Annotated in this window: 52 protein-coding genes and 1 pseudogene (1 of these 53 running past the window's edge); 25 read left to right on the forward strand and 28 right to left on the reverse strand. The window is 37.2% G+C overall.

Annotated elements, in window-relative coordinates:
* Positions 1-293: 293 nt before the first annotated feature.
* From HHL23_RS11970 to HHL23_RS11980, 3 genes are all read left to right on the forward strand, one after another.
* Entirely contained in the window at positions 294-1,307 is a 1,014-nt protein-coding gene (locus tag HHL23_RS11970; RefSeq protein ID WP_169235042.1) for an NAD-dependent epimerase/dehydratase family protein, read from the forward strand.
* Positions 1,304-3,073, forward strand: coding sequence for an AMP-dependent synthetase/ligase (locus HHL23_RS11975; protein WP_169235043.1), 1,770 nt, complete (start codon positions 1,304-1,306; stop codon positions 3,071-3,073). The genes HHL23_RS11970 and HHL23_RS11975 overlap by 4 nt, the downstream gene beginning before the upstream one ends.
* 180 nt (positions 3,074-3,253) lie before the next feature.
* Positions 3,254-4,312 carry a diphosphomevalonate/mevalonate 3,5-bisphosphate decarboxylase family protein gene (locus HHL23_RS11980; RefSeq protein WP_169235044.1) on the forward strand — a complete coding sequence of 353 codons (1,059 nt, stop codon included), beginning with the start codon at positions 3,254-3,256 and terminating at the stop codon, positions 4,310-4,312.
* A gap of 129 nt (positions 4,313-4,441) precedes the next feature.
* On the opposite strand, the pseudogene HHL23_RS11985 reads toward HHL23_RS11980, so the two are convergent.
* A pseudogene (locus HHL23_RS11985) lies at positions 4,442-5,005 on the reverse strand (DUF2461 domain-containing protein); the annotation flags it as partial.
* A 735-nt stretch (positions 5,006-5,740) separates the two neighbouring features.
* On the opposite strand from HHL23_RS11985, the gene HHL23_RS11990 reads away from it, so the two are divergent.
* From HHL23_RS11990 to HHL23_RS12025, 8 genes are all read left to right on the forward strand, one after another.
* Positions 5,741-7,462: a DEAD/DEAH box helicase gene (locus tag HHL23_RS11990; protein WP_169235045.1), complete on the forward strand. Its 1,722-nt coding sequence runs from the start codon at positions 5,741-5,743 to the stop codon at positions 7,460-7,462.
* A 151-nt stretch (positions 7,463-7,613) separates the two neighbouring features.
* The gene (locus tag HHL23_RS11995) at positions 7,614-8,252 is read left to right on the forward strand and encodes a DUF47 domain-containing protein (RefSeq protein WP_034705775.1); all 639 of its coding nucleotides are present in this window, start codon (positions 7,614-7,616) and stop codon (positions 8,250-8,252) included.
* A gap of 14 nt (positions 8,253-8,266) precedes the next feature.
* A complete protein-coding gene (locus HHL23_RS12000; protein WP_169235046.1) occupies positions 8,267-9,409 on the forward strand; it encodes an inorganic phosphate transporter in 1,143 nt (380 codons plus the stop codon).
* 102 nt (positions 9,410-9,511) lie between these two features.
* On the forward strand, positions 9,512-10,483 hold the full coding sequence (locus HHL23_RS12005) for a polyprenyl synthetase family protein (RefSeq protein ID WP_169235047.1): 972 nt from the start codon (positions 9,512-9,514) through the stop codon (positions 10,481-10,483).
* Between the two features lie 109 nt (positions 10,484-10,592).
* Positions 10,593-11,552 carry a GSCFA domain-containing protein gene (locus HHL23_RS12010; RefSeq protein ID WP_169235048.1) on the forward strand — a complete coding sequence of 320 codons (960 nt, stop codon included), beginning with the start codon at positions 10,593-10,595 and terminating at the stop codon, positions 11,550-11,552.
* Entirely contained in the window at positions 11,545-12,072 is a 528-nt protein-coding gene (locus tag HHL23_RS12015; RefSeq protein ID WP_169235049.1) for a DUF4269 domain-containing protein, read from the forward strand. Before HHL23_RS12010 ends, HHL23_RS12015 begins: the two co-directional genes overlap by 8 nt.
* A 4-nt stretch (positions 12,073-12,076) precedes the next feature.
* The gene (locus tag HHL23_RS12020) at positions 12,077-12,841 is read left to right on the forward strand and encodes a TatD family hydrolase (protein ID WP_169235050.1); all 765 of its coding nucleotides are present in this window, start codon (positions 12,077-12,079) and stop codon (positions 12,839-12,841) included.
* Positions 12,842-12,850: 9 nt separating this feature from the next.
* Positions 12,851-14,035 (forward strand): hypothetical protein, encoded by a 1,185-nt coding sequence (locus HHL23_RS12025; protein WP_169235051.1) that lies wholly within the window; start codon positions 12,851-12,853, stop codon positions 14,033-14,035.
* 396 nt (positions 14,036-14,431) lie between these two features.
* Here HHL23_RS12025 and HHL23_RS12030 read toward each other — a convergent pair whose 3' ends face one another.
* The 6 genes from HHL23_RS12030 to HHL23_RS12055 all read right to left on the reverse strand — a co-directional run bounded on the left by HHL23_RS12030 (position 14,432) and on the right by HHL23_RS12055 (position 19,472).
* Entirely contained in the window at positions 14,432-15,727 is a 1,296-nt protein-coding gene (locus HHL23_RS12030) for a DEAD/DEAH box helicase (RefSeq protein ID WP_169235052.1), read from the reverse strand.
* Between the two features lie 87 nt (positions 15,728-15,814).
* Positions 15,815-16,303 (reverse strand): DUF6438 domain-containing protein, encoded by a 489-nt coding sequence (locus tag HHL23_RS12035; RefSeq protein ID WP_169235053.1) that lies wholly within the window; start codon positions 16,301-16,303, stop codon positions 15,815-15,817.
* 64 nt (positions 16,304-16,367) lie between these two features.
* Entirely contained in the window at positions 16,368-17,159 is a 792-nt protein-coding gene (locus HHL23_RS12040; RefSeq protein WP_169235054.1) for a hypothetical protein, read from the reverse strand.
* Between the two features lie 3 nt (positions 17,160-17,162).
* Positions 17,163-18,146, reverse strand: coding sequence for a GTPase ObgE (gene obgE, locus HHL23_RS12045; RefSeq protein ID WP_169235055.1), 984 nt, complete (start codon positions 18,144-18,146; stop codon positions 17,163-17,165).
* Between the two features lie 67 nt (positions 18,147-18,213).
* The gene (locus HHL23_RS12050; RefSeq protein WP_169235056.1) at positions 18,214-18,792 is read right to left on the reverse strand and encodes an adenylate kinase; all 579 of its coding nucleotides are present in this window, start codon (positions 18,790-18,792) and stop codon (positions 18,214-18,216) included.
* Positions 18,793-18,917: 125 nt separating this feature from the next.
* The gene (locus HHL23_RS12055; protein ID WP_073332962.1) at positions 18,918-19,472 is read right to left on the reverse strand and encodes a phosphoribosyltransferase; all 555 of its coding nucleotides are present in this window, start codon (positions 19,470-19,472) and stop codon (positions 18,918-18,920) included.
* 383 nt (positions 19,473-19,855) lie between these two features.
* Between HHL23_RS12055 and HHL23_RS22810 the strand changes: the two genes are divergently transcribed.
* Positions 19,856-20,278 carry an ATP-binding cassette domain-containing protein gene (locus tag HHL23_RS22810; protein ID WP_317174690.1) on the forward strand — a complete coding sequence of 141 codons (423 nt, stop codon included), beginning with the start codon at positions 19,856-19,858 and terminating at the stop codon, positions 20,276-20,278.
* Between the two features lie 77 nt (positions 20,279-20,355).
* Positions 20,356-21,447, forward strand: a complete 1,092-nt coding sequence (locus HHL23_RS12060; RefSeq protein WP_317174691.1) for an ATP-binding cassette domain-containing protein — start codon at positions 20,356-20,358, stop codon at positions 21,445-21,447.
* A 199-nt stretch (positions 21,448-21,646) separates the two neighbouring features.
* Here the strand turns inward: HHL23_RS12060 and HHL23_RS12065 are convergent, their stop codons facing one another.
* The 3 genes from HHL23_RS12065 to HHL23_RS12075 all read right to left on the reverse strand — a co-directional run bounded on the left by HHL23_RS12065 (position 21,647) and on the right by HHL23_RS12075 (position 23,636).
* Positions 21,647-22,582 carry an alpha/beta fold hydrolase gene (locus HHL23_RS12065; protein WP_169235057.1) on the reverse strand — a complete coding sequence of 312 codons (936 nt, stop codon included), beginning with the start codon at positions 22,580-22,582 and terminating at the stop codon, positions 21,647-21,649.
* A gap of 81 nt (positions 22,583-22,663) precedes the next feature.
* Positions 22,664-22,912: a type II toxin-antitoxin system ParD family antitoxin gene (locus HHL23_RS12070; protein WP_169235058.1), complete on the reverse strand. Its 249-nt coding sequence runs from the start codon at positions 22,910-22,912 to the stop codon at positions 22,664-22,666.
* A gap of 70 nt (positions 22,913-22,982) precedes the next feature.
* On the reverse strand, positions 22,983-23,636 hold the full coding sequence (locus HHL23_RS12075) for an exodeoxyribonuclease X C-terminal domain-containing protein (protein ID WP_169235059.1): 654 nt from the start codon (positions 23,634-23,636) through the stop codon (positions 22,983-22,985).
* A 59-nt stretch (positions 23,637-23,695) separates the two neighbouring features.
* Here HHL23_RS12075 and HHL23_RS12080 point away from each other — a divergent pair, with 59 nt between their 5' ends.
* Positions 23,696-24,982: an adenylosuccinate synthase gene (locus HHL23_RS12080; protein ID WP_169235060.1), complete on the forward strand. Its 1,287-nt coding sequence runs from the start codon at positions 23,696-23,698 to the stop codon at positions 24,980-24,982.
* A gap of 169 nt (positions 24,983-25,151) precedes the next feature.
* Here HHL23_RS12080 and HHL23_RS12085 read toward each other — a convergent pair whose 3' ends face one another.
* The gene (locus tag HHL23_RS12085) at positions 25,152-26,234 is read right to left on the reverse strand and encodes an endonuclease/exonuclease/phosphatase family protein (protein WP_169235061.1); all 1,083 of its coding nucleotides are present in this window, start codon (positions 26,232-26,234) and stop codon (positions 25,152-25,154) included.
* Between the two features lie 131 nt (positions 26,235-26,365).
* Between HHL23_RS12085 and HHL23_RS12090 the strand changes: the two genes are divergently transcribed.
* Together HHL23_RS12090 and gloA2 are read left to right on the forward strand one after the other, a co-directional pair.
* On the forward strand, positions 26,366-26,806 hold the full coding sequence (locus HHL23_RS12090) for a nuclear transport factor 2 family protein (RefSeq protein WP_169235062.1): 441 nt from the start codon (positions 26,366-26,368) through the stop codon (positions 26,804-26,806).
* A 75-nt stretch (positions 26,807-26,881) separates the two neighbouring features.
* On the forward strand, positions 26,882-27,259 hold the full coding sequence (gene gloA2 / locus HHL23_RS12095; RefSeq protein WP_169235063.1) for an SMU1112c/YaeR family gloxylase I-like metalloprotein: 378 nt from the start codon (positions 26,882-26,884) through the stop codon (positions 27,257-27,259).
* A 2-nt stretch (positions 27,260-27,261) separates the two neighbouring features.
* On the opposite strand, the gene HHL23_RS12100 is transcribed toward gloA2, so the two are convergent.
* On the reverse strand, positions 27,262-27,645 hold the full coding sequence (locus HHL23_RS12100) for a DUF1634 domain-containing protein (protein WP_073332946.1): 384 nt from the start codon (positions 27,643-27,645) through the stop codon (positions 27,262-27,264).
* On the reverse strand, positions 27,645-28,475 hold the full coding sequence (locus HHL23_RS12105) for a sulfite exporter TauE/SafE family protein (protein WP_169235064.1): 831 nt from the start codon (positions 28,473-28,475) through the stop codon (positions 27,645-27,647). Before HHL23_RS12105 ends, HHL23_RS12100 begins: the two co-directional genes overlap by 1 nt.
* Positions 28,476-28,560: 85 nt before the next feature.
* Here HHL23_RS12105 and HHL23_RS12110 point away from each other — a divergent pair, with 85 nt between their 5' ends.
* Positions 28,561-29,112 carry a DUF1543 domain-containing protein gene (locus HHL23_RS12110; protein ID WP_169235065.1) on the forward strand — a complete coding sequence of 184 codons (552 nt, stop codon included), beginning with the start codon at positions 28,561-28,563 and terminating at the stop codon, positions 29,110-29,112.
* A gap of 41 nt (positions 29,113-29,153) precedes the next feature.
* Positions 29,154-30,266 carry a 5-(carboxyamino)imidazole ribonucleotide synthase gene (locus tag HHL23_RS12115; RefSeq protein ID WP_169235066.1) on the forward strand — a complete coding sequence of 371 codons (1,113 nt, stop codon included), beginning with the start codon at positions 29,154-29,156 and terminating at the stop codon, positions 30,264-30,266.
* Between the two features lie 249 nt (positions 30,267-30,515).
* Here the strand turns inward: HHL23_RS12115 and HHL23_RS12120 are convergent, their stop codons facing one another.
* From HHL23_RS12120 to HHL23_RS12140, 5 genes are all read right to left on the reverse strand, one after another.
* Complete coding sequence (locus HHL23_RS12120; RefSeq protein ID WP_169235067.1) at positions 30,516-30,875, reverse strand: hypothetical protein; 360 nt, start codon at positions 30,873-30,875, stop codon at positions 30,516-30,518.
* A 14-nt stretch (positions 30,876-30,889) separates the two neighbouring features.
* The gene (locus tag HHL23_RS12125) at positions 30,890-31,525 is read right to left on the reverse strand and encodes a hypothetical protein (protein ID WP_169235068.1); all 636 of its coding nucleotides are present in this window, start codon (positions 31,523-31,525) and stop codon (positions 30,890-30,892) included.
* 47 nt (positions 31,526-31,572) lie between these two features.
* Positions 31,573-33,696 carry a cation:proton antiporter gene (locus HHL23_RS12130; protein WP_169235069.1) on the reverse strand — a complete coding sequence of 708 codons (2,124 nt, stop codon included), beginning with the start codon at positions 33,694-33,696 and terminating at the stop codon, positions 31,573-31,575.
* 7 nt (positions 33,697-33,703) lie between these two features.
* Positions 33,704-34,270, reverse strand: a complete 567-nt coding sequence (locus HHL23_RS12135; RefSeq protein ID WP_169235070.1) for a hypothetical protein — start codon at positions 34,268-34,270, stop codon at positions 33,704-33,706.
* A 245-nt stretch (positions 34,271-34,515) separates the two neighbouring features.
* On the reverse strand, positions 34,516-35,427 hold the full coding sequence (locus HHL23_RS12140) for a DMT family transporter (RefSeq protein WP_169235071.1): 912 nt from the start codon (positions 35,425-35,427) through the stop codon (positions 34,516-34,518).
* A gap of 506 nt (positions 35,428-35,933) precedes the next feature.
* Here HHL23_RS12140 and HHL23_RS12145 point away from each other — a divergent pair.
* Positions 35,934-36,842 carry a helix-turn-helix domain-containing protein gene (locus tag HHL23_RS12145; RefSeq protein WP_169235072.1) on the forward strand — a complete coding sequence of 303 codons (909 nt, stop codon included), beginning with the start codon at positions 35,934-35,936 and terminating at the stop codon, positions 36,840-36,842.
* Positions 36,843-36,957: 115 nt separating this feature from the next.
* Here the strand turns inward: HHL23_RS12145 and HHL23_RS12150 are convergent, their stop codons facing one another.
* Positions 36,958-38,115, reverse strand: a complete 1,158-nt coding sequence (locus tag HHL23_RS12150; protein WP_169235073.1) for a hypothetical protein — start codon at positions 38,113-38,115, stop codon at positions 36,958-36,960.
* A gap of 617 nt (positions 38,116-38,732) precedes the next feature.
* Here HHL23_RS12150 and purE point away from each other — a divergent pair.
* Positions 38,733-39,236 carry a 5-(carboxyamino)imidazole ribonucleotide mutase gene (gene purE / locus HHL23_RS12155; protein WP_169235074.1) on the forward strand — a complete coding sequence of 168 codons (504 nt, stop codon included), beginning with the start codon at positions 38,733-38,735 and terminating at the stop codon, positions 39,234-39,236.
* Positions 39,237-39,347: 111 nt separating this feature from the next.
* On the opposite strand, the gene yiaA is transcribed toward purE, so the two are convergent.
* Both yiaA and ahcY read right to left on the reverse strand, forming a co-directional pair.
* Positions 39,348-39,740, reverse strand: a complete 393-nt coding sequence (yiaA, locus tag HHL23_RS12160; RefSeq protein ID WP_169235075.1) for an inner membrane protein YiaA — start codon at positions 39,738-39,740, stop codon at positions 39,348-39,350.
* Positions 39,741-40,033: 293 nt separating this feature from the next.
* Positions 40,034-41,347: an adenosylhomocysteinase gene (ahcY, locus tag HHL23_RS12165; RefSeq protein ID WP_169235076.1), complete on the reverse strand. Its 1,314-nt coding sequence runs from the start codon at positions 41,345-41,347 to the stop codon at positions 40,034-40,036.
* A gap of 167 nt (positions 41,348-41,514) precedes the next feature.
* Between ahcY and HHL23_RS12170 the strand changes: the two genes are divergently transcribed.
* On the forward strand, positions 41,515-42,045 hold the full coding sequence (locus tag HHL23_RS12170; protein ID WP_169235077.1) for a HugZ family pyridoxamine 5'-phosphate oxidase: 531 nt from the start codon (positions 41,515-41,517) through the stop codon (positions 42,043-42,045).
* 202 nt (positions 42,046-42,247) lie between these two features.
* Positions 42,248-42,862: a 4'-phosphopantetheinyl transferase family protein gene (locus HHL23_RS12175; protein ID WP_169235078.1), complete on the forward strand. Its 615-nt coding sequence runs from the start codon at positions 42,248-42,250 to the stop codon at positions 42,860-42,862.
* Here HHL23_RS12175 and HHL23_RS12180 read toward each other — a convergent pair.
* The 3 genes from HHL23_RS12180 to porU form a co-directional block, all read right to left on the reverse strand.
* Positions 42,843-45,107, reverse strand: a complete 2,265-nt coding sequence (locus HHL23_RS12180; protein WP_169235079.1) for an FUSC family protein — start codon at positions 45,105-45,107, stop codon at positions 42,843-42,845. The genes HHL23_RS12175 and HHL23_RS12180 overlap by 20 nt on opposite strands.
* Before the next feature lie 326 nt (positions 45,108-45,433).
* Positions 45,434-46,597: a type IX secretion system outer membrane channel protein PorV gene (gene porV / locus HHL23_RS12185; RefSeq protein ID WP_169235080.1), complete on the reverse strand. Its 1,164-nt coding sequence runs from the start codon at positions 46,595-46,597 to the stop codon at positions 45,434-45,436.
* Between the two features lie 59 nt (positions 46,598-46,656).
* Positions 46,657-50,556, reverse strand: a complete 3,900-nt coding sequence (porU, locus tag HHL23_RS12190) for a type IX secretion system sortase PorU (RefSeq protein WP_169235081.1) — start codon at positions 50,554-50,556, stop codon at positions 46,657-46,659.
* A gap of 164 nt (positions 50,557-50,720) precedes the next feature.
* Between porU and gldJ the strand changes: the two genes are divergently transcribed.
* Positions 50,721-52,322: a gliding motility lipoprotein GldJ gene (gene gldJ, locus HHL23_RS12195; RefSeq protein ID WP_169235082.1), complete on the forward strand. Its 1,602-nt coding sequence runs from the start codon at positions 50,721-50,723 to the stop codon at positions 52,320-52,322.
* Positions 52,323-52,384: 62 nt separating this feature from the next.
* Complete coding sequence (locus HHL23_RS12200) at positions 52,385-53,656, forward strand: UDP-N-acetylmuramoyl-tripeptide--D-alanyl-D-alanine ligase (RefSeq protein WP_169235083.1); 1,272 nt, start codon at positions 52,385-52,387, stop codon at positions 53,654-53,656.
* On the opposite strand, the gene HHL23_RS12205 is transcribed toward HHL23_RS12200, so the two are convergent.
* The gene (locus HHL23_RS12205; RefSeq protein ID WP_169235084.1) at positions 53,649-54,260 is read right to left on the reverse strand and encodes an NUDIX hydrolase; all 612 of its coding nucleotides are present in this window, start codon (positions 54,258-54,260) and stop codon (positions 53,649-53,651) included. The two genes, HHL23_RS12200 and HHL23_RS12205, sit on opposite strands and share 8 nt — an antisense overlap.
* 36 nt (positions 54,261-54,296) lie before the next feature.
* On the opposite strand from HHL23_RS12205, the gene HHL23_RS12210 reads away from it, so the two are divergent.
* Positions 54,297-54,686, forward strand: a complete 390-nt coding sequence (locus HHL23_RS12210) for an SRPBCC family protein (protein ID WP_169235085.1) — start codon at positions 54,297-54,299, stop codon at positions 54,684-54,686.
* 29 nt (positions 54,687-54,715) lie between these two features.
* Here HHL23_RS12210 and HHL23_RS12215 read toward each other — a convergent pair whose 3' ends face one another.
* The 3 genes in view from HHL23_RS12215 to HHL23_RS12225 are tightly spaced (at most 1 nt apart) and all read right to left on the reverse strand, a layout consistent with a single transcriptional unit that may run on beyond the window.
* Positions 54,716-55,759, reverse strand: coding sequence for an anhydro-N-acetylmuramic acid kinase (locus HHL23_RS12215; RefSeq protein WP_169235086.1), 1,044 nt, complete (start codon positions 55,757-55,759; stop codon positions 54,716-54,718).
* Between the two features lies 1 nt (position 55,760).
* Entirely contained in the window at positions 55,761-56,357 is a 597-nt protein-coding gene (gene lptC, locus HHL23_RS12220) for an LPS export ABC transporter periplasmic protein LptC (protein WP_169235087.1), read from the reverse strand.
* A 1-nt stretch (position 56,358) separates the two neighbouring features.
* On the reverse strand, positions 56,359-57,671 hold the 3' portion of the coding sequence (locus tag HHL23_RS12225; protein ID WP_169235088.1) for a hypothetical protein. It continues 13 nt past the right edge of the window; the window shows 1,313 of its 1,326 coding nt (coding positions 14-1,326); its start codon lies off the right edge, out of view — the gene reads right to left on this strand; its stop codon occupies positions 56,359-56,361.

A 57,671-nucleotide genomic window follows, 5' to 3' on the forward strand; every position in this document is an offset into this window, starting at 1 on the left:
GGTACGATCTCAGTTTCTATTATATCTTTGTCTAGTACTTGGTACATCATTGGCTTGCTTTCTTTTTTTATGTTTCGCAACACAAAAATAAGCAAGCCTTTTTTATAGGAAAAGTTTAAATGACTTCATTATAAAGTCTGTCAAAATGATAATATTGGTTAAATTAAGTGGAATTCTGCTTTAAAAATCGCAAATTTGCATAAGCAGTTTTTTATGAAATCTATCCAGAAAAATGAAGAATTGCCGGATAGAAAATATTGTCATATTTTAGTCAGCAATCAAGTAAATAATTAATGATTTTTGTAACGGGTGCGACCGGAATTCTGGGAAGGGTGATCGTTTTGGAACTTCTTAAAAAAGGGAAAAATGTACGTGCTTCCAAAAGACCGGGCAGCAATTTAAACGATGTAAGGCATTCTTACAGTGTCTATACAGAAAATTCTGATGATCTTTTTAATAAGATCGAATGGATAGACCTGGATTTTGATGATCTGGACACTCTGCAGAATTCATTAAAAGGGGTAGATGAGGTCTATCACTGTGCCGCAAAAGTAAGTTTCCATCCTCATGATGAAAAAGAAATGTACCATACCAACGTAAAGGGTACCGAAAACCTGCTGTTTGCATGCGAAGGTTCGCAGGTTGAAAAATTTCTGCACGTCAGTACGATTGCCATTCTGGATCTTTTTAATGAAAAGGGAGAATTAGACGAAAGTTCTGAATTTAATCCCAAAGAAGAACATTCTGCCTATGCCATTTCTAAGCATCTTGCTGAGATGGAAGTCTGGAGGGCTTCTGCCGAAGGCTTGAATACCGTAATCGTCAACCCGGGAATGATTATAGGAAGCGGAAACTGGGGTCAGAGCAGTGGAGATATTTTCCCGACTTTTGAAAAAAATGGCTTTACATTTTCCGGTGGAACAAGTTATGTGGATGTAAGAGATGCGGCTAAAATTTCCATTGAACTCATGGAAAAGAATGTTTTCGGAGAACGTTTTATTCTGATATCGGAAAACAAAAAGTATGCAGCCCTTGGGCAGCAGATCAGATCGAAGCTTGGTTTGAAAGAAGCAAAAATCCTTACAAAATCTCAGTTAAATTTAGGAAGACTGGCCAATATCCTTTTCGGCTGGCTGATTCCGAAACTGAGAATCATTACCAAGTCCAATATTGAATCCATATCATCACTCAACACCATCTCCAACCAAAAAATAAAAAAAGAGCTTGATTATCAATTTATTCCCGTAAAGGAAAGTATTGATTTTCATCTTAACAATTATATTAACGACAAAAAGCTGAATTCATGAATCTTGCCGCAGCAATTATCCTAAAAAATGTAGAAAAGCATCCGTTAAAATCAGCGATAGGCTTTAAAAAGAAAGATGAGGCCTGGAAAGAACTGAGCTGGAAAAAACTGGGCGATATCGTTTTTAGAACGGCTAATGCACTGAAAGATGCAGGAATTCAGGAAAATGATAAAGTAGCCATTTATTCAGATAACTCTTCTGAATGGATGATTTTTGATCTGGCTTCCATGGCCATTGGCGCAATCAGCGTTCCTATTTATTCTACAAATAATGCAGAACAGGCAGAATATATCTTCAATGATTCATCTGCAAAAGCTGTGCTTGTGGGAAGCCAGGAGCAATATGACGCATGTCTGGAATTTGTAAAGAAAGAAGGTAATCCCTTAGAAACGATCATTGTTTCCAAAAAATCAATCTGGATCAAGAAAGAATTCAACAGTTTTTATCTCGAAGATTTTATTGCAAAGTCTTCACCAAAGCTGGAGATCATCAACAAAGAAAATGATGATACCGCTACGCTGATTTATACATCAGGAACTACCGGAACTCCGAAAGGCGTTATGCTTACCCATGGGAATTTTATCAAAGCATTTGATTCCCACTTTGAATTTTTTAAATTTAAAAACTTTGAGGAAGAACTTTCACTGGCATTCCTGCCTTTGACTCACGTTTTCGAAAGAAGCTGGAGCCTGCTTTGCCTTTATGGTGGTGCCAGAGTTTATTTCCTGGAAGATCCGAAGAATATTGCTAAAGCGCTGGAAGAAGTAAAACCCACCATGATGTGTGCGGTACCTAGATTTTTCCAGAAAGTATATGCCGGTGTTTTAGAAAAAGCAGAAGAAGGTTCATCAACAAAGAAAAAGATCTTTGATTGGGCACTGGCAACAGGGTGGCAGACTGCAGAACTGAGAAGAAACGAAAAACCAATTCCTTTTGGGTTAAAACTGAAGGAATCTGTTGCAGATATGCTGGTTTTTAGCAAAATTAAAGAAAAAATGGGTGGAAGACTGTGGTTCTTACCTTGCGGAGGAGCATCATTGTCACCGGAAGTCACCAGGTTCTTCGATTCAGTAGGCATTCATGTTACCGTAGGATATGGTCTTACAGAAACTACGGCTACACTGACCCTCTTCCCGTTGACTCATTTTGAACATGGTACCAGTGGAAAGCCTTTACCGGGTGTAGAAATCCGTATCGGTGAAAGCGATGAGATTCAGGCCAAAGGAAATGGTATTATGAAAGGATATTACAACAAGCCTGAAGACACCCAGAAAGTTTTCACGGAAGACGGATGGTTCAAAACCGGAGATGCCGGAAAATTTGACGACAAAGGAAATCTGATCATTACAGACAGGATTAAAGATCTGATGAAGACTTCCAATGGGAAATATGTAGCACCACAGCAGATCGAGAACCTTCTTACCAATAATAATTTTATCCAGCAGATTATGCTGGTGGCCGAAGGCAGGCAGTTTGTATCGGCTCTTATTGTCCCTAATTTTGAATTTTTACAGGATTTTATCAAGAAAAACAATATTCCTTTCACCAATTGGGAAGAAGCGGTAAAAGATGATAAAATCATTACTTTATATAAAGATAAAATTAAAGAATTACAGGAACATCTGGCAGATTATGAGAAAGTGAAGAAGTTCACGCTGATGCCTGCTGAATTTGATATCAATACCGGCGAGATTACACCAACATTGAAGGTTAAAAGAAATGTGGTTCTTAAAAAATATACAGATATTATAGAAAAAATGTATTAAAATAAAACAATCTAAACCACAAAAGAGACAAACGGTTTTTTCAAATAAAAATCAAGATTTTTGAAAACTTAAGTGGTCTTGAATAGACAGTTTTATTTAACTTTATCAATAACTTAAGTGTTAAGATTCTTTTGTGCCTTTGTGGTTAAATAAAAGCGTTTTACCATTTTAAATCAGACTATGACAACACAAGAATTCCTAGGAAAACAAAATTTCACCATCCATACCCAGACCGTTTCAGAAAGCTGTCCGTCTAATATTGCCCTGATCAAATACTGGGGTAAATATGAAAACCAGATCCCTGCCAATCCGAGTATAAGCTATACTTTGAATCATTGCAAAACCAATACTTCTATGGAGTTTTTAGCTGATGAATCTTTCTCTGTGCAGACCTTTCTGGCAGGAAATGAAGAAGTGAAATTTGCAGAAAAAATAGAAAAATATTTTAAAAATATCGAGCAGTATCTTCCATGGGTACTGAAAGGAAAATATATCATCAGAACAGAAAATACCTTTCCGCACAGTTCCGGGATTGCAAGTTCAGCTTCCGGATTCGGAGCCATAGCCAAATGTCTGATGAAACTGGACGAAGCTTTTTCAGGAAAGGGTTCTGAAGAAGAATCTTTAAGAAAAGCCTCATTTTTAGCCCGACTAGGAAGTGGCAGCGCTTGCAGAAGTTTGTACAACGGATTGGTTGTTTGGGGAAATTCGGAAGAAGTAGAAGGAAGTTCAGACTTATTTGCTGTAAAATATCCTGATGCCGAGATTCATGATATATTCAAAAATTTCAATGACTGGGTTTTATTGATCCATGAAGGTCAAAAAAGTGTCTCTTCAACCGTAGGACACGGCTTAATGAACACCAATCCTTACGCTGAAAGAAGATTCCAGGAAGCAAGAGAAAACTTTGTTCCGATGAAGGAAATTCTCAAAAGTGGCGATATGGAGCGTTTTATTAAATTAGTTGAACATGAAGCTCTCACCCTTCATGCCATGATGATGATGAGCGATCCTGCCTTTATTCTGATGAAAACAGGAACCATGGAGGTCATCAACAAGATTTGGGATTTCAGGAAAGAAACAGGACTTCCGTTGTTTTTCACGCTGGATGCCGGAGCAAATGTTCATCTTTTATTCCCTAATGACCCTTCAGAAGAAAAAATCAAAATCTTTATCGAAACAGAATTACTGCAACATACCCAGAAGAATGGAGTAGTGAAGGATGTGATGCAGTTTTAAAATAAAAATACGATAGTTTTTCACTATCAATAAATAGCTGCGTCATCTGCGAAATCAGTGGGAAAAAATCTCTCACAGATATCACGGATGACGCAGATTCTTTTTATTCCGATAGAGCTGTTGCTATTGTTACAAATTTAAATTGATGGGAGTGTTCAGGAAATCATTGAAAGGTTTCATCAGCTTGAAAATTTTTGTCATACTTTTTACGGCATTTTTATCCAGAACTTCCTCGTCTTTCAGATGATAAACCACAATGAAGCTTTTAAGTTTCAAATAGTCTCCCATTGGGTCTTCCTTTTCAAATCCCTAGGGAATTTTTTTAAGTTTATCGTCCTGATCCAATTCCGGAAAATGTTTTTTAAATTCCTTTTGGTTGATGATCTTGAGAAAATCGTTTCCATATAAAGAAATTTCCTTTCGTACTTCTTTCAAAACGGAAGATTCCGGCATGTAAACTCCTCCGGCGAGAAAAGATTTCCCGGGCTCGATGTGAAGATAATAACCGCCTTTCTGACTTCCTTTGCCCATTCCTAAAGAAGCTCCGAAATTGGTTTTGTAAGGTATTTTATCTTTTGAAAATCTCGTATCACGGTAAATTCTGAACAAAGATTTTTTACCGTCAATTTTCCCTAATTCTTCATCAAATTCTGCCATCTCTTTGATCAGTTCGTCAAGAAATGCGATGACATTTTCCTGTGATTCTGTGTAAAGTTTTTTGTTTTCAGTAAACCACTCGCGGTTGTTATTCTGGGGTCAGATCTTTTAAAAATGTCAGGGTTTCTGGCTTAATGGTACTCATGCTTTTGGAAATTTAATGTAAAATGGTGTTTTAATTGAAACAAGTTAAAAAATAAACTTATGTTGGCCAAAAATAAGTCATGAGGTATCTTTTTTATGCTTAATGAAGTGGAAAATTTCAACAGATAAAAATTGTAAAATGAAGCGTACAAATTGGATCTGATAAGGTGTGAATTTTAAAATTAAATTTTGGAAAAGAGGCTGAAAAAAAAAGGAAATCCAGTAAAAAAAAGTTGGTATTGTACGGTTTGGAAAAAATAATTGTAAATTTGTAAGAGCTTCAAATAAGTCGTAAATTGAACATTGTTAAGAAATCGGTAAATCTTGAAATGTAACCATGGATACTGGAAATGTTCTCATGATAATAAATGGGATTATTAAAATTAAATTTACATTTCATGATGTTATTTTTGAAAATTCATAAATAATACAGAAAAAATCAATCTAATTTAATAAAAAAAAACAATGGTTAGCATGTTTTTAATGTAAGACCTGTTTTTTTGGATTTAATTTTTTAAAAATTAAAAATATATTAGAGGATTGTGAATTAAAGTTTACATATTTAGAACTTTATTCAAAAACAAATCAAATATTTGTTGTATCTTTGCAAAAATTTTAAAATATTTAATGAATTTATTTACGGAGTCCAATTTAAGTCCTGATATACTTAAGGCAGTTGGCGAACTGGGTTACGAAAGCCCGACAGAAATCCAAAAACAGACTATCCCTTTCATTCTTTCAGATATTCGCGATTTGATCGCACTTGCGCAGACAGGGACAGGCAAAACAGCAGCGTTTTCGCTTCCGATTTTGGATATGATTGACGAAACGAGTCGCAAAATCCAATTTTTGGTGCTTTGTCCGACACGGGAACTATGTCTTCAGATTTCTAAAGACATAAAAAATTACTCCAAGTACATGAAAGACATCAAAACCACAGCGGTTTACGGTGGAAGCAGTATTATGGATCAGATTCGTTCTTTAAAGGACAAGCCGCAAATTATTGTAGGTACTCCAGGAAGAGTAATCGACCTTATCAACAGAAAAGCACTTGATTTTTCTGCTATTCATTGGTTAGTTTTAGACGAAGCTGATGAAATGCTTTCAATGGGTTTCAAAGATGAGTTGGAAACGATTCTAAGAGAAACACCGGATACAAAGCAGACGTTCTTATTCTCGGCAACGATGAATAAAGAAGTGGAGAGAATTTCTAAAAACTATCTTACCAATCCGCACCGTATTTCTGTGGGTTCTATTAACGAGGTTAAAAAGAACATCAAGCATGAATACTACGTAGTAGGATACCGTCAGAAAAAAGAAGCTCTTAAGAGATTGATTGATGCCAACCCGAACCAGTATTCTATTTTGTTCTGTAGAACAAGAATGGAAACTCAGGAGGTTGCAGATTTCCTGATGCAGAACGGCTATGCTGCTGATGCACTTCACGGAGATCTTTCTCAGGCACAGAGAGATACAGTAATGAAGAAATTCAGACTGAAAAACATCGATATTTTGGTGGCAACAGATGTTGCGGCCAGAGGATTGGATGTAGATTCATTGACTCATGTTATTCACTACTCTTTACCGGATGATCCTGAAGTTTTTGTACACAGAAGCGGAAGAACAGGTAGAGCAGGAAAAGATGGTATTTCAATCTCTTTGATCAAGCCTGAAGAAAGCAGAAAATTAAAGCAAATAAAATCTACAACGAAAATCGATATCGTTGAAAAATTTATCCCAACAGGAGAGGATGTTATCAAGGCTCAGGTTGGAGGCGTTTTCGAAAAATTATTTACGGAGCACCTGGATGTATTTGAATTTAATGATAACCTAATCCCGGATCTAAGCGCGTTTACAAAAGAAGAATTGGTACACAAATTATTGCAGTTCCAATTGAAAGATCTTGCGACGTACTACAAGGATAAACATGATCTTGCTGACCAAAAATTCAGCACTAGAGATGATGATTCTAGAAGAGATAGAGATAGTAGAGGAAGAGACCGTGATAGAGGAAGAGATCGTGATCGTGGAGACCGTGACGTAAGAGGAAGCAGAGATGGTGGAAGAGAACGTGGCGGAAAACCTAGAAGAAAGAATGAAAACATGGTAAGATTCTTCTTCAACTTAGGAAAAAAAGATCAGTTGAAAAAACTTGATGTTTTAGATATTATTAATAAAGCGACTTCACCAGCTGGAGGAAGCAAAAAAAGAGCAGAAATAGGTGATATTGAAATTTTAGAGAAATTCTCTTTCTTCGAAATTGAAAAATCATTTAAAGGAGAGCTTTTGAATAATATTGCATCAATGAAATTCAAAGGAAAAGATATGAGAGCCGAAGAGGCAAATTAACACTCATTCTAAACTATATAAACCGGCTTTACAGCCGGTTTTTTTGTTTGATAATCAGGCGTTAATGGTATGTTAACAAAACTTAATGTTATATAGTTTCAGGGCAAATCCTTTTTTAGGAAATTTGCACTCAAATTATAAATACATAAAAATGGGAATTGGTAATATTTTCCACGCTTTTCAACCGAAGGATAAAATTTTCTTTGTACTTTTTGAAAAAGTAACTGAAAACTTAGTTGCAATGTCTGAAGACTTTAACAACGGGATTAAAGATTTCGATCTTAATGACGATACGATGTTAAAAAGAATGAGTGACTACGAACACAAAAATGATGAACTTACCCATGAGATCTTCATTGAGCTGGGAAAAAACTTCATTACACCTTTCGATCGTGAAGATATTCACACACTGGCAACAGGCCTTGATGATATCGCCGATTACATCTACGCTTCCACAAAATACATCTTCCTGTATAAATCTCCTGAAATGAAGGCTTATTCGGATTTCTCACTTCTGATCCACAAAGCATGTCTTGAGATCCAGAACGCGATGAAAAACCTTAAAGGTTTCAAGAATATGGACCAGGTAAAAGAAGCTTGTATCAAAGTGAACTCTATTGAAAACATTGCAGATGATCTGCTTTCCAATTCAATGGTAGATTTATTTGAAACCAATGATGCAATTAACATTATCAAAGTTTCATCTGTACTTAATTATCTTGAAATAGTAACCGATAAGGCAGAAGATGTTGCCAATACTATTGAGAACATCATGATTAAATACGCCTAAACAAAATAACAAAAATGGAATTTCCGATTTTACTAATAGTTATTATTGCACTGGCTTTAATTTTCGATTATATCAATGGTTTTCATGATGCCGCGAATTCAATTGCGACCATCGTTTCTACAAAAGTTTTAACTCCATTCCAGGCTGTACTTTGGGCAGCTCTATGGAATTTTGCCGCTTTCTTTATTGCCGCTTACATTATTGGAGAATTTAAAATTGGGAATACGATAGCCAAAACGGTTAATGAAAACTTTATTACATTAGAAGTAATCTTTTCAGGTCTTATCGCTGCGATAGCCTGGAACCTTTTAACATGGTGGTTTGGGATTCCTTCATCATCATCACACACTTTGATCGGTGGATTTCTGGGAGCAGCCTTAATGCATGCTTTTATGATGGATTATCATGAAGTTGTGGCTACTCAACCTAATTTAGGAGCATGGGAAACTTTTAAAACAGCTTGCTATCAGGTTACCCAGCAAGGTGTTGTTAAATTTGATAAAGTAATTCCTATTTTCCTGTTCATTTTTATGGCTCCGATTATTGGGATGATTATTTCAATCATTATCACTTTAATTATTGTTCATCTTTATAAAAAATCGAATCCGTACAAAGCAGACAAGTCATTTAAGAGATTACAGTTGGTATCTTCGGCTTTGTTCAGTTTAGGACATGGTTTGAATGATGCACAGAAAGTAATGGGTATTATTGGAGCAGCGATGATCTATTATCACGTCAATATGCTTCAGGATCCTGATTATCTTAATATTCCATCTGCGGGGCGTTTCGATTATTTTGCACAACATTATATTTGGGTTCCTTTGGTTTCTTTCATTGCGATTGCATTGGGTACGATGAGTGGTGGTTGGAAGATCATCAAAACAATGGGAACTAAAATTACAAAAGTAACTTCACTGGAAGGGGTAAGTGCTGAAACAGCAGGAGCAATTACTTTATTCCTTACAGACCATTTTGGTATTCCAGTATCTACAACACACACGATCACAGGTTCTATCATCGGGGTAGGATTAACGAAAAGAATTTCTGCCGTGAGATGGGGAATTACCGTAAGCCTTCTTTGGGCTTGGGTATTAACGATTCCTATTTCAGCAATTGTTGCAGGGATCACTTATCTGATAGTAACATTTCTGACTTAAGATAGAAGTTGAAATTATAATATAAACTTTGTCCTCCGGGGCAAAGTTTTTTGTTTTATAAAGCCCCGAAAAATTGTATTTTTGTTCAAATTATAAGATTTTATGGAATTTTTAGACAGATACCAGCAGATCGTAGCTGAAGCGATCACGAAGTACACTTTTAAAGATAAGCCTGCGGAACTCTATGATCCGATGAACTACATCATTTCCCACGGCGGTAAGCGTCTTCGTCCTATTATGGTACTGATGGCGTGTGACCTGTTCGGCGGAGATCTCAGACAGGCTATTAAACCCGCACTGGCGATCGAGTTTTTCCATAATTTTACACTGATCCATGATGATATTATGGATGAGGCTCCTCTGAGAAGAAATAAACCCACCATTCATACCCTTCACGGGATCAACGTGGGAATCCTTTCCGGAGACGGACTGATGCTGAAAGCCTATAAATTTTTTGAAGACCTTGAGCCTGAAATTTTCAAGGCTTGTATCAGAATATTTACCCATACAGGACTTCTTCTATGTGAAGGGCAGCAGTACGATATCAATTTCGAAACTCAGGAGGATGTAACTTATGATGATTACATTAGAATGATTACTTATAAAACCGGAGTTTTGAGTGCCTCTTCTTTTGAAATAGGAGCGCTTATTGCAAGAGCCAATTTTAAAGATGCCAAAGCTATTTTCAACTTTGGTAAGCACATTGGGATCGCTTTCCAGATTATGGATGATTATCTGGATGTATTCGGAGATCAGGCTCAGTTTGGGAAAAAACATGCCGGAGATATTTATGAAAATAAGAAAACGATCCTTTATCTTTTAGCCAGAGAACATGCTACAGAGGAAGAAAGAAAAGAGTTAGATCACTGGTATGGTAAAAAGACCGATAATATCGATAAAGTATACGGTGTTGAAAAGATCTTCAGAAGAACAAAAGTAGACGAGAAAGCATTGCGTCTGATTGAAACGCACAATGAGATCGGGCAGAGCTATCTGGCGAAAATCAATATTCCTGAAGATAAGAAAAAGCCTTTTGCAGAACTGGCGAATTATCTGTTGAGAAGAGAGAGCTAATAAGATGGCAGGTAAGAGGTTGCAGGTTGTAGGTTTCAAAGACTAACGACTATCTGCCACCTGTTATCTGCCACCTGCCACCTGCTACCTATTATCTGCTATCTAAATAATGAAATTCAGAACTGAAGTTGACATTCCAAAGTCGGAGAAAAAGATAGATGTTGAAGATAAAATATTTTCAATAGGGTCTTGTTTTGCTTCAGAAATGACAGACTTGCTGGGACAGGGGCAGCTTCAGACGGTTAATAATCCTTTTGGGACCATTTTTAATCCTTTTTCGATCAGTAATGCGGTCAAAAGGCTTCATGATTCAGAGTTTTATGATGAGGAAGAACTGATCACTTTTAACGAAGAATTCATTTCCCTGGATCACCACAGCAGCTTTGATACACGGTACATTCATCAGACTCTGGATAAGATCAATGCAGGAATAGAAGAAGGAAACCGCTTTCTGCAGGATGCCGGTTGGGTGATTATTACCTACGGGACTTCATTTATTTATGAATTTATCCCAAAGAAAAAACTGGCTGCCAACTGTCACAAGATTCCACAGAAATTTTTTGAAAAAAGACTGCTTTCCCATCAGGAACTTACAGATTCCATCTACAATACGGTGTTAAACCTGAAAGATATCTGCCGGGATGATGTACAGATTCTGTTTACAGTGTCTCCCGTACGTCATACAAAAGATGGAATGATTGAAAACCAACTGAGTAAATCTAAACTGATCACTGCCGTTCATGAAGCTGTTTCGCAGCTGGAAAATTGCCATTATCTTCCTGTTTATGAAATATTGATGGATGATCTGCGTGACTATCGTTTTTATAAGGAAGATATGATTCATCCTACTTCACAGGCCGTCAATTATATTTTTGATAAGTTCGGAGAAGCTTATTTTTCGGATGAGACTAAAAGTTTTATCAAAGAAAATTTTAAGATCAATAAAGCACTGGAACACAGAACCGAAGATGAAAAGGATCCGAAATATATAGAGTTTAGAGAAAAGCTGAACGAAAAAATTGAACTTCAGAGGGAAAAAGTAAGGCATAAAATTTTTTCAAATGATTGATTTTACGAACCTCAATTATCTGAAAACCGGAAATAAAAAGCAGAAAAGAGCTTACGAAGTTCTTGAAAAATATAAGGTTTTTGAGAAATTAAAAGTCTATTCGCCTGTTTTGGCGGGAACAATTCCTATAGAGATCGATATTGAAAACAGTGATCTGGACATTATCTGTGAGATAGATCTTCAGTTTGAAGAGGGGTTTTTGGATGATATTAGGTCTAGCCGGTTAATTCCGACAGACGCAGAGGTGAAGGTTGAAAATATAATGATCAATGGAGAGAAAAGTATGGTTCTGAATTTCATGCTGGAAGAAATTCAGGTCGAAATTTTCGGACAAAATAAGCCATCTCTTGAGCAGAATGCTTACCGTCACATGCTTGCTGAATACAGAATATTACAGGAACAAGGAGAAGAATTTAAACATAAAATAATAGAACTGAAGAAACAGGGAATCAAAACTGAGCCTGCTTTTGGCCTGTTGATGGAGTTAGAAAACCCTTATGAAGATCTATTGAAATTTTAAGAAAATGATTGATACACATACCCATTTATACGCAGAAGAATTTGATGAAGACAGAAAAGAGGCCATTCAGAGGGCTGTAGATAAAGGAATCACGAAGTTTTACCTTCCCGCTATTGATTCGGAATCGCATGGAAAAATGCTTCAACTGGAAACAGAATATCCTGGACAGATCATCTCTATGATGGGACTTCATCCATGCTACGTAAAACCTGAATCCTGGGAAAAAGAACTGGAAATCGTTAAAAATTACCTTGATCAGAGACGTTTTCCTGCGATAGGGGAGATTGGAATCGATCTTTACTGGGATAAAACAACATTGGATATTCAGGTTAAAGCTTTTGAACAGCAAATCGACTGGGCAATAGAAAAGGATCTTCCTATCGTTATTCATACCAGAGAAAGCTTTGATGAAACATTTGAAGTGCTCGAAAGAAAAAGACACCCGAAACTTCGCGGTATTTTCCATTGCTTTTCAGGAGATCTGGAGCAAGCCAAACATGCAATAGATCTTAATTTTATATTAGGAATAGGAGGGGTTGTAACATTTAAAAATGGGAAGATCGATCAGTTTCTGAATGAAATTCCTTTGGATAAAATTGTTCTGGAAACAGATTCCCCATATCTTGCTCCGGTTCCGCACAGGGGAAAAAGAAATGAAAGCTCATATCTTGATCTTGTAGCGGGAAAACTAGTGAATATCTATGGGAAAGACTTTTCGGAAATTGACCGACTAACTACGGAAAATGCTGAAAAAATCTTTGGGAACTAATTATTTAAGATGAATAAGATTTTAACCTATACAAAAGACGGCAAGGCAAACAGTTTAATGATGTTTGCCGTTTATTTTGTGATTAATCTTCTATTTCTGACCAAGTATGGCATCCGGCAATCTGTCGTTCCGCTCAATATTTTAATTATTGCATTTGCAGCGGTACATTTTTCGATGTTTTTTCTGAGAAAGAATCAACTGTTGGAAAAAAAGCTAAATGTGAAATTAGTTTATCTGCTGACGGGGCTTTTTACTGTTGTTTATATTGCATTATGCCATATCTTAAAAGATCCGTATAAGATGAACATAGACCGGTGGCAGACGCTCAATTTTTCTCTAGAGCACTGGACCCACGGGAAATATATTTATGATACACCGAACTTTATGGGGAACTTATCCTCATACCTTCCGGGGCAGCTGTTGCTGGCTCTTCCATCTTATCTTTTAGGAAACGTAGGTTATCTTCAAGTGATGGCTTTTTTGCTGTTTTCCTATACCATTCTGCTTGAATTTAAAAGCAATCTGATCAGGTTCACAGCGATACTGATGCTGGGGATATCCCTGTCTTATATTTATGAAGCGGTTTGTAAGAGTGATTTTATCGCCTCTTTTATTTTTGTAGCTGCATTTATCCTTTTCTGGCACAATAAGTTTAAAGATAATTATTTTCAAAAACCGGTGTTGCTGGGTATTAGTCTGGGCGTTTTATGTCTCACCCGAAGTGTAGCTATTATTCCTTTAATTATTTTTTTAATGAAACCCTTTCTGGCTACGGATATTAGCCGCAAAATAAAAACAGCATTGGCCTTTTTGCTTACCATAACTGTATTACTGCTTACGGTGTTTTTGCCTGCTAAAAGTTTTGATTTTATTATACAATACAATCCGCTGACTTTGCAGGGACAGAGCAATAAATTTGTCATGTTTCTTTTTCTGGTATCAGCTGTAATTTTATCATTTAATGTTAAAAAAATAAGTGACGTATTTTATTTTTCAACCTCCATTGTTTTTCTGATTATGCTAAGTTTTGTTCTTGAGAAGTATCTTGTTCTTGGATTTGGCTTTCAGCATAATCTTTTTTCTACAACTTATTTGGCGAGTTGTCTGCCGTTCAGTATAATTGCTTACTGCTTTTCCGTTCGAAGAGAACTAGAAAAGATTAGTATAAAAATAAGATTAGATAATTATACATAGTAGATGAGATGAGAATATCTAAAGAAATGAAATTTTATAACTTTATAGAATTTCTTGGGATTATTTAAGTGTTACTTATCCTTTTGGTAATTTCTGCTTTGCCTGATAAGGATAAAAAAACACCATGCATAGAAGGGAAATTCAATCTTTCATTGGTTGCTGTTATGATCCTTTTCTTCATTGTTTTTTTCCTTCACATCCAATATGACAGTTCGGGAAACTCAAAAGATTTCTGGCTGCAATATACAAAGGGTAGAGTATAGGACCTGCTTTAAACTTCAATAGAATCAGGTAAGGACATATTATAAGGTGAGAATCTTTTACATGAAAATCTTTACAGGAAAGTAATTGAATACCACATAAAAAAAAGCCCTTTCAATCGAAAGGGCTTTACTATTATTTTTTTCTCGTGAAATTCTTATTCTTAGGTTTCGTAAACCCGGTAGGAGCACTGCCAGCTGGCTTATTGTTGTTGCTCTGAGGTTTTGGAGATCTTGGAGGTCTCCTGTCTCCACCTCCGGAAGAAGGCTTGTTATTCGAGTCTCTTTTCTGCGCTATAAGATTATCAGTATGGAACGGATGCTCTTTTATCACAGGAATTTTTTTCCCGATCAGTTTCTCCGTATTTCTTAAGTTTAAAAGATCCAGGCTGTCTACAAAAGAGATGGAAGATCCTTCGGCTCCGGCTCTTCCCGTTCTTCCGATTCTGTGAACATACGTTTCAGAAACGTCGGAAAGCTCAAAATTGATCACATATTTCAGCTCATCGATATCAATACCTCTTGCAGCGATGTCTGTAGCGACCAGAACCCTTGTTTTTCCGTTCTTAAAATTATTCAGGGCATTCTGTCTAGCATTTTGAGATTTATTCCCGTGAATAGCCTCTGCTGAGATATTATCTTTCTGCAGTTTTCTTGCAATTTTGTCTGCGCCGTGTTTTGTTCTGGAAAATACCAGTACAGAATCTGAAATATCATTCTCTAAAATATGAGAAAGAAGATCCAGCTTGTTTTCTTTGTCTACAAAGTAAACCGATTGTTTAATCGTTTCTGCAGTGGAAGAAACCGGAGTAACTTCTACTTTTACTGGATTGTTCAGGATAGAATCTGCCAGTTTCTGAATCTCAGAAGGCATGGTCGCAGAAAAGAATAACGTCTGTCTTCTTTGTGGAAGAAGTTTAATCACTCTTTTTACGTCATGTACAAAACCCATATCAAGCATTCTGTCTGCTTCATCAAGAACAAAGATTTCAATGTTCTTTAAGCTTATAATACCTTGAGCGATAAAATCGAGAAGTCTACCAGGAGTTGCTACCAGGATATCGATGCCTCTTCTAAGAGCAGCTTCCTGATTCCCCTGCTTTACTCCTCCGAAAATAACGAGTTGTTTTAGCGGAAGGTATTTTCCGTATGCGTTAATATTTTCCTCGATCTGGATGGCAAGTTCTCTTGTCGGCGTTAAGATCAAGGCCTTTATATGATTATTTTTGGTCTTGTTTTTTGATAAATTCTGCAGAATAGGAATAGCAAACGCCGCTGTTTTTCCTGTTCCTGTCTGTGCACATCCTAAAAAGTCGCTACCTTTTAAGATTTCAGGGATAGATCTCTCCTGAATGGGCGTTGGGTTCGTATAACCCTGTTCCTGAATTGCTTTTGCAATAGGTTCTATTAAGTTTAGGTCTGTAAAATTCAAATGAACTATTTTTTTAATTTAAAATAAAATTCCCTCAATGTGAAGGAATTATATGGTACAAAGGTAGTCTAAATATTTTTAAGCGGATCATTTTACTTTTGCCCACTGCTGGTTATGTCTCAGGTCTTCAATGAACATGTAGACTTCCCTCAGTTTTTCACTTCCTCTTTTACCGTAATCTTCTACATTTTTGGAAGTTCCATCCGTAAAATTAATTCTCAGATAGGACGTTGAAAGATCCGTGATATTTCTTGTCCCGTATTTGTCTTTCAGATTTTTAATATCCAGGCCATTCAGTAGCGAGACCAGTTTGTTGTAATCTCCTTCTTTGATGACCGCTCTAAAAGTTCCTTCACGGGGCTTTGAGAACTCGCCTTTCGAAAAATCTTTGTCGAAATTGAAATGCTCTGCTTCCAATATGGCCGTCCGGTCCGGCTTGATGGTCATGGTGAAAATAGGGCAGGATCCAAAACATGCACCGGCCTGGTATTCAATTGTAGTATATTTTGAATCCGTTTTTTGTGTCGTACACGAAAATAAAAATATAAATGCACAAAGGCTTAGTATATATTTCATAATAGATGGTTTCTCTGTGTTGTTTCAATAATTATTCCAAATAGAAGCGGCTTCAGGATTGAAGTTACTCCAGAGATGAAACACAGCAGCCTTTGGTGAATGATAATCTTAAAAGTACAGAATCATGATCCTTTGATTCATAATACTTTGTTCTCTTTTTGGAGGAGTTATAATAAGAATAGCTCTTTATTTCTCCTTTTGTGAACAGTATTTTATTTTTAAAGAACAGGGGTTCCATATTATAGAGAATATTGTTATTAAAATCCTGATCACTGTTGCTAATGTCCAGTTCAATAACTCCCAGATTCGTTTTCACTTTCTGATTAAGAATAAGGTTGTATTTGTAATGAATCAGATCATTTTCTGCTCTCTTTTCAACCAGTTCTAAAATATGTTCAGTTTTTACTTTTTTCCTTTTTTTGATGTCTGCAATTTCAGATTCCAGAGGGATATCACCTTTAAAATAATCAAAATTTCCGGGTTTAATCTCTTTGCTCTCCTCCTTGATCAAGACAGGAAGTACAGGGTTGGTGTCTTTATTTAAATTATAAATAAAACCATTTCTGCTGTTGTTAAAAGATAGGACGGACAAATCGGTATCACTGATGAAATACTGAATATCCTCACTCACTTCATTGCTTGTACCCTGATCTTTGATCTTATCATAGGTAAGCGTATACTTTACCCTTTTGTTGAATTCATACTTAAAAAATGCCTTATCATTTAAAGGCGCCGGTTCATCTGTTTTAGATGTTTCCACGAATGAATCACTATCCTGAGCATAAGCTGAGGCAGGTAGAAGAAATGAAACAAAAATAACAGCGGGTGCTGTTATTTTCTTTAATGAGTGTATCATCTTTTATCCGTGAAGTTTTTTCCAGATTGCATCTTTCAGTTCTACAAGGCCTTCTCCAGTAACACCGGAGAAAAATAGTGGCTTTTTGTTTTCCGGGAATTCAGCAGAGATTTCTTTTTTCAGTTCATCATCCAAAAGATCGGCTTTTGAAATAGAAACGATGAAATCTTTATCCAAAAGTTCAGGATTGTATTCCGTTAATTCATTTTCCAGAATTTTAAACTCCTGAAAATGACTTTCAGAATCAGCTGGAATTAAGAATAAAAGGATAGAATTTCTTTCAATATGTCTTAAGAATCTGTGTCCTAAACCTTTTCCTTCAGCAGCACCTTCAATGATTCCCGGAATATCAGCCATTACAAATGATTTGTAATTTCTGTAATCCACAATCCCAAGATTGGGAGTCAGTGTGGTAAATGCGTAATTGGCGATCTTAGGTTTTGCTGCAGATACAGAGGCAAGAAGGGTAGATTTTCCGGCATTTGGAAAACCAACCAAACCTACATCGGCTAAAATTTTAAGCTCGAAAACCACAAAGCCTTCCTCACCATCCATTCCTGGCTGTGCATATCTTGGTGTCTGATTGGTAGAAGATTTGAAATGTTCATTTCCTTTTCCCCCTTTTCCTCCAAGCATCAAAGTAATTTCCTGCTTGTCTTCAAGAATTTCGCCGATAATTTCTCCTTCTTCATTTTTAGCGATCGTCCCGATAGGAACATCGATATAAATGTCAGCACCGTCAGCACCGGTCAGCTGGCTTTTCGCTCCGTTTTCACCACGGTCTGCTTTTATGTGACGGGTGTATCGAAGTGGAAGTAAAGTCCATTCCTGAGCATTCCCTCTCATGATGACGTGTCCGCCACGACCTCCGTCGCCTCCATCCGGACCACCTTTAGGAATATATTTTTCACGGCGAAGGTGGGCAGAACCAGCACCTCCGTGTCCGCTTTTACAATGGATCTTTACGTAATCTACAAAGTTAGACATATAGTTTGTGTTGCGGGTTGCGGGTTACGGGATTGGAAGAATTCAAATCCCGTAACCTATATCCCGATTATTTAATTTTTTCGACTTCAGCGAAAAGTTTTTGGGAAATCTCATCAATTTCTCCTACGCCGTTTACTTCAACATATTTTCCCTGTTGCTTGTAAAGTTCAGCTACTTCTGCTGTTTTAGTATAATATTCTTTAATTCTGTTTTCAATGATCTCCACATTGCTGTCATCAGATCTTCCGCTGGTTTCACCTCTTTTCAGAAGTCTTTCCACTAAAGTTTTATCTTCAACCACTAAGGATAGGCAGATATCAATTTTGTCGTTCAGTTCCTCATCTACGATTTTTTCCAAAGCCTCTGTCTGAGCAGTCGTTCTTGGGTAGCCATCAAAGATAAATCCGTTGGTATCGGTTGGCTTTCTAAGCTCCTCGATCAGCATATCCGTCGTTACCTGATCAGGAACCAATTCTCCCTTATCGATGTAAGATTTAGCCAGTTTTCCAAGCTCAGTATCATTTTTCATGTTGTATCTGAAAAGGTCACCTGTTGAAATCTGTTTTAAATTGAATTTTTCGATCAGGTTTTGAGCTTGTGTTCCTTTTCCACTTCCTGGAGGGCCGAACAGAACAATGTTTATCATAATGTTGATTCGCTTGCAGCTTTCAGCAATAAGCTTTCAGCCTTTAGCTTTTTTAGTTAATATTTACTTTATTTCGATTTAATATTTAAAGCTAATGGCTAATAGCCAAAAGCTAGTAGCAATAATTAATGGTTGATCTGTCCCTCTTCCAACTGATACAGATTCGCAAGGTTTCTTCCTAATTCATCATAATCAAGTCCGTAACCAAGGACAAATTTATTTGGAATCTCTTTTCCGATATAATCCAGCTTGAAATCTTTCTTGTATACATCAGGCTTTAATAAGAAAGAAGCCAGTTTTACAGATTTCGGACGCTGGGTTTCTGTGAAATATTTGAATAAGCTTTCAACGGTATTTCCAGTATCTACAATATCTTCAACAAGAATAATGTGACGGTCTTTCACATCTTTCGTTAGTTCCATTTTCTGGTAAACGATTCCTGTAGATTCAGTTCCTGCGTAAGAGCTCATTTGGATGAAAGCAATTTCGCATTCGCCCGGATAGTATTTTAAAAGATCTGAGAAGAACATGATCACTCCGTTCAGAACCCCGATGAAAACAGGAACTTCATCCTTGTAATCTTCATAAATCTTTAAAGCTGTTTCTTTTACAATTTCCTGAATCTCGGCTTCCTTCAGATAAGGAACGAAAGTTTTATCGTGAACTTTAATGCTTTCCATAAAAAATTTTAGTAGTCGGCAAAGTTACGTTTTTTTGATTAAAATCTTTTCTACTTTTATTGCGGATTTCATAATGACTCATTTAAGCAGGATGTACTGGAAATAATGCGGTTCAAAAATCTGTAATTCTATTCAATTATCCCATTAAATCTAAGATTTATAATTTTTGCAGAGAACGGAATTTTGGTCCGGTGGATTGCAGGCTCCTTAGAAGTATTGGAAAAATCCATATGTTTTTTATCAGGAAAATGTAATATTTGGAAATTTCCTATCTTTGTACTTCCAAAACCCAATGATAAAACATGTAGGATTTAATTTCTTTCCGATTTTACGAAACAGTAACCATGTGTTGCTGATGTTTAACTATTACAAAGAAAGAAATTATGATTGTACTACAAAGTATATCCTACGGTTTTCCGGGAGGAGACCTCCTGTTTAATTCTATCCATTTATCAATACAGCCTCATACAAAATCTGCACTAGCCGGAAGCAATGGTGTAGGGAAATCTACGCTTCTGAAGATCATTGCCGGGGAAATTCAACCATTAGAAGGAAACGTAACAGTCAACGGTGATCTGTATTATGTTCCGCAGATGTTCGGGAATTTTGATCATCTTACCATTGGAGAATGTCTTAGGATTGACAAAAAACTGAATGCTCTTCACAAGATTACCAATGGTGAGGTAGACGATGAATACTTTGAAACTTTAAATGACGACTGGGATAGTGAGGAACGATGCCAGAATGCCTTACAATACTGGAAACTCGCAGATTTAAATTTAAATCAAAAACTTGAAAGTGTTTAAGTGGCGGACAAAAAACAAAAGTTTTCCTGGCTGGAATTCACATTAATCAGCCTGATGTTATTGTACTCGATGAACCCATGAATCATCTTGATCTGGAAGGTAGAAAACTCCTGTATGATTTTATTAAACAAACAAATTCAACCGTGGTTATTGTCAGTCACGACAGAACTTTACTGAATCTTGTTGATGTTATATTTGAATTAAGCAATCAGGGGATTTCAGCTTATGGCGGAAATTATGACTTGTATGCTGAACAGAAAGAAATAGAGCAGGATGCCTTGAACAATGACATTCATTCTAAAGAACGTGCTCTGAAAAAAGCAAAAGAAAAAGAACGCGAAACGTTGGAAAGAAAGCAAAAACTGGATGCAAGAGGAAGACAGAAGCAGGAAAAGTCCGGTGTTGCAAGAATCATGATGAATACGTTGCGTAATAATGCTGAAAAAAACACTTCCAAATTAAAAGATATTCATGCTGAAAAGATCAATGATCTCTCGGGAGACTTGAGGAGTTTACGTTCGTCATTGAAAAATTCTGATCAGATGAAAGTAAATTTTAATTCTTCTGATCTGCATTCCGGAAAACTTTTGATTGCTGCAGATGAAGTTAATTTTAAATATGATGAAAAATTATTGTGGAAAGACAATCTCAATTTTGACATCAGAAGCGGTGAAAGGACTTTGATCAAAGGATCCAATGGTTCCGGGAAAACAACTTTGATACAACTTTTGTTGGAAAATCTGAAGCCATTTGTTGGAACCATTTCAAAATCAGAATTTAATACCATTTATGTAGATCAGGAATATTCTTTGATTGGTCAGGACGTGACTGTTTATGATTTTGTCCAGCAATTTAATGACAGTGCAATGCAGGAGTCTGAAGTGAAGACTTTACTCTTCAGATTTTTGTTCAGACAAGAAACCTGGACTAAAAAATGTGGGGTATTGAGTGGAGGAGAACGGTTGAGGCTGCTCTTATGCGGGCTTTCAATCAGCAATAAATCTCCGGATATGATTATTCTGGATGAACCAACGAACAATTTAGACTTGCAGAACGTAGAGATTCTCACCAATTCTATCAAAAATTATCGGGGAACCTTGCTGGTGATTTCCCATGATGAGACCTTTCTTGAAGAGATCGGCGTGGAGAGGGAGATTGTTTTGGGTTAAATAATGTTCTGTTGATGTTTTTATGCTCCCGCAGATTTCACGGATTTCGCTGATGCTTGTGTTATATTAGTTACTGATGGGTCTAAAAGATTTTTCTGTTGGTTTGTAGCAAAGGTAAAAGAGGTTTACAATTGTATCAAAGATAAAATCCTGGCGTCTTTGCGGTGACCAATAGATACAGATAACACAGATTTTAGTTTTATAAATGCTTTGCAATCCATTGAAATATGTCATTGAAAACATCTTTCCTGATTTCCTCATTCAATATTTCGTGGCGCATTTCGGGATAAATTTTAATGTTGATATCTTTAAAACCATCCTGTTTTAAATAATCAACAGTTTGTATCACTCCTTTGCTGAAATCTCCTATCGGGTCGCTCTGTCCGCTGACAAATAGAAGAGGGAAGGATTTGGGAATAGAAGCGGCCCAGTTTATTGCCGTAGCTTTTTTGTAAACACTGAACAAGGTATAAAATGCATTATTCGTAAAAGGAATCCCGCAGAGTTCATCTTCAGTAAAAGCTTTTCTGTTGGCCGGATTTATGCTGAGCCAGCTTGTGTCGCTGAAGTCTTTATCTTTCTTAAAAGGTTTATTATTGACCGTATTAAAAAGAGTATTGAGATACGTAAGATAATGCGGCGCTATTTTGTTGGCTAACGAGAGATAACCATTGATCAGACTGATACCCGCCAAAGGACCTCCGGTTCCTGTAATAATGGCTCCATTCAATTTGCCGCTAGCTCTTTGAAGAAGACACCGGGTAACGAATGATCCCATGGAATGTCCAAGAACAAAGTGAGGAACATCCGGATATTGTTGTATAAGATAATCACCCATCACTTCAGCATCTGAAATAAGCTTTTCATCCGGTTGATCCAGTTGGAAAAATCCGATATCTTTTTTATCCTTCACCGATTTTCCATGTCCCAGATGGTCATAGGTGAGTACAGCGAATCCGCGGTCTGCAAAATAACCTGCTATTTCAGTATATCTTCCGCTGTGTTCCTGCATGCCATGGATGATGAGCAAAGTAGCTTTTACGGGAACTTCGTCAGGAGTGAACAGGGTGTGAAAGAGCTTTACTTCGCTTGAGGGAGATGGGGAGAGATAGAATGATTTTTGTGATGATCTCATGGTGTGGAGGAGCTTTGATTATTTCTGAGAATATCAAAGATACAGAATAAATCAAATTCATTAGAGATGATCAGAGACTTTTCATGAGTCAGAATATTTTTTATGAAGAGTATTCAACAATTCGTTCTTATCAAAATCGTCAACAAAGCCAGATTTTTCACCTTTTTTTAATTCGTTGACTAATTTTGTCTTCTTAGATTCTTCATATTCAAACAGTCTTAACGCATTTTTTATAACTTCACTTGCTGAAGTGTACTTTCCTGATTTTATCTGCTCAGCAATGAAATTATCAAAATAATCTCCCAATAATATTGAAGTGTTTTTTGCCATCATTTTAATTTTAGTCAAACATATCAATTTTTGGTATTGTTTAAAAAATGAGTTTTCTTACTAAGAAAGACTAAAATTGGTTCCAGAATTTTTCACTTTGTTCTCCCCAGCCCAAGTCATCATTATGAGATGACCAATCCGTCTCATTTCTATATCTTCTCTCTTCTTCTTCTCTCTTATATTGTTCTCTAATTTCTTCCAATTCTATTTTTATTTGCTCATCTTCAAGTCTTTTCTTTGTCTCTAGATCAATAAGCATAGGTTGTAATAAAGGATTAAGCCAATCTTTGTAAGAGTATTTTTGAAGAATTTTAACAGTTTCAGTCTCATGTAAATTATCAAGTTTAATATCAAATATTACGAAACTTTTGTTATATTCATTGGTATCTTGAATCTTTCGATCTAAAATTTCTATTGTAGAAATTCCAATGTTAAAATTTGAATTTAACATTATTGCATCTTTGATAAAACTTTCATAGATATAAAAATTATCTAAATATCTTATACACCAAGATATGTAATTAGGGTTCTCAATAATTATTTGCGAAATTTTTTTGTCTTTGTATTTTCCAAAATGAAAATTGTCTGTTATTGAATTGATTCTCATATTTATATAGCTTTTATAAGCTAAATTAGTAATTATAATTTTACCAAAAGCTATTAAATGAACCTTAGATAAGTTTTTGATAAATTTCCACCCCATCCAAAAATAAAATCTCCTCATAATTTGCCCACCCTATTTTTAAAAAGTAATTTTGCATGAATCTAAAATAAAAGTAAAATATGTCAACTTACGTAGTTGTAGGTCTTCAGTATGGAGATGAAGGTAAAGGAAAAATCACGGATGTTTTATCAGCTAAATCGGATTATGTTGTTCGTTTCCAGGGAGGAGACAACGCGGGTCATACGGTTTATGTAGGTGAAGAGAAATTTGTTTTGCACCTTCTCCCTTCAGGAGTTCTACAGTGCAAAGGGAAGTGTATCATTGCGAACGGAGTAGTGGTAAACCCAAAATCTTTCATTAAAGAGGTTGGCCAGATTGAGAGCAAAGGCTTGAAAACTGACCACATTTTTATCAGCAGAAGAGCGCATGTCATCATGCCTTACCACATTCTTTTGGATACTTACCGTGAAGAAGAACACGGAGGAACGCAAATCGGAACGACTAAAAAAGGAATCGGACCTTGCTATGAAGATAAAATTTCAAGAGTAGGGATCAGAATGATCGACCTTTTAAATCCTGAAATTTTAAGAGACAAAATTGAGAAAAACTTAAAAATTAAAAACTCTCTTTTCGAAAAATATTACGGAAAACCAACTTTAGACGTTGAAGAAATTTACAACGAATTTTTAGAGCTTGGAAAACAGCTTCAGGACAGAATCGTTGATACAGAAGTTGAATTGAACGAAGCCATCAGAGACGGTAAAAATGTTCTTTTTGAAGGCGCTCAGGCATTAATGCTTGACATCGACTTCGGAACTTATCCGTACGTAACTTCATCTTCTCCATCTACAGGAGGTGTTTGTACAGGAGCGGGAGTTCCGCCTACATCCCTTCAAAACCTTATCGGTGTTGCCAAAGCGTACTGTACAAGAGTAGGAAACGGACCTTTCCCTTCTGAATTAGACAATGAATTAGGAGAAAAGATCAGACAGATCGGAGGTGAATTCGGTGCTACAACAGGAAGACCAAGAAGAACAGGTTGGTTAGACCTTGTTTCTCTAAAGCATGCTTGTATGATCAATGGGATCAATAACCTTGTGATTACTAAATTAGACGTTCTTACAGGAATCGAAAACTTAAAGATCGTAACTCATTATAAAACGGAAGACGGAAAAATCATCGATTATTTCACTTCTTCAACTGAGAAATTATACAATTACGAACCCATCTACCAGGATCTGCCAGGTTGGAAAGAAGATCTTACCAAAGTAAGAAGCTACGACGAACTTCCTGACAATGCTCAGAAATATATCGAGTTCATCGAGAAATATCTTGGAATCAATGTATACTTAGTTTCTGTTGGCCCTGAAAGAAGCCAGAACATCATCAGAAAAGAATTATTCTAAATTCAGAATAAAATAAAAAATAGAAAAGAGACTGTCACATGACGGTCTCTTTTTTTATAAACATCCGGCTGCTTCATCACCGGCATAGCCGTATTCTTTGCTTTCCTCAAATTTGCCGCATCATATTAAATCTTTGCGCTAAAAAAAATGAATAGAGCTGGCTTCAATCTTATCCCTCTGTCACTACAGCATCCCGGTTTCCATCCTCTTCTTTTCCTTCCTGTATCATTTCTTCTGCTTCAGCTTTTTCTTCAACGGTGGCTTCTTCTACCTTTTCTTCTTGTTCGTCATTATGATGATCAATGAAAAACTCACAGTATACAGGAAGATGGTCTGATCCAAAATTTTCCAGGGTTTTAAGCTCTTTAATGAAAATATCTTCACTGTGGAACATTAAATCAATCGGAAATCTTAGCAGAAGGTACTTAGCGTGAAATGTAGATACAAACGAACGTCCGATTCTGGGATCGATCAGATGACTTGTTTTTCTAAATAATATAGAGGATTTGGACCATGCGACATTATTGAAATCTCCCACAACAATCACAGGTTCTTTGATATCTTTGGCGCGTTTTGCCGCGCTTAGCAAGTCACCGTCTCTTTCTTTTGAAGTTTCCTCTTCCGTAGGACTTGGCGGCGGCGGATGTACTCCAAAGAATACGAAAGAAAAGCCATCTTTGGTCTTTAAATGAACCTCAATGCTTGGAATATCATCAGCAACGAAATAATGCGTCTGTGCACTTTTGATCTCAAGTTGAGAATAGAAATGCATTCCATACGTATTTTCAAGCGTCACTTTGTGATTGAACAGATAGTCTTTTTCAAGCACTTTCATCGCTTGTTCCCAGTCTCCGTTGCTTTCCATGGTAAGAAACACTTCAGGTTTGTGTTTGTTGATCAGTTCAATAAATCGGTCATATTCTTTATTAAACTGGTAGACATTAGCGGAAATAAAATGAAGCTTTTGGGAAGACTGATGTTGTTGTCTGTATTTTTTCACCGGGTAAAGAGGAGTATATTTTACCAATGTGACACCGTGATGAACGAACAGCAGAAGCAAGAGGCCCTGTCCATACCAGAAATGCTGGGGATGATCAAGAAAAAGCCCTGCAATAAAGGTAATAACAACTACATAAGTAATCTGGATTTTGCCGAATTCCGGAACCCGAAATATCCAATGAGAGTTTTGAATCTTGGGTAGTATCGTCAACAGTATCAGCAATGCAATCAAAAACAAATAAATTCCCCACATAATTTCAAATAAATGGATAAAATTAATCTATTTTTAAATAATGAAGCGCAATTCATTTTTTAAACTTTGTTAATTTTAATTGTTGACTATATTTTTCCTATTTTTATGGAATCAGATTAATTGATATCCATATGAATAAACTTGCCGCCGCCGCTTTACTGTTCTGTACGTTCTGTTTCGGACAGCAGAATCAGGACATTGAAAAACCGATTCGTAACCTATTTCTGGGCATGAAAAATGCCGATTCTGAACTGATGAAATCTGCTTTTGCAGAGAACGCTATTTTACAGAGCATTGCCAAAGACGGAACGGTAAAAAATGAAAACGTTCAGGAATTTATTGCTTCTGTCTCTAAATTTTCAAAAGATGATCTGGAGGAAAAGATCATCGTTGACGCCGTTCATTCAGATGGAGGGTTGGCCAGTGTATTTACGCCTTATTCTTTCTACTTTAAAGGAAAGTTTTCACATTGTGGAGCGAACAGCTTTCAATTGGTGAAACAACAGGATGAATGGAAAATTCAGTACATCATCGATACCAGGAGGAAAGAGAACTGCAGAGAAATAAAATAAATTTAATTTTAAATTATATTTTTACCAGCTATGCCCATTAGCTTTGGATATTGACAAGAAATATTTACATATACAATGAAGATTCATCACATTGCCATCATATGTTCAGATTATGAAGTTTCAAAGAAATTTTATACTGAAGTGATAGGCCTGAATATTATCCGCGAAGTGTACCGTGAAGAAAGAAAATCATACAAACTTGATCTGGCCATCGGAGACCATTATGTTATTGAGCTTTTTTCATTCCCTGATCCGCCGGAAAGACCTTCGCGCCCGGAATCATGTGGTTTAAGACATTTGGCGTTCTCTGTTGAGAATGTTAGCGTTAAAAGGGAAGACCTTATAGCAAAAGGCCTTATCTGTGAAGACATCCGCATAGATGAATACACTGGAAAAGAGTTTTTCTTTACCCAGGATCCGGATCAGCTGCCGCTGGAGTTTTATGAAATGTAAAATTAGTGAGCGTATCCTGTAAAAAAGCTGATCGCCATAATAACAAGAACTATTGAAGAAATGACTACATACACGTAGTCTTTTTCTTTTAAATACCCGATCAGTGCGAAAATAATTCTTACCAGAGGAGTGAAAATTAACAGCAGAATTCCCAGCTGGATAATCGCCATTCCTTCTCCTTTGCATAAAGAACTCCAGAACATTCCCCATACTTTTTCAGAAGAGGTACCCATATTAAGGGACGAATATTTTTTAGGCATCTCAAAGCCTTCCACGAAAAGTTTGATAAAACCAATCAATGATGTTATTACAGATAAAATTACGCCTAGTCTCAAAAGATTTCCTACCGAACGGTTCAGATCTACATCTGTAAAATTCTTTCTCATTATCTGAAGCTTTTATTGATACCGTTATACATCATGTAGACTGATAAAATAGTGATCACGATCGCAAAGAATACTTTTAATTTCTTTGTTTTCGATACCATCAGTGTTTTTGATCCGATGAAACTTCCTACTACCACACCAATCAATACCGGAGCTACAATCACAGGAATGATCTCACCTCTCTGGAAATAGATCAGGGCACTTGCTACTGCTGTGACACCAATCATAAAGTTACTCGTAGTCGTAGAAACCTTAAAGGGCAGTTTCATCATATTGTCCATTGCCAATACTTTAAGCGCACCGGATCCTATTCCTAAAAGTCCGGACATGGCACCTGCAAACATCATCATTAAAAATCCCGGAACTGTATTTCTAGCCGAATAGCTTTTTAAAACGCCTTTGTCAGGAAAAGTTCCGTACAGCTTCAGTTTTTCTTCAAGACTTCCCTTGATGATCGGTTCCTGATGGTCAGGTTTTCCTTTAAGATTGAGAATAACAGTCAATAGAAGAATGCTGGCAAAGATGATCCCGATGGTATTGGGATTAAGCATTCCGGAAAGCAAAGCTCCCATGATAGCCCCTGCCGTAGTACCGATCTCCAGGAACATTCCTATCCGCATATTGGTAAAGCCCTCTTTTACGAAAGCTACCGCAGCACCGGAAGAAGTTCCGATCACAGAAATTAAAGAAGCACCGATTGCATAATGCATAGGAACGCCGAAACCCAGCGTCAATAAAGGAATAATGATAACTCCTCCTCCCAAACCCGTAAGTGAACCTAAAAGACCGGCTGAAACCGCACCGAGGAACAGAATAATGATTTCTGACATGCTACAAATATAAAACTATTGCCTTATTCTGCCAAACGTTTAAAAAAGATAAATTTGACGTATTTTTGCAGGCATGAAAAGTGAAATGAAATTATTTTATATCATTCTCGGTGCAACACCCAAGGGCAGGAATATCGAGCAGCATGACGTTTTTTTCGGGATCGCAGAAAATCTTAAAGATCTCGTTCCTGATATGAAGGATTTCTGGAAAGAAGCCGAAGGAAAGATCCATTTAGACTGCCATCAGGAAGTGAAATTTGCAGACGGATATGAGGTGAAAATCGTTGAAAAAACAGATCATACCTCTGAAGATCAACTGTATTTCCTTAACTTAGGGGGATACAAGAAAGGCTTTTTTGAAGAATTTCACGAACAGCATCTGATGGTAGGGAAATCGATGGGGGAGATCATCAAAAGAGCAAAAGCTACAGAGTTTTATGCAACGATGGGGTTTGAAGGCGCCGTAAGCCATGTAGATGATAAACATGGTGTCGATATTGATGATATTTTCAATGTGAATGATATCCTGCCGGAAAAAATGAAGGAAAAATATTCCATCGTCCTGACAAAATCTGATGCGGAAGATCAGAAAAACCCAATGGGGCTGGGATATTTAAAGATCGATAAAATTCAATAAGACTTTCCATAAAAAATCTAATAGAAAAAATAAAAGTAAGAATGAAAATAGGAATTTTAGGAGGCGGACAGCTAGGAAGGATGCTGATACAAAGCGCACTGAAATACGACGACCAATTTTATACGCTGGATCCGGCTTCTGATGCACCGTGCAACAAGATCTCTCATTTTACACAGGGAAATTTCAACGACTATGAAACCGTCCTGAACTTTGGGAAAGATAAGGATGTGGTGACCATCGAAATAGAGCATGTGAATGCTGATGCTTTGGCCGAGCTTGAAAAACAAGGCATAAAAGTAGTTCCCAATGCCGCTATTATCAAAACGATCCAACAAAAAATCCTTCAGAAAGAATTCTATAAAACCTACGATATTCCAAGCCCTGAATTTCAGGTGGTATGGAACAGTGATGAAAAGATCATGATGCCGTTACCGTTTGTACAGAAAATGAATACGGGAGGGTATGACGGAAAAGGCGTTCAGGTGATCAAAACAGAAGAGGATTACCAACACTTATGGAAAGAGGCTTCAGTCATCGAAAGCCTTGTGGATATCGACAAAGAACTTTCCGTCATCGTTGCCAGAAATGAAAACGGTGAAACAAATATCTTTCCAGTGACAGAAATGGTTGCAGATCCAAAACTCAATCTTTTGGACTTCAATGTTTGTCCCGTTCTTCTTACTGAAGATACTCAACGACAAATTGACTTAATTACAGAGAAATTTCTGAATGCTGTAAATTCTCCAGGACTTTTTGCTATTGAATTATTTTTGGATAAAGAAGGAAAAATATGGGTGAATGAAACCGCTCCAAGATTACACAATTCGGGTCACCAGAGCCAGGAAGGGAATACCAATTCACAGTTTGAGCAAATGTATCGTGTAGTAAAAAATCTACCGTTAGCCGATACAGATGCAATTACCTATAGTGGAATGCTGAATTTAGTAGGTGCAGAAGGATATGCCGGAAAAGTACTATATGAGGGAATGGAAGAGGTGCTTAAATTACCTGAAACCTACATCCATTTATACGGAAAAACGGAAACCAAGCCCGGAAGAAAAATGGGACACATCAATGTATTGGCTGATTCCCGAGAAGAACTTATGGAGAAATTGGTGAAGGTGAAAAGTATGGTGAGAGTGATCGCTGAATAAGACTTATACTTAAAATAAAGATAAAGGAGCTGTAATGATGATTGCAGCTCTTTTTTATGTGATTTTCTCAATGTTATCTATCCATCTGCTTCATGTGAATCAACTTGTTGATTCTGTTCTTGGCTTTCCTCAAATCTATAGTATGATCTTAAATTAAAGCTTTGCGCGAAAAAACTTTAGTAGATTAGTGGTTTGAGCAGGCTTTTCTGAATGCTGTGAAGCTTGAATTTACTCTATTTTATCCACGTTCTACTTTTGAATTTTAGGAAAATCAATGCTCCATTTCTTTTCATTGGAATTCCAGATCAAAAAAGGGCCATCAAATTCATCAAGATAAACTAATTCATAAGAGCCATTGCCGTTTTTTCTATAGTCAGGTTGTGCTCCAAGATCTTCTTTTTTGAAACCTAATTTTTCGAGTGTTTCCCAATCATTATTTTCCGGAAGGTGATGATGGGTCTTTTTATAAATTTCAATATTTTGGATAAGACTGTTTCCGTATTTTATATCAGAACGTCTTGTGATGTTTATCGGAAGGTTCCAGTAGATTGTGAGGGATACAATGATTACAAGAAGGATGGAAATTATTACTATCGCAGCTTTTTTCATAACACTCAACTTTATTACTTAATATCTTTCTCCTCCACCTTTTCAAAAACCTTCTTGTCCTCATTCCACACAAAAGCATGGTAATAAACACTCTCGTCTTCAGGAGATTCTTTACAGATACTGGCTATAAAAAGCCTGCTGTTAAGGTTAAAGATAGCCCGGTCTTCCGCAAACATACAGGAAGTTTCCTCACCCAAAGGAAGTCCGTAAATTTTTCCATCGCGAACATCCATCATTGATCCCATAATACAGCTTGCTCCACATCCGAAAATCACAGTGATGTAGTAGCGGGCAAAATCTGGGGTGCCAGATGCATACGCTTCTTTAATTCTTGTCCTGAAGTTATAAGCGCCTTCATCGCTTGAGAAATCCAGTTTTGCTTTTTTGATGAACTTATAATTCGAAGATGGGAATTTGTTGAAGGCAAGATCGTAAGAGATAGCTTCAGGTTCTGCACCCGGTTCTTCAGTTTTTATATTTTCAGGTTCCTTTATAACGGCTGTATCTGTTTTTATTTCTTCCGGAGGTGCTGCTGCGACAGTGTCGGCCAGTGCGGGTTGTGAAACTTCAGTTTTGACTGCTTCTTTTTTTTCTTTGCATGAAAACAGAACGGCCACCATCATGGATATTAACAATAGATTGACTTTCATTTATTCTCAGTGATTTATAGTTTTAAAAGTTTTTAAATTAATACTTATTATTTAAAAATCTTCTGGATTACATTTCCAATCTCCATAAAATCACCATGATTTCCTACAGAACGTATCTCCGGACTATTCTCGTCAAATTCCGAGAACGGGAAGATCAGAAGGTAATTGTTATCACGTAAATACCTGTTCAGTAATTCAGGAATAAGCCTCATGCGCGGAATGTAAGATTGCATGCCGCGTTTAGCCATCAGGACGATCAATGCTTCGTTTTCCTTCAATTTTGCCGCGGTTTTTTCACCATCCTGCCAGGTACTCATAATGATGAATTCGGCTTCTATATTGGCTTTTTTTACGATTTTCTGAAGAATATCAAGAATGTTTTCGGGAGCATAAAAAACGACGTTTGCCCCGGAATTTCTGGCCACATTCCATACCCTCAGAAGGGCGTGGAAGAATCCGGCTTCCTTATGCGCATTCTCCGGGATCATCACTGCATATTTTTTTATCGTGGAAAGAGGCTGTGCAGCGTGATAGACCAGCACATTCACATCGTCATTCTGAAGATAACCGTTGTACAGATTATACACAAAAGAAGGGGAGAAGCCTTTCTCATCTTCCAGTCCGATGATCAGGTCAGTAATCTTCTGTTCCTTGATTACATTTTTAACCCCGTTGATCACATCGTTATCATATCTTTTAAGCGTTTGCATCTTAACGTCAGCAGCGGAAGCAGCATCTGCAGCCTGGTGAAGAAGCTTTTCAGCATTTTTCACCGATGATTCATTTTTATCTTCATTAATCACATTTAAAGCAAACAGATTCTCCGTATTCGAATGGGCTTTGATCAGGATTCCCAAATTCACCATTCTTTCTACCGTTTCTTCGTGGTTGATGGCCAACAGGATGTTTTCCTCTTCATGGCTGTTGCCGGAAACCGTATCTTCATTGTCGCTTTCTGCAATCTTTTGAGCACTTGCCATTGAGATGAATGAGGAGATGGTACAGGAAATAAGGATCAGAAGAATACTTCCGTTCAGGACGTGCTCATTCAGTAATCTTACCGGTTCGCCGGTTTCTGTTTCAGAAAGGATGATGTTATACCCAACCATAACGGAGGCTAATGTTGCTGCTGCAGAAGCAGAACTCAGTCCGAAAATCAGTTTCCCTTCCTCTTTGGAAAGCCTGAATGTCTTTTGGGTCATCACCGCTGAAATATATTTTCCTCCGATGGATGCCACAAGCATAATTCCTGCCACCTCAAGTGTTTCCCAGCTTTTAAAGAACACCTTAAAATCGATCAGCATTCCCACACTGATCAGGAAGAACGGAATGAAGATAGCATTTCCTACAAATTCTACACGGTTCATCAGTGATGAGGTGTGAGGAATTAACCTATTTAACGCTAATCCGGCGAAAAAAGCCCCGATAATGGCTTCTACTCCGGCAAGTTCAGCAAGCATGGCTGCCAGATAGATCATCACAAGCACAAAAATATATTGTGAAATTTTATCATCCACCTTTTTGAAAAACCACCGTCCGATAATGGGAAATATGATCAGAACAATAAGTGCAAATACAATAAATGAAACAGAAAGTTTAACCCAAAATTCGGTCCCTACATCTCCCTGTGACATTCCTACAATCACGGCAAGCACCAAAAGTGCCAGAATATCTGTGATCATTGTTCCGCCAACGGTAATATTTACGGCTTTATTTTTTGCAATTCCCAGTTTACTCACCAGCGGATAAGCGATCAGCGTATGGGAAGAAAAAAGACTGGCAAAAAGGATTGATGTCAGTATAGAAAAATGAAGGAGATAATAAGCTCCGAGATACCCGAGAACAAAAGGAACAATAAAGGTATAGAGCCCGAAAGTAAGACTTTTCCATTTGTTCTTTTTGAAATCTCCCATATCAATCTCTAATCCTGCCAGAAACATGATGTAGAGAAGTCCTGTAGTTCCTGTAACCACAATGCTGCTGTCTCTGGCAAGCACATTGAAACCGTTTGGACCTATTACCGCACCGGCAATGATCAGTCCCAGAAGATGGGGAACTTTAATTTTATTCAGAAGAAGGGGAGCGGCAAGGATGATGACGAGCACCAACAGGAATTTCAATACCGGATCTTCTATAGGAAAACTCAGATTATGTATACTCAGTAAAATCATGGGTGTTTTATTTGGTGGAACGTACTAATTCAACAGAAAATCTGGCTGTACAGCCGTTATCAGCTATAATGGTTCTTGTTCCTTTCATTTTGTTGTCCGAAATATCATTAAGCAGAACATTCATTTCTACTTTTTTTTGCGAAGTGGAATCTGTCCTGAAATTGAGTTTAATTTCATTATTCTCAAATTTGCCGGAATAAATCCGTACCAGATTATTGTTGTTGATGATTTTTGCAGAAAGATGAATAGAATCACTGTCGAATTCCCAGATATCGGTACGCTGGTCACCTACTGCATAATCACTGCAGTTAGACTCTGTGCAGATCACCTTTCCGTTCCAGGTGCCGGAAATTTCTTCAGGCCACAAGGCTATCCTCACGGAATCTTTTTTTGAAAAAATGCTGTCCCTCATTTTTAACAGAGACTGATATTCGGATTCTTTTTTTGCGAATGTTTTTTCTTTTTCGAGTAATTGTTTTTCTCTTTCTGTAAGGTTTTTTTCTTTTTCCTTATAATCACAGCTGATTAATAGAAAAGAGGCAGCAAAAAGTAAAAAAAAAGTGTTTTTTAGCATATTGTTGATGTTGGTCTAAACAATATAAGAAAAAATAAGGAAAATATAAAATCTAACGGTTCATATAGGCTTGGATACAGGGACTTTTACATGCTTATTGACCTCCTGATGTGTGGTGGAGTTAAAATCAGGAAATAAAATCTATTCCCACAGATTCCTCAGATCTATACAGTGTTTTATTAAGCTTAAGTATCTGAAATATTTGTGGTTAAAGTAAACGGTTTTGTATTTTTCGATTTTACTCTTTATTTTCCTTCCACCTTCTGTTTTTTAAACATTTCCGGTTTATAATTAATAATAAAAACACCACAGATAATCATCACAGCCGCGAAGATAAATTTCAGGGAAATTTTTTCGTCCATGATCAGCCAACCTAAAAATATTGCAATAACCGTATTCACATAGGCTAGTATAGAAACCTGTACGGGAGATATTTTAGTTAATGCATAATGGAAGGCGAAAAAGGCAGCAACAGATCCGAAAACAGCCAGATAAATCATGGCTGAAATACTTTTCAGAGACCAGTTGCCCAAGTTGTAATTTTCTGAAAACAGAAAAGCGAAAATAATCTGTACAACGCCAGCAAACAGAAATTGATAAAACAAATTCAGGGTTATATTTCCACTCTGGATATTGAGTTTTTTCGTGAAGATAGTTCCGGAAGCCCATCCTGCGATGGCGCAGAAAAGGAAGATCATTCCCATTCTGTAATCGGGATTAGCAAGATCCTGTAGCCCATCCCAGAAAATAAAAAGAATTCCGCTGAAACAGAGCAAAACCCCAATCAAAGCCCGGAAGCTGAATTTCTGCAAACCAACCGCCAGACTTCCCAGGAATACCAGAATAGGAGAGCAGGCGCTGATCAGTGAAGCCAGGCTGCTGGATACGGTTTCCTCGGCAACGGTTGTCATCCCGTTCGCGACAATCAGCATCAGTGAGGCGAAAATAACCTGATAACCCAGGTTTTTCCAGCCGATCCATTTGAATTCCTTTCTTGCAAGAAGAACCATCAGCATAATGACCGCTGCCAGAAACTGACGGATCCCGGCCACGAACCAGGCAGGAATAGTTTCCACCGCAACACGAATGGCTAAAAATGTAGTTCCCCAGACAATGGCAACAGTGAGAACAGCAAAAAGAAGTTTGTAATCTTTCAAGGTAAATCTATGGTATAACAAACAAATATACCTGTTATGGAATGAATGGAATGGGTACAGTTTCGGTGATTTTTACTGATACAGATTGAGAGGTGAGTATTTAGCTAATAGAAAGCGGGATGTTGGAGGGCAGAAATTTAGATGAGTTATAAAGTGGTATTGCCGTCTGCATGAATAGAAGTAGCCCAACACGTTCAACAGCTATATTCCCTTTGGCAGTAGACCCAGGTTTTCCTGCTTTTTTCCTAATCACATATTTTTTATACTTTTGTTATTCTATGACTTAGATAAGTTAATTTAGAGAAATGATGAATTTATTTATAACAGCAACCCCAAAAACGCATAGTATTGACCTTCTGAAAAGGAAACTAATATCCCTCTATGTTTACTTTTTATTATTGGTCCTGGTGGCATATGCTGTTATATTTTATTTATTTCTTGAGTATAAATATTATTCTTATTTTCTATTAATTTATTGTGTGTTTTTTTTATATAGCTGGTCTATTATGAAAAAATATTACCCAGTAAAAAACATGGTACATCTACACCTTATTACCGGATCATTAGTTGTTTCTATTGTTATGCTTAATTTTTGGAAATATTCTGTTTCCTCCTCTATATGGTTGCTTCCGGTGCCATTTGCTGCTTATGTTTTTTTGGAAAGAAAGTACACCTATATATATTGTGTGTATATTACATTGATTATTTTGTCTGTAAACCTATTATACAAAGATCTTGGATTGGAATTTTTTAAATTCTCGGAAGAGAAATATTTGGTCATTTCAGATTCATTTGTAGTCGTTGCTAACATTATTACATTCATGCTTTTATTATATTGTCATGAGAAAATAAATAAAATGGAGAAGGAAAATAATTTTATAGCTAAAGATGATCAGAGCTTAAATAATTCACTTCATTTAATTAAAGAAAATACTGATGAACAGGTAAATGATATCAGTGAAGATGATATAGTCTTAACCCATGTATCTACTGAACGTTTTGATCTCAAAGAAGTAAGATCAGAATTACAATCTGAAGTAAAAGAGTTTAGCCCAAAAGATGTTGAAAAATATAACCTGTTATTTCAAAAAATCATTGATTATATTGAAACAGAAAAGCCTTATAAAGATGTCAATTTTTCTATTTCAGAATTGGCTTTTGCTATAAAGACTAATAGTTTATATATTTCTACAGCTATTAAACAAAACGGGTATAGCAGCTTTAATCATTTTACAAACTCTTATAGAATCAATAAAGTAAAAAAACTCATTGCAGAAAACGATCTTAATAAGGTAACATTAATGTATATCTATACAGAATGTGGTTTTTCTAACCAGGCTACTTTTAATAGGGTTTTTAAAAAGGTTGAAGGGATTACCCCATCAGAATATATTAACAGATTAAATAGTATGTAACTGTAAACCCAATGCAATTCAAACCCTTTACAATAGAACTGAAATATAAAATGAAGATGATCAATTATTGATCATCTTCATTGAATTCATCATGTAATATGTTTTAGAATCTAATTTAAAGCGCCTTTACTTGTTTTATAATGATATATGCTTTGGCACTGATACACGTTCCTGCAGGACAGGTGGTGACATTCGCGTTGATGCTGTAACTGGGTGCTCCCATCATAATGACAGCCTCGTACATTGTCTTATCCACATTATTTGTAGTTGTCCAGGTGTAGCGACGATGCTCTGGAGCAAGATAATAAACATCAGGATCACCCCAGGCTGAAGTAGGACCAGTAGAAGGTCCTGCTGCATCATAATAAGAACCACTATTTCCATACCAGGTATTTCCAGCAGATAGAATAAAGGCATTTCCAGCTCCGTTATAATCTCCATTTTGCCACTCCGTATGATAATTCCACATGATAGTTTTAGGACCATTGTTTGATCTTATCTCAATATCAGCCGCTCCAAATGTTGAACCTTGCGGTGTTCGGACTCTGATTGAAAACTCCCCATCGGGTGTTGTTAAATACTGTTGATAGTTGGCATAACCTCCGTCTGTATTAAGTTTTAAAGACCCCATTACTGCTATTTCTTTTATATCAGCTTTATCATCTCCTCCCACCGTAGCTGTACAGTTTTGTGCTGATGTAATAAACGGGACGAGGCTGTTGGTGATATTTACACTTGTCGTAGCAGAAGAAGAGACGGTAGGATTTCCGCTTACTGAAAATACCAGTTCCCCATCTCCGTATTCAAGCTTATCTGCTCTTAATATAAAGGTTAATCCATTCACAGTTATCGAACTGCCGGGTTGATATTTTCCACCATTTCCTCCTGTATAAGGTATTTTCAAATATCCATTGTAGGGAACACCAGCAGTATAGTTTGATGGCGATAAGGTTGCTGCACTGCAATTTACCGAAGTAACTCCCGGAGCTACAGCAGTAGAATTATCAATATTCCTCCATTCTGATCCATTCCAAAAATAATATCCTGCCGGTAATGTCACGCCATTATTATAAATAAGTAAGCCAACGGCGTTTACTGCGCTTCCGAGCTGCAAAGTAGTACTCGTAAGATTTATTCTTGGGGCGAGGATTCCCTTATTGGTAGATACAATGTCAAGAATTGAAGATGGATCCGGATTCGATGTGTTTATTCCAACCTGGGCGAAAATGTTGCATGACAAAAACAATGCAAAAAATTGAAATTTAATTTTCATAATTCATGTATTTTTATATTATTACTTTCAGTACGATATAATAGATTATCATTAATAAATCTAGTAACCGTAATGAACAATGCAAAATTATAGGGTTTATTAAAGAAATAACTGAAAAAAAATAAAACAATAAATCATATTATTAACTTTATTTACATTTTTTTCAATAAATTGATAATTAGATAGTTATGTAAGTTGTTTTTTGAAAATAAAATAATAAGTCGTAATATCTTTAAATTAAGATTTAGTAATTGTGAACAGACTATTGAAAATAATTTATCTGATGAAGAAATATTGATGATCTTAAAATACCGACGGGTAAAAATATCAGTAATACATTCGGAATTTATAAAAATTATGTGGGCTGTTATTTTAAAATGATACAGGGAAAATTTTAAATGAATATGCTGAAAATATAAAATAGGTCTTATTGAAAACTGTCTATAATAAGGTTAGCGAGATCGCAGATGATTTTGGGAGTAGAGAGAAAAGCCATCTGAACCGGTTTTTCAAAAAAATGAAAGGAATGACGTTTTCTGCATTAAGGAATGAATAGAGCTGTTATTTTAAAAAAAGACTTTTATTCTTTATCTTTGAAGATCTAATAAAAATTGAAGATGATAGGAATTATTATGGGCAGCCAGAGCGATCTGCCGATCATGGAACAGGCTGCAAATTTTTTGAAAAGCCTCGATATTCCATACGAACTGACGGTAGTTTCGGCGCACAGAACACCGGAAAGAATGTTTGATTATGCGAAAACTGCAAAGGAAAGAGGTCTTAAAGTAATCATTGCAGGAGCCGGTGGAGCAGCCCATCTTCCGGGGATGGTAGCGAGCTGTACCACCTTACCCGTAATTGGAGTTCCAATCCTGTCCAGCAATTCTATTGACGGCTGGGATTCTGTACTGTCTATCCTTCAGATGCCGGGCGGAATTCCCGTAGCAACGGTAGCTTTAAACGGAGCTTTGAATGCAGGGATCCTGGCGGTTAAAATTTTAGGAACCGGAAACCAGAAGATTGCTGAAGATCTTCAGAAATATCAAGATGCTTTGAAAGATAAAGTACTGGGTACGGTGGATGATATCAAAGCAAAACATCCTAATCAGTACGATAAGTAGTATCAATTGTAAATAATTAATTGTGAATTTGCTTTCTTTATGATCATGCATAGCCAAGTGAATTGCTAATTATTATAAAACAGAAACGCTCCAATTTGGAGCGTTTCTGTTTTATTCTTGGATCATATTGTCCCGTGTATTTTTCTGGACGGAGATGGCTCCGAAGAGGGCGAGGAGAAATGCAAATGCATAAAATCCTTTTTCACTCGGAAGTATGGTGGCATTCCAGAGCCCAACTGCTAACAGCACGATGGAAGAAAGGGTGGCAAACCAGCAGATCCCGTAATAGATATCCGTTACCGGGATATTTTCCAGGCGGTCACGAACTGCCTTTTGCAGAGAAACTACAGCAAACAGGCCATAAAGAAGGATGGTAAAGTAATATCCTTTTTCATTCAGCAGCATTTCTGCTCTGGCAAGACCTACGATATAACCGACCATTCCTGCTCCCAATGCTACCCAAGACGCAGCTACGAATGCATTCGATACTCTTTGTTTTTTCATTAATTATATGTTTTGTTTAAGGGGCTAAATATATTCATTTTTTCTAAACTTAATAGGCATAGTCCAAAAATATGGGTAAAATACGGAGAAAGGGGTAATGTAGACTTCACTAGCCCCGATAGCAGCGGTTACCCCACAGCATGGCCGGGCTTTAGCTTTGGAGCGAGGAGTAGGAGCGGATAGCGGGAAATAGCTGCTAAAAACAAAGAAATACTTATTGCATTTAAAAATACGGGCAATAAAAAAATCCCACTATTTTGAATAATGGGATTGTATATAGATTGAAATAAATCTTAGTATCTGTAGTACTCAGGCTTGAATGGCCCTTTTGCATCTACACCGATATATTCAGCTTGTTCCGGAGAAAGAGTTTCCAGTTCAACGCTTAATTTTTTAAGGTGTAAAGCAGCTACTTTTTCATCTAAATGCTTTGGAAGCATATAGACTTCGTTTCCATACGCTGCAGAGTTGTTCCACAATTCGATCTGAGCCAAAGTCTGGTTAGAGAAAGAGTTAGACATTACGAAACTAGGGTGTCCTGTTGCACAACCTAAGTTTACCAGTCTACCTTCCGCAAGGATGATTACTTCTTTACCTTCGATCGTATAGATGTCTACCTGAGGCTTCACTTCAGATTTCGTCTGACCGTAGTTTTTGTTTAACCAAGCCATATCGATTTCATTATCGAAGTGACCGATGTTACAAACGATCGCTTTATCTTTCATTTTAAGGAAATGCTCTCCTCTTACAATGTTGAAGTTACCAGTAGTTGTGATGATGATATCTGCGTTGTCTACAACAGTATCCAATCTTTTTACTTCGTAACCGTCCATTGCAGCCTGAAGCGCACAGATTGGGTCAATTTCAGTAACGGTAACGATAGAACCCGCTCCTCTGAAAGAAGCAGCAGTACCTTTACCTACGTCTCCGTATCCGCAAACTACCACTCTTTTTCCGGCAAGCATAAGGTCTGTAGCTCTTCTTACAGCATCTACTGCAGATTCTTTACATCCGTATTTGTTGTCGAATTTAGATTTAGTCACTGAATCATTTACGTTGATTGCAGGCATTACTAAAGTTCCGTTCTTCATTCTTTCGTACAGTCTGTGTACTCCTGTAGTAGTTTCTTCAGAAAGACCTTTGATGTCTTTTGTGAATTCAGGGTATTTATCGAAAACCATGTTCGTTAAATCTCCACCATCATCCAAAATCATGTTCAATGGTTTTCTGTCTTCACCGAAGAATAAAGTCTGCTCAATACACCAGTCAAAATCCTCTTCGTTTAGGCCTTTCCAAGCATAAACCGGGATTCCTGCAGCAGCAATAGCAGCAGCAGCGTGATCTTGTGTAGAGAAAATATTACAAGAAGACCAAGTAACTTCAGCTCCTAAAGCTACCAGTGTCTCGATAAGCACAGCCGTTTGGATCGTCATGTGAAGACATCCGGCAATTCTTGCTCCTTTTAAGGGTTGAGATGGTCCGTACTCTTCACGGATAGACATCAAACCTGGCATTTCTGCTTCGGCAAGGGTAATTTCTTTTCTTCCCCATTCTGCTAGGGATATGTCCTTCACTTTGTAAGGAACGTATTGTTTTGTAGTACTCATATGTAATGAATAAATTTAAATTCAGTTGATAACGAAATGCAAAATTACAATTAATAATTAAGATAAAAAAACGTTGGGTCAAGTCATAATTTATGAGATTATACATTACTTAAAGTTATTTAGTCTTAATCTAAATAACTACTTTTGTTCAGATAAAATTTTATACTATGAATCATATAAATACCCAGGAAGAAGCTAACAGAAAAGCAAAACCCGTAGCTCCAAAAGTAAAGGAACTGATAGAACGTACGAAAAGCGTGATTTTGGCAACTGTAGATGCAGAAGGAGTTCCGAATTCCAGCTATGCTCCTTTTGTAAAGGTAAATAATACCTTATATATTCTGGTTTCTTTTATGGCCAAACATACAAAAAATCTTGCGGACGGAAGAAAAACTTCTGTAATGTTTATTGAAGATGAATCTGCAACAAAACAAATTTATGCCCGTGAACGTCTGACTATTGAAGCAGAAGCTTCTCAGGTTGAAAGAGATTCTGAGACCTGGAATACCGTGGTAACTCAATTAAAGGAAACCCACGGAAAAGTAGTTGATGTTATTGCTGAAATGCAGGATTTCATCCTTATTGCTTTGCAGCCGGTAAAAGGTTCTTATGTAAACGGATTTGGAAGTGCTTATTTTGTGGACGAAAATCTTGAAATTCTTGAGCATAGAAATGATGTGAATCATCAGTCTAAATAAATAGATAAGAATGGGAGAGGGAAGCGGGGAGATGGAAGTTTATAATGGTTAAGTAAAGAAGAATTCTTTTTTTAATAGATTCTTTGTAATCAAAACTTTAAAGTTATGGGTAAACGAATAGTAACTTCCTTCTTCGTGCTTCCTTCTCCCATCCTCTTTTATCTTCCACATCTTTTTACTACTTTTATCGAATAAAAAAACGATGCCTCTTTACCGCGATTTTTCAGATGACAATGCCACGATTCTTGTATGGAAATATGATGAAAGCGAAGAACTTGATATCAACGAGCTTCTGGAAACCGAAAATGCCGAAAAGGTAAAAGACTATCATCCCAAAAAACTGCAGGAGGTACTCATGGTGCGTAAACTTCTAAAAGGATTAAAGCCCCACTCTAAAATTTTATATAAAGAAAGAGAACCCTTTTTATCGCCTAAAGACGCGGAAATTTCCATCACCCATTCATTTCCTTTTGCTGCCATAGCTGTTTCTAAAAACAAAATAGGGATCGACATCGAAAAATTCAACCCAAAAATTCTGAGGGTTATTGATAAATTCACCTACGAAAACGAAAGAGGATTCATTCCCGAAGATAACGCACCTGCTTTCTATACTATTATATGGAGTGTGAAGGAAAGTATGTACAAGATCCATCATTCGAAATACTGGTCCCTGAAAAAGAATTATGAAGTAAAGCCGTTTGAGCTTAAACACCTTCATAAAATAAGCTGCAGGGTTTATGACGACCAGTTTTCAGACGAGTTCAAAGCGAGAGTAGAGTTTTTTGATGACTATTGCTTTACGATTGTGGAGGAATAGGATCTGCTTCACTTCTGTATTTTTCTATCACCTTTCTCTGTTCTTTAGCCACATCATAAATCAGCTCCAGGATATCATGGATATTTTTGAGCTCTGTTAAATGTGAAATTTTATCAGGATCTCTTCGGTCAACAAGGTCATTTTCTCCGATCTCCGTCTTTCTTTTTGAAAGCATATCTTCAATAGAAGAATCTTCAGGTTCCAGACGGCTTTCCATTTTTAGAGCTTCATTGATATCGTTTCCATGTAGCAAAACAGAGGTCTGCTGCATTTCTGCTCCAATCTTTCTGCTCCAGCTTTCAGCATCTATTTCAGGATACTTTTCGTCATTTTTGGAGTATTGGGAAAGAGAGGCGGTATATGCCGTGATCAGGTGCGACGTTGCCACAAACTGATGCACCACTTCCAGTTTTTTCTGCTGGTTTTTGGGTTCAGAGATCATTCTCTGGAAGTTGTCTGAAAGGTTAGCCAACGAAATGATTGCATTTTTCCGCTTCATTTTATAGTCTTCAATATCAAAGTCTCCTTCCAGAAATTTTGAAATAACACTCTCAAAATAGATGAGATTGTCTGCAGCAGATTTCTTCATCAGATCAAGATTTTGAGTATGTTCCCATACAGGCAGAACGAGATAAGATACTGCAGAAGCAATCAATCCTGCGATCAATGTATCGAGGATTCTGTCTTTGAAGATCACATTTACATTGCCTGGATTTAAAAAATTAAAACTCAAAAACACATAGATGGTCATGAACAGGACTGCCCAAAAATACCGGCCCTTCAGAAAACTGAAGCACATGATCATGCTCAAAAGCAGGATGGTAAACAGGATGCCGTTAATATGTATAAAATGCAGAATGGTATAAGCAATAACCGCTCCTGCAATGGTTCCGTATAAACGGAGAAGATTTCTTTTTTTGGTAATAGAGTAGGCGGGTTTCAATATGGCAGTAATCGTGATCAGGATCCAGTAGGTATGACCAAGACCCAGAAGATCGAACATGGAAAAGATATATCCAACCAGCAAGGCCGTAGTGATTCTGATCGCATGTCTGAAATGAGACGATGAAAACGAAATATTATTCCTTAAAACCTTGAAGTTAAGTTTTTCTTCATTAGGCATGAATTTTTTTAAATCCAGACCTGTGGAAAGACTTTTCGCCAGTTTTACGTTCTGGGAAAATACTTTGTAGATCTCATTGATTTCTTTTGTGATCTCATTGATGCGCATCAAAATCTGGCGAAGGACCATGAAATTTTCAAAATTATCCGGACTCATCTGCTTATTGCGCAGTTCGAAATAATGAGAATTAAGGTTTTTCAGCTCAAGCTCCAGATCAAATATAGGTTTTGCTCTCGTTCCTATCTGAAGAGAGATTCCGATATTGGTAATTTCTTCTGCAAGAAGGTTGAGGTAATCATGGATGTTAACCAGAATCATGCTGTCTTCAAAACTCTGCTGCAGTTTCTGATAGTCGCTTTCAGAGGTCATCAGCTTTTCATGAAGGTCCATAGAATTCAGAAACATCAACATCAGAAGCCTGCTGGTCGTAGTTGATTCGTTAACGATGGTCCTTGTCTTGAAAACGGTTTCCCTGGTTTCTTCCTGAAGATTTTTGATTCCCACCTGCTTGGCGATCACCTGAATTGTTAGCTTGTCGAAATCGGGGTTTTTCTGATAATAATTCGCTTTGATCTTTAAGAATTCTGCGAGCTGGAGATAATTTTCCCCGATCATCTGCCCCGCTAGTTTATAAGGCTGAATGGTAGTCACTACAAGGAATATCAGCAGGAACCAGATACATCCGGATGCGAAGATCAGCAGACTTTTAAAGATATTGCCTCCCGTAAGGTGACCGTCTATAAAGATCGCCAGTACAACAAGAGATAATGAGCCTACCGCAGCAAGCCTCTGTCCGTAAACCCCGATTAAGGAGAAAAACATTCCGAAGGCAATGATCTCCAGCAGGACCAGAACTTTAAAATTCATCACCAGGCTGGCGATAAGTGCTACAAAGACAAAGCAGAAAATAGCAAAGGTAAGTGCATTTCTTCTTCTGATAAAAGGACCGGGCTGGTCACAAAGCGCTACAAAGCTGGTTCCGAGAGGAAATAGAAAGTATTCTTTCAGGATTCCGAAGTGAGCAAGGACTAAACACGGCAGAACAGTTGCCAGCGTAATTCTGATTGCAGAATATACATATTGACTGGTCACGAATTTTTTGAGTTCTGCTGAATAGTTCATACTACAAAATTAATTATTGAAAACAAGAAAAGCCTTATAAAGATGAGACTTTTACAAACTTAAATATTATATTTCTGTAATAATTTACCAATTGCCAATTTGAATGGTTGTGCTTATGACGAATTTGGTATAACGAATTGTACTATTTGCCATAAGAGTTTGAATGGTGAATTTTGCTTCGCAAGTGAAGAGTGAATCTGTAAGCATGAGAGAAAATTCACGGCGAAGCCAATTGACAGCGCAGCTAATTGTCAATTGACCAAGTAATTTGTTCACAAAAAAAGCCCCATAAAAATGAGGCTTTTTGATTTGAGGTATTTAATATCTTAATTATCTACATTAGATGTTTCGTCACCAATGTTCCAGGTAAGACCGAAACGAAGGGTGTTATCCAAAGCAGTATTGATTTTTGACATATTGATCAGATAAGAAATATCAAGTCCGAAAGAACGGTATTTCAATCCGATACCTGCTGTAGCGAACTGTCTTGCTCCCTGCTCTTCGCTTTCATGGAAGTAACCTGTTCTTACAGCAAATGCATTGTCATAAGAATATTCTAAAGCACCACTGTACATGATACTGTTTTTATTTTTGAAAGATTTTCCAATACCGGCGATAGGTCCCACGTTTGGAATCTCATATCTTGGCTGTCTTGTATTAGGATCTATTCCTACATATTCTGATCCTGGAACCAAGATCTTCGAACCTTCTACGCTTAGCCCGATCTTGTTCATGTCATCTAAATACATATCATACCCAAGTCCCAATCTTGCCATTGTAGGCAGATAAGATCTTGATTCTTCATTTCCGGTATAGTCTAATTTCGGACCCAGGTTCTGAACAGCGAAACCAGCGTTAACTTTTCCGTCATACCCTCCGAAACTGGAGAATCTTTGAGAAGTATAGTATCCTGAAACGTCTACTGCAAAAGAGTTGGCAGCTTTAAGAGTTGTATCTGTGTTGAAACCTCCGGCTAAATCAGAACGAATGAATCTACCGGTAACGGCCATTGAGTAAGAATCAGAAAGTTTCAGACCGTAAGCAACGTCGATAGAGAATTCGTTAGGTTTTGATGTACCCATGGAAGTTACCTCTGAACCTACTAACTGAGTAAGGTCTACTTCACCCATGTTGAAATAATAGATACTCGCAGAGATGGTAGATCTTTCTTCCTGTCCTAAGAATTTATGGAACGCACCATATAGTAAAAATACGTCATTGGTAAGTTTCCCCATATAAGGCGTATAGTTAAGACCTACGGAAGAACTTGTTCTGCTAAAAGGATATTTTGCAGCATTCCAGAATTGTGAAAACGCATCCGGAGAGGTTACAACCCCCTGGTCTCCCATACCTCCAGCTCTTGCATCAGGTGCAATTCTTAGAAAAGGAGCTCCGGTCAATACTGGATTTATCTTACTTAAATCTTGCGAATAGCCTAAAAAACCAGCACTTAAACCAAATCCCAAAAGCAGTTTAGTAGTTAAATTCATATGTTGTCTTTTATATATTATCAGTTTTTTATAAAAATTGTTATCTATGTATTATTTAATTATTTCAAAAGTACCATTTTTTCTACAGCTGTAGCACTTCCTTTGCATTTTTCTTGATTTTGACTTTTTGCAAATATCTTAAAAATATACGTACCTTTTGCAACAGTTGACCCAAAATCGTCTCTTCCGTCCCATTCTATTGCCTGACGTGGTGTTCTAAAGCCCTGTAGGAACGGTTCTGCAACTACCGGCTGAGATAATGTTCTTACTAATTTTCCTGTTATCGTGTAAATCTGAACATTTACATCCAGAATATCATCGCAGTTATGTTCAAACTGGATGTACGTTTTATTGGTAAATGGATTCGGCCAGTTCAATGGTCTGTTAATAATCAGATGTTGATCAGCTTCATCCTTAACTTCAAAGTTTAACGTAGCAGTTGTCGAATTATTGTTTATGTCCCAAACTTTAAATGTTAATTGGTGTTGTCCTATCGCCAGGTTTCTGAAAGGGTAGGTTACATTCCCTTTCTGGTAGTCGGCAAGACTAGGATTCAGACATCCGTTTCCTTCACCTGAAGTAAAGAAGTCATTCAGAACAACAGTATTGATGATTTGGCCATCAAGATACACTGTAATATCGTGACCTACACCAGATCCAGTAGAGTTGATTCCTGTATCGTCTGTAACGCAAGCTAAAAGCATAGGGTTCTGATTCGTGATTCCACCGTCTGCAAAGTTTGTATTGTTCATATACAGTCTTACTTTTGGAGGTTCATTATCATTAATTCCATTTGGATTGATGTCTCCTACCTGTACAGCCTGATTGTTAAATACATCTGTTGCTTTGTTATCAGCATATCCCAATATTCTTCCTTGTCCTACAGCATAGTTGATATCCTTAGGAACATAGAATTCCACGTTGAATACTCCGTTTACTGCAGTTCCCGAAGCTTTAACGATAGCACTTCCTTCTTCTGTATAATCCATGACAGGAGATAGAACTCCGTCGTTATTCAGGGTCTTCTTATTTAATCTCTTATCAAAAATATTGATAGAAACCCTTCCGTTGAAAGTTGTATTAAGAGTTCCATTAGGATTGTTGATATGTCCTTTCACTTTAATAAAGTCCAAACCTCTGATCAGTCCCGGAACCGGTGATTCAATACCATCGATCACAAGTTGTCTCTGAGGTCTGCTTAATTTCATAGCAGGATCACCAAGGAAGTTAACCTTCAGGTGGTCGATATTGGCTCCTTTTTGTTTTTTAGCATTTAAATGAGCATATCCTAAAGTTTCAAAATCATCATTGATCAACTTGAAAATATTCTTTGTGTAAGTATCTGTAAAGAGACGCCCATAGTCTACCCCAATGGCACGGCTTGATGTAATCATGGCAGCAGCACCTCCTTGTTTCAGTTTAATAAACTGTTCTCCCGCAGAAGAAGTACCCGGTTCATCCCATAATGTAAATTCACAAGTGATAGTAGATACAAATGGAAATCTGCTGTATACATTTGAGAAGTTATTAGAATTCTGGATCTCTGTACTGGTCAACACCCTTTCCTGAGCCCATCCGTTGATACCTCCATGTCCGAAATAGAATAGATACAAGCTGTTTCCGATGTCATTTGAAATAGCCTGAGTCACTTGAGGGAATCTTTGTCCCGCTGCAGTACTTTGAGCCTGGAAAGCATCCATATATAACTTTCTTACGTTGTATTCTTTTAGTTCCACCTGACCCGGTTGTTCAAAAATAGTTGACAGCGTATTATTCATTACTTCGTGGAAAGGACTTCCGCCATCCTTATCATCATCTACAACAAAGTCAACCTTCATACGCCATTCTCCAAAAGGAGTGGACTGTCCAGGTAAAGCATTGTAATAGGCGAGCGTTTTGTTCATCATATTTCCAGCTTCAGTTACGTTAGCCGCCGGAATTCTTCCTACAGGAACATCTGGTAGATTATTTTCAATGAACGCTGTTGTCTGGGGCTGCGTCATTACAATATAGTCATCCGTAACAAAAGAACCCACAAAGTCTGCAGAATTCTCTCCCTGATAGCTGGAAACTATATTGGAATTACCGGAGATTCTGTTTTTATAATCATAGGAGGCATCCCCAAAAATAAACACATATTTAAGCCTGGCACTGTTGTTAAGTTTTGTTACGAAATCTCTTATAGCAGTAAGATCTCTGCTTCCGCTTCCAAATTCGTTATAGATTTTAGTGGCATCTACGATTTCCACTGTATAATTATTTTTGGTCTGGTGATAGCTGGCTAGTCTTTGCGCTTGCCCCATCATTTCAGGAACAGTAATGATAAGATAATCTACATTCTGCAGCCCGGAAAGATTCTGATTGGCGATTCTTTCCACAAACTGAGGGTTATAAGCCGCGTCGGCACGGAAAGCAACAAATTCATTATTAAAATTGGGATCAGAGGTAAGATAACCGAAATTAAAGTTACCTGCACCTGCTTTGTTTACTCTTCTGTTGGCATTCGTAATGTCAGTTACATCCCATACCTGCTCAAGGTTTGTTGCATTGGAAATACCGAAGCCATAATTGGTATTGGTTCCACTGGCAAGTGAGAAATCCCTGAAACTCATCTGTGATCCATTGAACGTAAGATTTTCCTTATATTGTACTTCCACATAATCGAAGTGGAAAGTTCCATTCGGATTTAAAGAGATATTAGGAGAGTAGTTAAAGGTAATTTGGTTTCCATTCAGATTAGATATGGTACCATCGTATTTCAGCTGGTAAAAATCATAGCTATATGTCGCGGTGTTGTCAGGTACATTCTGTGTGACCGGATTTAGATTATTGATTTTAAATTCTACAGTATTCTTCTGTGATCTGTAACCCACTACCTGAGTTCTGTATTTTATAATATCACCTGCCTGTATTGGCGAACTGGTAGTAAAAGTAACCACCTTATCCGTTGTGAATGGTGCTTCTTCTACCCAAATTCTTCCTACTTTTAAAAGATTCTTTTGGTCATTGTTGATCACCTGGTAATTATCATACCTCGTAATTAAAGCACCTGCCGGAAGGTTGGCATCTACAGGCTGTACTCTTTTACCGGCGCCTTTGTCGAAATTGATGAAATAGTATGAGAAATCTTCGTAGATATTTTTCAGATTATTACTTTGGTCAGTTCTCGTATCAGTTCTTTTGAAACCGTTTCCGTTTGATTGATCATAAAGATTGTATCCGTTTGGCCCCTGAGCATAGAAAAGAGCATAATCTCCGTCATTCCATACACCATCATCTTCACCCACTACCTGAATGGCATTTTCCTGAAGCGCGCTGTATTTTGTATCCTGATTGTGTTCAGGAAGCATTACACCACCATTTCCGTAAATTCTGAAATTTTTAGGATTTACGGAAGCAGGGTTAATGCCGTTATCTTTTAAAAACTGTGTAGTAATTTTAAATACTCCTGATCTGTCTACTTTAATCTTATAGAAGCCGCCACTTGAAAGAGGGTTGGCTGTGCTTCCCACTTTGTTTGCATTTACAGATCCGAAATTGTTGGGAGATGCCGTTTCAGAAATACTGAATGAGGAAAGTCTCTGGACACGCCCTTTTACATTCTTGAATAAAGATACACTTACACTCGCATATCTTTCTCCTTCCAGAGTGTAGTAAGCGATGTCGGCAATATCATAATCCGGTAATCTTCCCTTGTCAAGATCATAGAGATCTTTATTGGAAACACTTTCCCACGCAAGGTCGGAAACTTTCAGCTGCTTTTCTCCTATTTTTTGTTTAGTGATGATAAAAACGTTATTTTGGCTGAACGAAAAACCTTCATTTTTGAAATTTGGAAGAGTTAATTTTGTGTCACCAAAATCTTGGATTTTAGAGCCTTCCCATTCTATGGCTTTTCTCTGGGCCCAAAGTGTTGATACAAAAGAGAATAGTAATAAAAAGGTGATTTTTTGTTTCATGTTTATTATTGAAATTTCTGAATTACAAATAAAATGAAAATTTTAGAATTAAATTGTGATACAATAAAATTAATTTGTTAACGTTTTTCAAAAAAATCAAATGTTTACTTGATTTATTGAATAATTTATTTTTTCTTTGTACTTTGAAAATATTTATATCGACTATGAAAAAACTAAAGTTATTTTCATTAATAGCATTAAGTTCTACACTTGCATTAACCAGCTGTGGCGGATCAGGTACCAGCAAAGGAGGCGGTACTAAAAAATTTGTCAGCAAGACGGGTTGGAAACCAAACGAAAAACAAGGTTGGTTTTTTGCAGGAAAGCAACAAAAGCAGAAGGGGTGGCCAGGAATGGTATATGTAGAAGGTGGAACTTTTACAATGGGATTAGTGAAGGATGATGTGATGCATGATTGGAATAACACACCGCGCAGAATGCAGGTAAGTTCATTCTTTATCGGAGAAACAGAAATTACTAACTACGAATACCGCGAATACCTTACATGGTTGAAGTACGTATTCCCTCCAAGTGACCCTAGCTTTAAAGAGATCTACAACGGTGCCCTGCCAGATACTCTTTTATGGGATAATAAATTAGCTAGAAACGATTATAATGAAACGTATCTGCGTTCGCCAGAATTCGATTACTACCCGGTAGTAGGCGTTTCCTGGACTCAGGCAAACAGATATTGTGAATGGCTTACAGACAGAGCGAATGAAAAAGCTTTAATGCAAGCCGGAATTATTGCTAAAGATTTGTATATCAACGAATCCAATAACCAAGGAGGAACAGCATTTAACATGGATAAATTCAAATCGAATGATCCGGAAATGCAGGGATATATCAACGAGAAAAGAATGCAGCAAAAATCTGGTATGAAAACAACCAACCAGAGACTTCTTTCTGCAAACAGAGCACCAAACTCTTCAATGGTTCAGAAGTTCAGACTTCCTACCGAAGTGGAATGGGAATATGCAGCTCTTGGTATGGCTAAAAACAGAGAATACAACCAATATCTTGGTAAAAAACCTGAAATTGAAAGATTAAGAGGTACCAAAGGAAAAGATAAAGGAATGTTCCTTGAAAACTTCAAAATGGGTACAGGTGACTATTCAGGTATCGCAGGATGGAAAAATGACGGAGCTGCACAAACTGCAGACGTAAGACAATATCCATCTAATGATCTTGGAATCTACGGTATGTACGGAAACGTTTCTGAATGGACGGCTGACGTATACAGACCTATCATTGACGAAGATTTCAACGACTTCAATTACTATAGAGGAAACATGCCTCAGGCTGTTGTAAGAAACGGTGACGGAACTTACAAAATGATCGACGAAGGAACTATCAAGTATGATACGTTAGCCGACGGAAGATTGGTTTATAAAGGACTTCCAGGACAGTTTGAAAGAGAAACTATCGCTGACTACAGAAACTACAGAGATGGAGACAGACAGTCTTCTTTAGAATACTACAGAACTTCAGACTCATCTGATACTTATAATATGTACAATGCTCCTCAGAAGAGATTTGTAGTAGATGCAGGAGGAAGAGTAAAACTTCAGAAAGATACTAAAGACAGAACGTCAGCAATGTCTAACGATGTAAGAGTTGTAAAAGGTGGTTCTTGGCAGGATACAGCATATTGGTTGGATCCGGGACAAAGAAGATACAAAAGCCAAGGCAAAGCTTACGGATGGATCGGCTTCCGTGTTGCACAGGATGCTAGAGTTAACGACAAGAGCAGAACTAGAAGATAATATTATCAAAATACTTATAAAAAACCTTCCGGATTTCCGGAAGGTTTTTTTATTTTTGAACTATGAATATAGAACAGTTTTATCCTTTATTTTTAAAGTCAGATAAAGTGACGATCGACAGCAGAAAAGTCGGAAAGAATGATATCTTCTTCGCCTTTTCCGGTGATAACTTCAATGCTGCAACTTTTGCAGAAAAAGCCGCTGACGAGGGAGCTCTGGCTGTGATTGTGGAGCAGCAGGAATTTGAAAATAAGGACAAAAACATTTTCTATGTTCCTTCTACACTGGAATTCCTTCAGCAGCTTGCAGTTCATCATAGAAATCACCTTAAAATTCCCGTGATCGGGCTTACGGGAAGCAACGGAAAGACCACCACCAAAGAGATTATACACGCCGTGCTTTCACAGAAATTCAATGTACAGTATACTTTTGGAAATTTGAATAATCATATTGGAGTTCCGCTGACCATTCTTTCCATTAAACCTGAACATGAAATGGCTGTCATAGAAATGGGAGCCAATCACCAGAAAGAAATAGAACTTTTATGTACTATTTCGCAGCCGGATTTTGGATATATTACCAACTTTGGGAAAGCTCATTTAGAAGGCTTCGGTGGATTTGAAGGCGTGATCAAAGGAAAGTCTGAGCTTTATGATTATTTGAAAAACCATCACAACACGATTATAGTCAATGAAAATGATCCTATTCAGGTAGAAAAAACTGAAAACTATACACCCAAAATTACCTTTGGAAAAGAGAATTCAGATTATCAGTTCGGATTGTTTTCAGAAGACCATTTTGTAGGGTTACAATATCAGGAAATGAAAGCGGTTTCAAAACTGACGGGAGAATATAATTTCACCAATTTATGCGCAGCTGCTAGCCTCGGACTTCACTTCGGAATCGGCTTTGAAAAAATTAAGCAGGCTGTTGAAAACTATACTCCGACGAATATGCGTTCACAGGTCGTGAAAAAAGAAGGCAGAACATTAGTACTGGATACGTACAATGCCAATCCAAGCTCTATGACGGCTTCTCTGCACAACTTTGTTACGTTTGAAGGACGTAAGACTATCATCATCGGTGATATGCTTGAATTGGGGGAGGAAAGTGAGAAAGAGCATCAGAATATCTTAAAACTTGCCCAGGAATTGGCTTTTGACCAAATCATTACCGTAGGAAAGCATTTTAAATCAGTCAATCCCTCAGCATTGTCTTTTGACAATACTGCAGAACTGATAGGATATCTTCAGCAGAATACCATTCATTCTGAAAATATTCTGTTAAAAGGTTCAAGAGGAATTGCCCTTGAAAAAGCAATAGAATTTATTTAAGCTTTAAATTCCAGAAATCTTTTACGATAAGCTTAATATTCTGGAAAGTACTTGGGAAAACTTCCTCCTCAATTTGGGCGGTGTTTTTCCAGGCCACTTCCGTAATTCCCTCCTCAATCTGAGGTTTTGAGGTATCTTCACCATCGAAGTTCATTTCAAACCAATGGGTGCATTTCAGAATCTTTTCACCGTTTCTTTCGATATAAATATGGTAAGTGGTGTTGATGAACTCTACCAGGTCTACATCTTTCAGGCCGGTTTCTTCTTCAATCTCTCTTACGGCAGATTCTTCGCGTGATTCGCCTTTTTCCATCTTACCCTTGGGAAGATCCCATTTACCTAATCTTTTAATGAAAAGAAGGTCTCCCTGAGGATTGCTGACAAGTCCTCCTGCCGCTTCTATGATCCTGAAAAGCTTTTGGAACTCTTTCCAGATCTCTTCAATATTCTCACCGAAAACATTCAGCTCTTTTACTGAAGTGTTCTCCAAAAGATCTAGCGCAATCTCTAAAGTTGTGAAACTTTCGAACCTGAGATCTTTTTCAAGATTCCCGGGATGCTTAGATACTAATAATTTTTTTTCGTTCACAAAAACTTTATACATTTGTAAGAATTAAGAATTTAAATACAAAAATAAAAAATGAATTTAGAAGGACGAAAAATTATTGTCAATAAATCATCTAAAGATTTGTCTGAATTGTTGAAATCACCTGAAAACTATAAAGATTTTATGCCGGATGGTCTTCAGAAATTTGAAACAAGAGATAACGGGTTCAAATTCGGTCTTCAGGGAATGCCGGAAATCGCGTTGAAAATAGATGAAGTGGATGAGCAGAAAGCTGTTTTAAAGTCAGCAAGCTCAAGTCTTGACTTTACATTAACAGCCACTTTAAATCCTATCAACGAAAACCAGACTGAAGTTCAGATGCTTTTTGAAGGAAAATTCAATCCTTTTATCAAAATGATGGTAGAAAAACCACTTCAGAACTTTATCAATACACTGACAGATAAGATCGAAGCTTACAAATAATAACTAAACCTTCAGCAATGAAGGTTTTTTTATGCAATGACTCCAGAACTGTGATCTGCTGTGCTGCCGGTTGCAGAAGAAAGAACATTGATCTCGTTATTCATCCTTAAAACCCCCATGAAGGCAAAGATTAATGCTTCCTTGTAATCAATGATTTCGTTCTTGGGAATGATGATACCGGATCCTGCTTTTTCCCTGATCTTTTCAATAAGGAAAGTATTGTAGGTGCCCCCACCCGTACAAAGGACCTTTTGTAAACTGTTTTTATTAATGATCTTAGAGATCTGCTGCGCTACATGTTCAGTAAAAGTAGCCATAGCGTCTGCTGTTTCGATATTTTCAAAAAGTGAAAAAATATGTTCGTTACACCATTCAATGCCTAAAGATTTAGGGTGAGGCTGGCTATAAAAGTCTAAGGAATTAAGTTGGGCTAAAAGATTCTCATTGAACTGCCCTTTTCTTGCCAGATCACCATTTTCATCAAAATTTTTATTAAATTTCTGAGCGAGCCTGTTCAAAACAATATTGACAGGGGCGATATCAAATGCGATCCTTTTACCCTCCTGTTTTAAAGATATATTGGAAAAGCCTCCAAGATTCAGGCAGGCATCATATTGAGAAAAAAGCAGTTCATCCCCGATAGGAACCAAAGGAGCTCCGTTTCCCTCCATAAGCACATCCTGGCTCCTGAAATCATAGATAACCGGAAGTCCCGTTTCTATTTTGATGGCTCTGCCGTCTCCGATTTGCAGGGTAAATTTATTTTGAGGCTGATGAAAAACGGTATGTCCGTGAGAGCCGATCAGGTCAATGTTTTCAAGACCGTTCTTTTCAATAAATTCTTTAACCTTCTCAGCCAGGTAAAAACCATACTCTGAGTGAAGTTTCAATAATTCTTCTGAAGATAGATGGATAGAATTTCTAAGTTTTTCTTCCCAGTGTTGAGAATAGGGAAGGGTTTCTGCCTTTAAGATCTGAAAATTCCAGCCGTTCTGTTTTTCAAAAGCGGCAAAACATATATCCAGACCATCCAGACTGGTTCCGGACATGAGCCCAAGAGCCTGAAATCTCATGTTACTGTGGTGTTTTTTTTTCTTCGAGCCTTTTTGTACTGAAGTCTCCCGAATTATTGAAGAAAGTATATTCAGAGAAATCATCTTTAGCAGTCATACCATTGGCTCCTACCAGAGTAGAGCCATCTTCCATGGTAACGTATACCGTATCTTTGGTGTAAATTCTGTTTTTTTTCTGATCCCAGTAAACACTCTGCATGGCAAAACGCTGCCCTTCATTAGTGGTGATCCTTACATCACCTTTTGCTTCGTAGAATTTTTTATATTCGAAAATACGGGCATATTTGGCGGTAATCTTTCCCGGAACTTTGGGTTTCTTTTTATCAAAAAACTCTATGTTAATTCCTTTTTTTGCGACAATATAAGGACTGTCGATCAGCTCATATTTTTCAATAATTGGAGCTTTGGCTTTTAATGAGATAAAACCGGAGTCTCGCTGAATAATATTGGCATTATTAATGATCTGCGAGGGGAAGTTCTTGCTTTTGCTTCCGTTGGCCTTGGTAAGGTCTTCTTCACAGGATGTCAATATAAAAAATATAGCACAACTAAAAAGGCATGCTATATTTTTATATGATATTTTATTTGAAAAATTCATTCTAGTTGTACAGATTCTTTCTGAACCATCTGTCAGCAAAGTTGAAACCGACTTTCAGGTTAATAAAATTCTGATTGATCAGATTATTCTTAAGAGTTCCTCTTTTTCCTACTTCTATACCAAGCTCAACACCACTCATTCTTGTGATACTGCTTGTCTTGAACGGAAGTAATACCCCCCCTGAGATTCCAAATTTATTGATGCTGTTACCGTCTATTTTAAGATTTCCTCTTTCATAGAATGCTCCATATCTGTAGACTACTCTTGAGAAGTAACTTCTGAAGTTGTTGTAATTGGGTAGGTACCATCCTCCGGCAGATATTCTGTAGGTATCCTGGAAGTCAAAAGTCTTTCCGAAATAAGAGATGTCTTCTCCTTTCTTATAATCAAGCTGTCCGGATACAAACCAGTGGTTTTCGCTTCCATAACCAACCCCTAAAGATGCCTGAAGCGGAAGAAGGTTTTTAGAGCTCGTACTTTTTTGATCTATAATCGTTTCCAAAGCTTTTACCGTGTTGGCTGCATCAGCATACACATAAGTACTGTTGATATAATCAGTAGTCATATTGCTGGTGTTCCCAAATGTAGCAGTTGCTCCGATGGTTAATTTTTTGTCGGTACGTGTATTCAGACTCTGGTAGCTTCCCCCAAGAGTGAAGTTAAAGTTTTTGATGCTGTTCTTGGTTTCGTAACCGTTGACATATTCAGCGTTTGAAACTTTATCTTTATCAAAAGATCTGAGCTCATTAAGGTCATAAAGATTTCCAAAGTAAAGATTAGCTCTTAAACCTACAGCAAAATTCTGGTCGATTTTATAAGAAACAGCTGCCTGGGCAGTATTCAAAGTTCCACTTCCTTTAAAACGGTTTGTATAATATCCGTCTAATGTTTGAACATTATCTACAGTTTTGTACCTTTCAATAGTATTAACAATGTCATAGCTCTTGGAGCTGTAGGGCTGATAGGAAAGTCCCATCTTTACCTTTGGAGACAGAGGAAAGGCTAGTGAGATATTAGAAAGATACGTAGAATGTTTGGTAGACTTCGTATCGTTGTAATTAGTTTTGAAGTAATTGTTTTCGTTGGTAGCTTCCAGCTTGATGCTTGTCAGCTCGAAATTAGAGTTATTCGCAGGGTTTGCGAAATTGAAGCTGCTCGTAAAATCACTTATATAAGCAGTAGATATACCACCCATAGAGGCAGTTTCAATCGTATTATCATATTTTACATCTCCAATTCCATAAGTTGCATACGGAGAGTTACTTATACTCTGTGCATTTAGGAAGTATCCAACTGATATGAATGATACGGCAA

Source organism: Chryseobacterium antibioticum (assembly GCF_012927325.1).
Taxonomy (GTDB): domain Bacteria; phylum Bacteroidota; class Bacteroidia; order Flavobacteriales; family Weeksellaceae; genus Chryseobacterium; species Chryseobacterium antibioticum.

What these genes read in the sequence shown, in the direction of transcription:
- HHL23_RS11970 (WP_169235042.1), top strand. Translation starts at nt 294, where the DNA reads ATGATTTTTGTAACGGGTGCGACCGGAATTCTGGGAAGGGTGATCGTT.
- HHL23_RS11975 (WP_169235043.1), top strand. Translation starts at nt 1,304, where the DNA reads ATGAATCTTGCCGCAGCAATTATCCTAAAAAATGTAGAAAAGCATCCG.
- HHL23_RS11980 (WP_169235044.1), top strand. Translation starts at nt 3,254, where the DNA reads ATGACAACACAAGAATTCCTAGGAAAACAAAATTTCACCATCCATACC.
- HHL23_RS11990 (WP_169235045.1), top strand. Translation starts at nt 5,741, where the DNA reads ATGAATTTATTTACGGAGTCCAATTTAAGTCCTGATATACTTAAGGCA.
- HHL23_RS11995 (WP_034705775.1), top strand. Translation starts at nt 7,614, where the DNA reads ATGGGAATTGGTAATATTTTCCACGCTTTTCAACCGAAGGATAAAATT.
- HHL23_RS12000 (WP_169235046.1), top strand. Translation starts at nt 8,267, where the DNA reads ATGGAATTTCCGATTTTACTAATAGTTATTATTGCACTGGCTTTAATT.
- HHL23_RS12005 (WP_169235047.1), top strand. Translation starts at nt 9,512, where the DNA reads ATGGAATTTTTAGACAGATACCAGCAGATCGTAGCTGAAGCGATCACG.
- HHL23_RS12010 (WP_169235048.1), top strand. Translation starts at nt 10,593, where the DNA reads ATGAAATTCAGAACTGAAGTTGACATTCCAAAGTCGGAGAAAAAGATA.
- HHL23_RS12015 (WP_169235049.1), top strand. Translation starts at nt 11,545, where the DNA reads ATGATTGATTTTACGAACCTCAATTATCTGAAAACCGGAAATAAAAAG.
- HHL23_RS12020 (WP_169235050.1), top strand. Translation starts at nt 12,077, where the DNA reads ATGATTGATACACATACCCATTTATACGCAGAAGAATTTGATGAAGAC.
- HHL23_RS12025 (WP_169235051.1), top strand. Translation starts at nt 12,851, where the DNA reads ATGAATAAGATTTTAACCTATACAAAAGACGGCAAGGCAAACAGTTTA.
- HHL23_RS12035 (WP_169235053.1), bottom strand. Translation starts at nt 16,303, where the DNA reads ATGAAATATATACTAAGCCTTTGTGCATTTATATTTTTATTTTCGTGT.
- HHL23_RS12040 (WP_169235054.1), bottom strand. Translation starts at nt 17,159, where the DNA reads ATGATACACTCATTAAAGAAAATAACAGCACCCGCTGTTATTTTTGTT.
- obgE (WP_169235055.1), bottom strand. Translation starts at nt 18,146, where the DNA reads ATGTCTAACTTTGTAGATTACGTAAAGATCCATTGTAAAAGCGGACAC.
- HHL23_RS12050 (WP_169235056.1), bottom strand. Translation starts at nt 18,792, where the DNA reads ATGATAAACATTGTTCTGTTCGGCCCTCCAGGAAGTGGAAAAGGAACA.
- HHL23_RS12055 (WP_073332962.1), bottom strand. Translation starts at nt 19,472, where the DNA reads ATGGAAAGCATTAAAGTTCACGATAAAACTTTCGTTCCTTATCTGAAG.
- HHL23_RS22810 (WP_317174690.1), top strand. Translation starts at nt 19,856, where the DNA reads ATGATTGTACTACAAAGTATATCCTACGGTTTTCCGGGAGGAGACCTC.
- HHL23_RS12060 (WP_317174691.1), top strand. Translation starts at nt 20,356, where the DNA reads ATGAATCATCTTGATCTGGAAGGTAGAAAACTCCTGTATGATTTTATT.
- HHL23_RS12065 (WP_169235057.1), bottom strand. Translation starts at nt 22,582, where the DNA reads ATGAGATCATCACAAAAATCATTCTATCTCTCCCCATCTCCCTCAAGC.
- HHL23_RS12070 (WP_169235058.1), bottom strand. Translation starts at nt 22,912, where the DNA reads ATGGCAAAAAACACTTCAATATTATTGGGAGATTATTTTGATAATTTC.
- HHL23_RS12075 (WP_169235059.1), bottom strand. Translation starts at nt 23,636, where the DNA reads ATGAGGAGATTTTATTTTTGGATGGGGTGGAAATTTATCAAAAACTTA.
- HHL23_RS12080 (WP_169235060.1), top strand. Translation starts at nt 23,696, where the DNA reads ATGTCAACTTACGTAGTTGTAGGTCTTCAGTATGGAGATGAAGGTAAA.
- HHL23_RS12085 (WP_169235061.1), bottom strand. Translation starts at nt 26,234, where the DNA reads ATGTGGGGAATTTATTTGTTTTTGATTGCATTGCTGATACTGTTGACG.
- HHL23_RS12090 (WP_169235062.1), top strand. Translation starts at nt 26,366, where the DNA reads ATGAATAAACTTGCCGCCGCCGCTTTACTGTTCTGTACGTTCTGTTTC.
- gloA2 (WP_169235063.1), top strand. Translation starts at nt 26,882, where the DNA reads ATGAAGATTCATCACATTGCCATCATATGTTCAGATTATGAAGTTTCA.
- HHL23_RS12100 (WP_073332946.1), bottom strand. Translation starts at nt 27,645, where the DNA reads ATGAGAAAGAATTTTACAGATGTAGATCTGAACCGTTCGGTAGGAAAT.
- HHL23_RS12105 (WP_169235064.1), bottom strand. Translation starts at nt 28,475, where the DNA reads ATGTCAGAAATCATTATTCTGTTCCTCGGTGCGGTTTCAGCCGGTCTT.
- HHL23_RS12110 (WP_169235065.1), top strand. Translation starts at nt 28,561, where the DNA reads ATGAAATTATTTTATATCATTCTCGGTGCAACACCCAAGGGCAGGAAT.
- HHL23_RS12115 (WP_169235066.1), top strand. Translation starts at nt 29,154, where the DNA reads ATGAAAATAGGAATTTTAGGAGGCGGACAGCTAGGAAGGATGCTGATA.
- HHL23_RS12120 (WP_169235067.1), bottom strand. Translation starts at nt 30,875, where the DNA reads ATGAAAAAAGCTGCGATAGTAATAATTTCCATCCTTCTTGTAATCATT.
- HHL23_RS12125 (WP_169235068.1), bottom strand. Translation starts at nt 31,525, where the DNA reads ATGAAAGTCAATCTATTGTTAATATCCATGATGGTGGCCGTTCTGTTT.
- HHL23_RS12130 (WP_169235069.1), bottom strand. Translation starts at nt 33,696, where the DNA reads ATGATTTTACTGAGTATACATAATCTGAGTTTTCCTATAGAAGATCCG.
- HHL23_RS12135 (WP_169235070.1), bottom strand. Translation starts at nt 34,270, where the DNA reads ATGCTAAAAAACACTTTTTTTTTACTTTTTGCTGCCTCTTTTCTATTA.
- HHL23_RS12145 (WP_169235072.1), top strand. Translation starts at nt 35,934, where the DNA reads ATGAAAAAATATTACCCAGTAAAAAACATGGTACATCTACACCTTATT.
- HHL23_RS12150 (WP_169235073.1), bottom strand. Translation starts at nt 38,115, where the DNA reads ATGAAAATTAAATTTCAATTTTTTGCATTGTTTTTGTCATGCAACATT.
- purE (WP_169235074.1), top strand. Translation starts at nt 38,733, where the DNA reads ATGATAGGAATTATTATGGGCAGCCAGAGCGATCTGCCGATCATGGAA.
- yiaA (WP_169235075.1), bottom strand. Translation starts at nt 39,740, where the DNA reads ATGAAAAAACAAAGAGTATCGAATGCATTCGTAGCTGCGTCTTGGGTA.
- ahcY (WP_169235076.1), bottom strand. Translation starts at nt 41,347, where the DNA reads ATGAGTACTACAAAACAATACGTTCCTTACAAAGTGAAGGACATATCC.
- HHL23_RS12170 (WP_169235077.1), top strand. Translation starts at nt 41,515, where the DNA reads ATGAATCATATAAATACCCAGGAAGAAGCTAACAGAAAAGCAAAACCC.
- HHL23_RS12175 (WP_169235078.1), top strand. Translation starts at nt 42,248, where the DNA reads ATGCCTCTTTACCGCGATTTTTCAGATGACAATGCCACGATTCTTGTA.
- HHL23_RS12180 (WP_169235079.1), bottom strand. Translation starts at nt 45,107, where the DNA reads ATGAACTATTCAGCAGAACTCAAAAAATTCGTGACCAGTCAATATGTA.
- porV (WP_169235080.1), bottom strand. Translation starts at nt 46,597, where the DNA reads ATGAATTTAACTACTAAACTGCTTTTGGGATTTGGTTTAAGTGCTGGT.
- porU (WP_169235081.1), bottom strand. Translation starts at nt 50,556, where the DNA reads ATGAAACAAAAAATCACCTTTTTATTACTATTCTCTTTTGTATCAACA.
- gldJ (WP_169235082.1), top strand. Translation starts at nt 50,721, where the DNA reads ATGAAAAAACTAAAGTTATTTTCATTAATAGCATTAAGTTCTACACTT.
- HHL23_RS12200 (WP_169235083.1), top strand. Translation starts at nt 52,385, where the DNA reads ATGAATATAGAACAGTTTTATCCTTTATTTTTAAAGTCAGATAAAGTG.
- HHL23_RS12205 (WP_169235084.1), bottom strand. Translation starts at nt 54,260, where the DNA reads ATGTATAAAGTTTTTGTGAACGAAAAAAAATTATTAGTATCTAAGCAT.
- HHL23_RS12210 (WP_169235085.1), top strand. Translation starts at nt 54,297, where the DNA reads ATGAATTTAGAAGGACGAAAAATTATTGTCAATAAATCATCTAAAGAT.
- HHL23_RS12215 (WP_169235086.1), bottom strand. Translation starts at nt 55,759, where the DNA reads ATGAGATTTCAGGCTCTTGGGCTCATGTCCGGAACCAGTCTGGATGGT.
- lptC (WP_169235087.1), bottom strand. Translation starts at nt 56,357, where the DNA reads ATGAATTTTTCAAATAAAATATCATATAAAAATATAGCATGCCTTTTT.